The 49,494-nt window shown below is 43.6% G+C and carries 35 protein-coding genes; 16 read left to right on the forward strand and 19 right to left on the reverse strand.

Annotation, left to right across the window (positions count from 1 at the left end; all coding sequences use genetic code 11):
• From IH598_06470 to IH598_06480, 3 genes are all read right to left on the reverse strand, one after another.
• On the reverse strand, positions 1-1,475 hold a 1,475-nt coding region (locus IH598_06470; GenBank protein MBE0638142.1), incomplete at its 3' end, for a CotH kinase family protein.
• Positions 1,476-1,580: 105 nt separating this feature from the next.
• Positions 1,581-5,753: a CotH kinase family protein gene (locus IH598_06475; protein MBE0638143.1), complete on the reverse strand. Its 4,173-nt coding sequence runs from the start codon at positions 5,751-5,753 to the stop codon at positions 1,581-1,583.
• A 160-nt stretch (positions 5,754-5,913) separates the two neighbouring features.
• A complete protein-coding gene (locus tag IH598_06480; GenBank protein MBE0638144.1) occupies positions 5,914-7,851 on the reverse strand; it encodes a T9SS type A sorting domain-containing protein in 1,938 nt (645 codons plus the stop codon).
• Positions 7,852-8,094: 243 nt separating this feature from the next.
• On the opposite strand from IH598_06480, the gene IH598_06485 reads away from it, so the two are divergent.
• The gene (locus tag IH598_06485) at positions 8,095-9,948 is read left to right on the forward strand and encodes a 2-oxoacid:acceptor oxidoreductase subunit alpha (GenBank protein MBE0638145.1); all 1,854 of its coding nucleotides are present in this window, start codon (positions 8,095-8,097) and stop codon (positions 9,946-9,948) included.
• A gap of 3 nt (positions 9,949-9,951) precedes the next feature.
• Positions 9,952-10,965 carry a 2-oxoacid:ferredoxin oxidoreductase subunit beta gene (locus IH598_06490; GenBank protein ID MBE0638146.1) on the forward strand — a complete coding sequence of 338 codons (1,014 nt, stop codon included), beginning with the start codon at positions 9,952-9,954 and terminating at the stop codon, positions 10,963-10,965.
• A gap of 55 nt (positions 10,966-11,020) precedes the next feature.
• Here IH598_06490 and IH598_06495 read toward each other — a convergent pair whose 3' ends face one another.
• From IH598_06495 to IH598_06505, 3 genes are all read right to left on the reverse strand, one after another.
• The gene (locus IH598_06495; GenBank protein MBE0638147.1) at positions 11,021-11,701 is read right to left on the reverse strand and encodes an outer membrane beta-barrel protein; all 681 of its coding nucleotides are present in this window, start codon (positions 11,699-11,701) and stop codon (positions 11,021-11,023) included.
• A gap of 104 nt (positions 11,702-11,805) precedes the next feature.
• The gene (locus IH598_06500) at positions 11,806-12,957 is read right to left on the reverse strand and encodes a carboxypeptidase regulatory-like domain-containing protein (protein ID MBE0638148.1); all 1,152 of its coding nucleotides are present in this window, start codon (positions 12,955-12,957) and stop codon (positions 11,806-11,808) included.
• Positions 12,958-13,026: 69 nt separating this feature from the next.
• Positions 13,027-14,211 (reverse strand): YjbH domain-containing protein, encoded by a 1,185-nt coding sequence (locus IH598_06505; protein ID MBE0638149.1) that lies wholly within the window; start codon positions 14,209-14,211, stop codon positions 13,027-13,029.
• A gap of 390 nt (positions 14,212-14,601) precedes the next feature.
• Here IH598_06505 and tilS point away from each other — a divergent pair, with 390 nt between their 5' ends.
• The 5 genes from tilS to gcvP all read left to right on the forward strand — a co-directional run bounded on the left by tilS (position 14,602) and on the right by gcvP (position 23,382).
• Entirely contained in the window at positions 14,602-15,942 is a 1,341-nt protein-coding gene (tilS, locus tag IH598_06510) for a tRNA lysidine(34) synthetase TilS (protein ID MBE0638150.1), read from the forward strand.
• Positions 15,943-16,091: 149 nt separating this feature from the next.
• Positions 16,092-18,224, forward strand: coding sequence for a thioredoxin family protein (locus tag IH598_06515; protein MBE0638151.1), 2,133 nt, complete (start codon positions 16,092-16,094; stop codon positions 18,222-18,224).
• A gap of 194 nt (positions 18,225-18,418) precedes the next feature.
• The gene (locus IH598_06520) at positions 18,419-18,889 is read left to right on the forward strand and encodes a WbuC family cupin fold metalloprotein (GenBank protein ID MBE0638152.1); all 471 of its coding nucleotides are present in this window, start codon (positions 18,419-18,421) and stop codon (positions 18,887-18,889) included.
• Between the two features lie 41 nt (positions 18,890-18,930).
• Complete coding sequence (locus IH598_06525) at positions 18,931-20,295, forward strand: histidine--tRNA ligase (protein ID MBE0638153.1); 1,365 nt, start codon at positions 18,931-18,933, stop codon at positions 20,293-20,295.
• 222 nt (positions 20,296-20,517) lie between these two features.
• Entirely contained in the window at positions 20,518-23,382 is a 2,865-nt protein-coding gene (gcvP, locus tag IH598_06530; protein MBE0638154.1) for an aminomethyl-transferring glycine dehydrogenase, read from the forward strand.
• 58 nt (positions 23,383-23,440) lie between these two features.
• Here the strand turns inward: gcvP and IH598_06535 are convergent, their stop codons facing one another.
• On the reverse strand, positions 23,441-24,106 hold the full coding sequence (locus tag IH598_06535; protein ID MBE0638155.1) for an HD domain-containing protein: 666 nt from the start codon (positions 24,104-24,106) through the stop codon (positions 23,441-23,443).
• 97 nt (positions 24,107-24,203) lie between these two features.
• Here IH598_06535 and IH598_06540 point away from each other — a divergent pair, with 97 nt between their 5' ends.
• The 3 genes from IH598_06540 (at position 24,204) to IH598_06550 (ending at position 27,033) form a co-directional block, all read left to right on the forward strand.
• Entirely contained in the window at positions 24,204-24,470 is a 267-nt protein-coding gene (locus tag IH598_06540; protein MBE0638156.1) for a hypothetical protein, read from the forward strand.
• A 91-nt stretch (positions 24,471-24,561) separates the two neighbouring features.
• The gene (locus tag IH598_06545; GenBank protein MBE0638157.1) at positions 24,562-25,743 is read left to right on the forward strand and encodes a hypothetical protein; all 1,182 of its coding nucleotides are present in this window, start codon (positions 24,562-24,564) and stop codon (positions 25,741-25,743) included.
• Positions 25,744-26,352: 609 nt separating this feature from the next.
• Positions 26,353-27,033 (forward strand): hypothetical protein, encoded by a 681-nt coding sequence (locus IH598_06550; protein MBE0638158.1) that lies wholly within the window; start codon positions 26,353-26,355, stop codon positions 27,031-27,033.
• Here IH598_06550 and metG read toward each other — a convergent pair whose 3' ends face one another.
• On the reverse strand, positions 27,034-29,091 hold the full coding sequence (gene metG / locus IH598_06555) for a methionine--tRNA ligase (GenBank protein ID MBE0638159.1): 2,058 nt from the start codon (positions 29,089-29,091) through the stop codon (positions 27,034-27,036).
• A gap of 455 nt (positions 29,092-29,546) precedes the next feature.
• Here metG and IH598_06560 point away from each other — a divergent pair, with 455 nt between their 5' ends.
• On the forward strand, positions 29,547-31,253 hold the full coding sequence (locus IH598_06560) for a glutamine--tRNA ligase/YqeY domain fusion protein (GenBank protein ID MBE0638160.1): 1,707 nt from the start codon (positions 29,547-29,549) through the stop codon (positions 31,251-31,253).
• 24 nt (positions 31,254-31,277) lie between these two features.
• Here IH598_06560 and IH598_06565 read toward each other — a convergent pair whose 3' ends face one another.
• The 7 genes from IH598_06565 to IH598_06595 all read right to left on the reverse strand — a co-directional run bounded on the left by IH598_06565 (position 31,278) and on the right by IH598_06595 (position 40,561).
• A complete protein-coding gene (locus IH598_06565; protein MBE0638161.1) occupies positions 31,278-34,550 on the reverse strand; it encodes a T9SS type A sorting domain-containing protein in 3,273 nt (1,090 codons plus the stop codon).
• Between the two features lie 181 nt (positions 34,551-34,731).
• Entirely contained in the window at positions 34,732-36,258 is a 1,527-nt protein-coding gene (locus tag IH598_06570) for an AbgT family transporter (GenBank protein ID MBE0638162.1), read from the reverse strand.
• 56 nt (positions 36,259-36,314) lie between these two features.
• Positions 36,315-37,793, reverse strand: coding sequence for a D-alanyl-D-alanine carboxypeptidase/D-alanyl-D-alanine-endopeptidase (dacB, locus tag IH598_06575; protein MBE0638163.1), 1,479 nt, complete (start codon positions 37,791-37,793; stop codon positions 36,315-36,317).
• Positions 37,794-37,838: 45 nt separating this feature from the next.
• Positions 37,839-38,639 carry a kinase/pyrophosphorylase gene (locus IH598_06580; protein ID MBE0638164.1) on the reverse strand — a complete coding sequence of 267 codons (801 nt, stop codon included), beginning with the start codon at positions 38,637-38,639 and terminating at the stop codon, positions 37,839-37,841.
• A gap of 2 nt (positions 38,640-38,641) precedes the next feature.
• Positions 38,642-39,145 carry a hypothetical protein gene (locus tag IH598_06585; GenBank protein ID MBE0638165.1) on the reverse strand — a complete coding sequence of 168 codons (504 nt, stop codon included), beginning with the start codon at positions 39,143-39,145 and terminating at the stop codon, positions 38,642-38,644.
• A 48-nt stretch (positions 39,146-39,193) separates the two neighbouring features.
• Entirely contained in the window at positions 39,194-40,114 is a 921-nt protein-coding gene (locus tag IH598_06590; protein ID MBE0638166.1) for a molybdenum cofactor synthesis protein, read from the reverse strand.
• Between the two features lie 3 nt (positions 40,115-40,117).
• Positions 40,118-40,561 (reverse strand): MOSC domain-containing protein, encoded by a 444-nt coding sequence (locus tag IH598_06595; GenBank protein MBE0638167.1) that lies wholly within the window; start codon positions 40,559-40,561, stop codon positions 40,118-40,120.
• A 105-nt stretch (positions 40,562-40,666) separates the two neighbouring features.
• Here IH598_06595 and IH598_06600 point away from each other — a divergent pair, with 105 nt between their 5' ends.
• Positions 40,667-41,005, forward strand: coding sequence for a nucleotide pyrophosphohydrolase (locus IH598_06600; protein MBE0638168.1), 339 nt, complete (start codon positions 40,667-40,669; stop codon positions 41,003-41,005).
• 178 nt (positions 41,006-41,183) lie between these two features.
• Here the strand turns inward: IH598_06600 and IH598_06605 are convergent, their stop codons facing one another.
• Both IH598_06605 and IH598_06610 read right to left on the reverse strand, forming a co-directional pair.
• Positions 41,184-41,930 (reverse strand): hypothetical protein, encoded by a 747-nt coding sequence (locus IH598_06605; protein ID MBE0638169.1) that lies wholly within the window; start codon positions 41,928-41,930, stop codon positions 41,184-41,186.
• A gap of 124 nt (positions 41,931-42,054) precedes the next feature.
• Positions 42,055-42,885 (reverse strand): 4-(cytidine 5'-diphospho)-2-C-methyl-D-erythritol kinase, encoded by an 831-nt coding sequence (locus IH598_06610; GenBank protein MBE0638170.1) that lies wholly within the window; start codon positions 42,883-42,885, stop codon positions 42,055-42,057.
• Between the two features lie 113 nt (positions 42,886-42,998).
• Here IH598_06610 and IH598_06615 point away from each other — a divergent pair, with 113 nt between their 5' ends.
• Positions 42,999-44,516: a GH3 auxin-responsive promoter family protein gene (locus IH598_06615; GenBank protein MBE0638171.1), complete on the forward strand. Its 1,518-nt coding sequence runs from the start codon at positions 42,999-43,001 to the stop codon at positions 44,514-44,516.
• 75 nt (positions 44,517-44,591) lie between these two features.
• Here IH598_06615 and IH598_06620 read toward each other — a convergent pair whose 3' ends face one another.
• Both IH598_06620 and IH598_06625 read right to left on the reverse strand, forming a co-directional pair.
• A complete protein-coding gene (locus IH598_06620) occupies positions 44,592-45,386 on the reverse strand; it encodes a hypothetical protein (protein MBE0638172.1) in 795 nt (264 codons plus the stop codon).
• Between the two features lie 170 nt (positions 45,387-45,556).
• Entirely contained in the window at positions 45,557-46,735 is a 1,179-nt protein-coding gene (locus tag IH598_06625; GenBank protein ID MBE0638173.1) for a DUF362 domain-containing protein, read from the reverse strand.
• Between the two features lie 366 nt (positions 46,736-47,101).
• Here IH598_06625 and gdhA point away from each other — a divergent pair, with 366 nt between their 5' ends.
• The 3 genes from gdhA to IH598_06640 all read left to right on the forward strand — a co-directional run.
• A complete protein-coding gene (gene gdhA / locus IH598_06630; protein ID MBE0638174.1) occupies positions 47,102-48,439 on the forward strand; it encodes an NADP-specific glutamate dehydrogenase in 1,338 nt (445 codons plus the stop codon).
• 367 nt (positions 48,440-48,806) lie between these two features.
• The gene (locus tag IH598_06635; GenBank protein ID MBE0638175.1) at positions 48,807-49,262 is read left to right on the forward strand and encodes a ferritin family protein; all 456 of its coding nucleotides are present in this window, start codon (positions 48,807-48,809) and stop codon (positions 49,260-49,262) included.
• Positions 49,263-49,360: 98 nt separating this feature from the next.
• The coding region (locus IH598_06640) for a BatA domain-containing protein (GenBank protein ID MBE0638176.1) at positions 49,361-49,494 on the forward strand (134 nt) is incomplete at its 3' end.

A 49,494-nucleotide genomic window follows, 5' to 3' on the forward strand; every position in this document is an offset into this window, starting at 1 on the left:
TATGGTGAACTTTCAGCAGTCAGCACCATATTTTCATCAATTGAACACGGTAGCGTAGTCAGGTTCCTGACTTTCAACGGATTTTTCGAATCAAAAGCCTCCACTTCCTGCCCACCAGCGCCGACCGAAATTACTTTCCAGAAATAATCACCTTCGGGGATGTTGGTCAAAATGAAAAACGTATCCTGAATTCCTTCAAAAACCTGGGTAAGCTGTGGTTCAAACTGATCGCCGGTAGTGAGTAAAAAATTGTAGGTTATTGGATAGCCGTTTGGGTCAGACGATGTCGACCACTTGAAAGTGATATCCTGGGGTTGATAACCCGGTGTTGGCTCACAGGTAAATGATGACTGAACATTTTCGAAGTACCAGTTGAGTTTTGCCGGAAACGATACGAAATGATCTTTTTCCACCTGCACCCGCGCCAGCCAATCTTCAACACTTTGGATGTTGTCCGTTGTATCTTGTGCAACCGAAGCTTCGAGCACTGCCGCCAGGCTGTCAATTTTAGGCCAGAAAATATCCGTTCTAAAGACATCCTGCAGGATTTGATTTGCCCTGGCTTTTATATCTGAAAGCATTTCCGGATTGAGGATGGCCTTTTCCAGGTAGGGATTATCGTGTGTCCAGGGCGCCGAACTGTAGGTGTGGTTCCTCCATGCGTACACCGAAAGGGTTTTGTCAAGGTCCCAGGGCAGCATTTTCCATTTGCCCGAACCATTCACATCATGATACATGTAGTAATTGTGGTAGTATGTACTTTGGTTGCAGGTTACCATGTTGCAGGCAATGATGTTTACCACCTGGTCGTAATTCATTTGTTCCTCACAAAATGATTTGTAATCATCAACACTCGCAGTATGAATTGCATCAATCAGTTGAGCAAGGTCTTCCTTGTTGCCCGACCCCGTTTTTTGTTCCCAAAAATTGGTGAGGTCATCATAAATACTCAGGCAGGCGCCATCGAGCGAAGCTTTGTAGAGATTTCCCAATGGATCCATGTTGTGATTTTCGAGAAATTGCTCATCAATATTTTCGGTTCGGTTGTAGAGCCCCAGAAACTCTCCATTCAGGTATAACCGTGCATGTTCTGTAACAAAGCATGTCAGCCCTGCTCTATTGAAAATCTGGCTGCTGAGGTAGGCGCGGATGTAACTTTCGTCTTCATATTCTGCGTTAAAATTCAATTCCTCACGTCCATTGGAAAAAGGGTCGCTATAAAATTTCACTTTCAGCGATTTTTTTGGCAGATACCGCGATCCATCACCCCGGATGCGCATTTTGACATCGTTCCAGGTTGTGTCTCCACAGGTGAAGGTGATGGGTATGAAAATATCGTCAAGGAAGTTCTCGTAGATGTAGGCAAAGTCCTCAGGGTCGCATGTGATGTAATAATCTTTTACCTGCCCTGTGGTTTTATTACAAAGGAGGATGAGAAGGAAAACCGGAATAAGAAGTAAAGCGTTTGTTCTCACAAGATCATGTTGTGTTAAAATTTCGTACTAAAATAGCTTTTTCCTGGCAATACAAAGTTTTTGTAGAATCGTTTTCGGAGCGCTATTGATAGATGTTTTCACGACTTAGTTGATCATCAACTTTTTCACCACCACCTGATCGGTTGATATAATCCTTACGATGAATACCCCTTTTCTTGGGCTCATGTTCATCGCAAAATGACTAGAACCAGTAAGTTGCTGCATACTGACCAGACGCCCCGAAAGATCAAAAATTGAAACCTCCCCATCAGTTTTTTCGGGTAGTTTAATATAGATCAGACTACCGGCGGAGTACATATTTATTTCATCTGGTTCAACCTCGGGAATGTATGTGATGTCTTTAATCTCAATATCATCAAGCCTGAGTTGGGCTCTTGCACCGGTTTCGCCTTCAACGAAATAATATTTCCAAAGTAATTGCAGGTAGTCTTTCCCATGGAGAAACTGAGGAAGTGGGATTTCTTTGAACTCTGTCATGTTGCCATCGTTCCCGCAGATATATTCGACGGGTTGATTGTTGACCAGAAGATTAACAAATGAATCGTTGATATCTGTCCGGTATTGGAGTCTGATGGCATAAACCCTTTCGTTTTTGAGTAGGGTTGAGGCTACCCAGCTCATGTCAGCAAAAGAGACCTCACGTGTGTCAAGCGCAAGAAGCAGGCCTCCAAGATCGCGGTTACGCCCGGTGTTGATGAATGAAATACCTTCTTCTCCCATTCCGTTGATCCGTGTGCGATAAACATTTTTGAATGGGAAGCCAATATTCATCGAATCTTCTTCATGGTAGTCGTCATGAGGAATAAAGTAAGCGTAAGGTAAGGGTTCATAAATCCCCGGATCATCCACTTCGCTTTGCATGAAAAGGATGTGCTCAGGGAAGGTATTTTCTGGTTCATCCGCACTAAATGCTTCAAACGTAAACCTGTTGTTGTGTAAAGCAAAAGCTTTCGGATAAATCGTCAACTTAAAGGAATAAGTAAACGGCTCAGTAATACTGTCGGTGGCGGTTATTGAGATTGTAGCTCCTCCTCGTTTTTCAGGATAAATGGTAAGGATGTTTGCATCGATTAATGCAACGGTCATGCCTGAAGGGTCACTTAATACAGAATAATGGATTTGGTCATTATCAGGGTCCATAAAAATGTCGTCAAGATAAAACTCAAGCTCATCTCCACCTTCAATGGTTTGTTGAAGGGGGACAGGACCGACAACCTCAGGCGGCAGATTTTCGGGAGTCATCACCAGACCATCAAGGCTAAAATTATTGAAATTGACGCGGTTGCCTTCGTCAGCAGTCATATTGCTGCCTTCAAATCGAATGCGCAGTTTAAAATTGGGATTTTCATTCACCTCAATAATTGAGGTAAAATCCAGCTCGTAAAGTTGAAACTCCTGACTAAGCGATGGATTGAAATTAAGCAGCCCGGAGGAGGACCAAACGGGTTCTCCCTGCACAACACTGTATTCGATAAGCAGGTTTTCAGCAGCACCTTCATCTTTTGCAGCAAACCGGAATATAAGGTCGGTAAGTCCGGTAGAAGGTAAGTTGAAGGAAATTATATTTTCACCGCCATCACCTGTAAAAGGCTGTTTGATCTGAATGCCCCGCATGTCACTTTCTTCGTAGGTGAGGTTGTTATTTGCCGAAGGCCTGTAATTCAATGGTGTTGGATCATTTCGTCGTTCCATCGAAGCTTTCCGCCAGTTGGGGTCTTCAGGCGTGAATGGGTATCCGATCAGGGCAGAGTGAAAAGTAAGTTTGGCGCCTTCAAGGATTTTATAGGTTGGATCTAACGTGTCGAGTGGAGTATCGTTGGGAAGGGACGCATCAAAAAGCCAAAAATAAACCAGTCTCGGAACATCAACCCTGACAAAATGGGCAGTGGCTTCGAAATCTTCCTCGGGTATCAAATTTACAATCGGGTCTGTGCCTCTCAAATCGCCTGACCAGTGGCTAAATGCATAACCTTCGGCAGGGATGGCTTCCAGTTCAATTGGCACACCTTTGAAATAGATACCACTCCAGGGATAAGGATTGGTTCTTATACCTGGCGTATCTTCGGTGATTTCGATGGTGTTGATCCTCAGGTGCCCATGCCAGCGATTAGAGGTGTTGAGTGTGATTAAACATTCACCCTGAAGATCGAAATACTCAAGTAAATGCTGGCGTTGGTACTGAGGTCGCAGGTTGGCAAAGTCAATCAGAACATTGAGATTGGAATTCCAGTGCTCAGCATGGTAAAGATTTTTCCATCTCAAAATATGCTCCGGAATTTCAGGCTCAATTACCTGCTTTAGTTCATTCAAGGTATTGATTATGTGCTGGGGTTTAAAAGTTGTATTCAGCAAATCAGTAAACCGGATGATAAAGCTGGTTTTAAAATCGTCATTTTCAAGAAATTTTCTCAATAAAAATGTTGACCAGGGAGGATTTGGGTATTCGGGATGATCTGGTGCTGTCGCCATTTCAAGCGTATTGTGAACAAGTGCAGTATCCAAACCAAAAAGTCCAAATCCAAAATCCATGTCATACATCAGCCAGCGCCAGCGTCCATCGTGCCCGGCAGGGGCATTTGGAATAAATTCATCTGTTCGTAATCTCCAGTAATCGAGATTATTTCCCGGCCAGTCATGGTTATCCACATAGATGTTGGCAATCTGGTAATCCCTGAAATTGTTGACATCAATCCTGGTCTGGATGTATTGATAATGCTCTTCTTCCGCCAAACCATTTTCTTCTATAAAATCAATCGTTTCGTTGTAATGGATCAAATCACCTTCCCCTATTTCGTTGAGGTTCGTTATATAGTCAAGTTTTTCAGGATCAACGCCATACACCCTTTCAAGATAATGCCTGTCGTAGCGCTCTCTCAGGTTATGAATCCCCCAGTATTCACCATTGATAAATACAATCGAGGGTATATAATCCTGGGTATCGAATTCCAAATCGCTGACTACTGTCTGGATCAGGGCATCACGCAGCAAGGTTGAATAATAGTCCTGACCTGAATTCCTCAGAATGAGTCGTTTGAAATGATCATCCTCCAAATCAGGAAAAAACCTGTGATTGAAGCAGGACTCTCCGTATTCACTCCTTGCATACAGTCTGAGCGATTTCATTGCTCGTCTTCGCGCCTCATTGCCATGGATTCGAATCCCGATTTCATGTGAAATGTCTGGAAAGCTGCTTTTGGCATCAAAATACTCAAAATGAGCTCTTTTTTCCCATTCGTCGCTTGTGCGATGAAAGTTGGCCTGGGTCAGCCAGTTGTGTGGCGCTTCAGGGTTCTCAGTCCTCCAGTTGTCGTAATCAATCCCGGCAGTGTAGATGCCATTTTCATAATCAAACATTGCGTCTTTGTCAATACTTATCGACACTAAAGGTAAACTATACCGGTTCCTTCCATCTTCAGAAACAAAATAGGTGTTGCTAATCACCGGACTGGGTATGGCTCCCTCTTTGATTGCGACAGCTCTTACCACAGTTCCTTTATACACCGGATTGACCGGGAAGTAGTAAGGATTTTTGTGAAAAGTGGAAGAGATGCAGGTCAGGCTATCCGGCTTGTTTGTTCGATCTACAATGGCTATCGAATCGGTGTAGTGCAGGGAATGAACTGATCCGGCAATAAAATCACCAAAAGGGTCGCCGGGATTTTGAGGGTAATGATTTTTATACTGAAATGTGAAGCCTTCAAGATTTGCCGGATTTGGGGTTGAGCCATCAAGGGTATAAATAATGGTGGCATCCGGGTCTGGATGAGAAAGCTTTAGTGAAAACTCTTCGGTATAAAAACCACCTGCGTGGGAAAATGAAGGAGGTTCAATAATTTCGTTGTAACCCTGCGTGGAATTGCTAACACCGGGTGTTGACTCAGTAAAATAATACCATGCTTCACTGCCATCGGGTTGGTGTCCGTACGAAAAATCATAATGAAGTAAAACGGGTGGGCTTTCGCTGACTAATGAACCGTAAGGATTGGTTAAAAACAGCGCTTCTCCCTCTGCGCTGATACTGAAATTTGTATGCAGCGGGCTACCGGGAATTGCACGGTCTTTACCAGATGCCCATACCAGCAAAAACTGACCGGGATGCAGGGTTACATCCGGGAAAATCCATTGAAAAGGATCATCAGAATTGTCTGAAAACCCAAAACCCATAAGGTTGATGGTCTTCTCGCCGGTATAGAAAAATTCAACCCAATCAGAAAAGTCGCCATCTTCATCAGCTATTTTCGAAACATTAGATGACATCAACTCATTGATGCAAACAGGTTGAGCAGAAAGGAGAGTGCAACTCAATAAAGAAATTACAAGAAAACCTGAAAGAATTTTATGGTTAATGAAGCGATGCATTTTCAAACAAATGATTAGAAGAAACTCTAAAAACCTATTGGTGATCAGTTCAAATGATTCACCGGATCAATACTTTTTTTGACCAAATATTATCCCCGGTTAGAATTCTGATAATGAAAACGCCATGAGCCTGATTCAGATTGATAACACAACCCGAAGAATTATGAAGTTGTTTTTGCTCAATCAAACGTCCCATGACATCATGAACTGTAAGAAGACCATTGGTCAACTCAGGATAATTAACAAAAATCGAACCACCGACAGTATGAACGTGTATTAAATCCTGTTCGAAATCTTTAACGCCAGTTATATCCTTGAAAATGATATCATCCAATCTTAACTGTGCTCTTGCACCAGTTTCAACTTCCACAAAATAGTATTTCCATAAAAGCTGCACATATTGCTTATTCAGCGCATTAAGCGGCAGATGAATGTTATCAAAAATTACTTCATCTCCATCTTCAGCAGTCATATACTCTATGATCTGGCTGTTTTGGATAAGGTCGGTAAACGGGGAAAAAAGATCGGTGCGGTAGAGTAAGCGGATAGCATACACACGTTCATTTTTCAGTATTGTTCCTCCCAACCATTCAAGGGTTGCATCAGATACATTGCGTGTGTCGAGGGCGAGTAAAGCTCCTCCTAAATCACGCTCACGACCGGTATTGATGAATGAAATTCCTTCATCACCCAGCCCGTTAATCCTTGTCCTCCTTGTGTTGTTGTATGGGAATCCTATTGTGGCAATATCATCCGGATGATAATCATCGTGCGGAATAAAGTAAGGAAACAGCAAAGGGTCGTTCAATCCCGGGTCATTGATATCGCTTTGAAGAAAAATCATGTGTTGTGGGTAGGTGTATTCCGGTTCGTTTGGATTCCAGGCCGTAAATGAGAATTGTCCATTACTGAGAGGGAATGCCATCGGATACACCAATACCCTGAAGGATGCATTGACCGGCGGGTAATTACCGTCACTTGCCGTTAACGAAATAATTGCATCACCGCGTTTAATCGGATTTAGTGTGAGTGTGCTGCCGTTCAAAATTGCCTGGACCATGGTTGGCCTGCTGCTTGAGGCAGTAAATGTCAATGGATCATTATCGGGGTCATTAAATACGTTGTTTAGATTGAAAACCAGACTCTCCCCAGCCTCAATCAGCTCCTGAAGAGGAAGTTGGTTAACCACAACCGGAGGTAGATTGCCGCCACTGATTGATGTTGCATCAAGGCTGAAATTATTAAAGTTGACCCGGTTACCTTCATCGCCCGACATATTGCTTCCGCTGAACCGGATTCTGATTTTAAAGTCAGGATTATTATTTGCAGCGGTCGCCTGGCTGAAGTCAATCTCAAACAATTCATAGTCATCTTCAAGCGCTGGCGTTGGGTTTGTAAGTCCTGTATTTACCCATAAAGGATCTCCTGACACAACAGAGTAGTCAATCACCAGGTTATCTGCAGCATCTTCGTCCATTGCAGCAAAACGAAAAATAACATCTTTGAAATCGGTGGTAGGGAGATTAAAAAGGATTGTGTTTTGACCACCATCCCCTGTAAATGGCTGCTTGATCTGAATACCGCGCATTTCTGAATTTTCATAAGGGATGCCGTTATTGCCTTCAGGCCGGTAGTTGATAGGAGTAGGAGCATTTCTGCGTTCCATCGAAGCCTTGCGCCAGTTGGGGTCTTCGGGATCAAACGGATAGCCTGCCAATGCTGAATGATAACTCAGTAATCCTCCTTCAATCAAACCATAAACGGGATCAATCGTTTCGAGCGGAGTATCGTTGGGAATTGATGTGTCGAACAGCCAGAAATAAATCAGTTGGGATGTCAGAAGTTTTTCCTTCATAAATCCCTCCGAATTTACCTGAGCGGTTGACTTTTCAACCGGGTTGTTTTGCGAAGCCCATATTGGATTTGGTAATTGAATGTTCAGGATGAGTGTGAGCAGGATTCCGAGTTTTGCGCAGGGCAGAGCTAATGTTTTCATTTGTTAATTTGTTGATATTTAGCACAGTAAGTTTTGAAAAATAAAACTACAAATGTAATATTTTTAACTACAACCCGACCGGTTTTTGATACTTTGGAAATAATTTAAAATGATTTTATTTATTCATACTTAAAACATTAATAATCAATTTTATACATTGGTTTTAGTTTCTTTTGCACAAATCCTTCAATTTTATCCAAAAGAATGTATGTACTTTTGTTGCGTAATAAACATGGTCAAGGCATGGCAGACAATAACAAAAAACCTATCAAGGAATTAGAAAGAGTTGTTATCCGATTTTCAGGCGACTCAGGCGATGGAATGCAACTTACAGGAACGCTGTTTTCCGACACTTCTGCACTTTTTGGGAATTATCTTGCTACCTTCCCGGATTATCCTGCCGAAATACGTGCTCCTCAAGGGACAGTTGGAGGCGTTTCCGGTTTTCAGGTGCATTTTGGGCATGGCGAGGTGAATACACCCGGCGATTATGCAGATGTGCTTGTGGCAATGAACCCTGCTGCACTCAAAGCCAATACTAAATGGGTCAAGTCAGGTGGGACGATCATCGTGGACATTGATAGTTTTAACGAAAAAAACATCATTAAAGCTGGTTGTGCAAGTGATCCGCTTAATCAACCACTTTATCAAAACTTTAATGTTATTCAGGCGCCAATTACGACCATTACCCAAGAATCTCTTAAGGGTCTCAACCTTGACATCAAGAGCGTATTGAGAAGTAAGAACATGTTTGCACTTGGCATGGTCTATTGGCTTTTCCACAGGCCACTTGATTTTACCCAAAAGTTTTTTGAGGATAAATTCAAAAAAATACCTGTGATTATGGAGGCCAATAAAATTGTCCTCAAAGCTGGGTATTATTATGCCGAAACCATCGAAGCACTGCACTCGTCATATTCTGTTGCCCCGGCACAAATTGATGCAGGGACTTACAGAAACATCAACGGAAATATTGCTACTGCCTGGGGACTTATTGCTGCTGCTGAGAAAGCTAACCTGCCTTTGTTCCTGGGCTCTTACCCGATCACTCCTGCTACCGAAATTTTGCAGGAGTTAGCTAAGCGAAAAGACCTTGGGGTAAAAGCGTTCCAGGCTGAAGATGAAATTGCAGGCATTTGCTCTGCCATCGGCGCCAGTTTTGCCGGTCATCTTGCTGTTACAACCACCTCAGGGCCAGGGCTGTCGTTGAAAACTGAAGCAACCGGCCTTGCAGTAATTACCGAATTACCATTGGTTATCGTTAATGTTCAGCGCGGTGGCCCATCCACAGGATTACCCACAAAAACAGAGCAATCGGATCTTTTACAGGCATTACATGGTCGCCATGGTGAAAGCCCATTGGTAGTGATCGCTGCCAGTTCGCCATCGAACTGCTTCCATTTTGCTTTTGAGTCTGCTAAAATAGCACTTGAGCATATGACACCTGTAATTTTACTTACAGATGGTTTCCTTGCCAACGGATCAGAGCCCTGGAAAATCCCTGTAATGGAGGATTTACCAGAGATTAAACCCCCAATTGTAAAGGAAGGGACAACAGATTATCAGCCTTATCGCAGGATCAATGATTCAATGGTAAGAAGTTGGGCAGTTCCTGGAACCAAGGGTTTGGAACATCGACTCGGCGGTCTTGAAAAAATGTCAATAACCGGCACAGTATCTTATGTTCCTGAAAACCATCAGGTGATGACTTACGAAAGGGAAGAAAAAGTCAATCTTGTTGTCGAATCGATACCCGATCTTAAAATCATCGGTGAGCAAGAGGGAGAACTACTGCTCATTGGATGGGGAGGAACCTACGGGCATTTATATACAGCATACCGCGAGCTGAGGAAGGAAGGGGTCAAACTTAGTTTTGCTCATTTTAACTATTTACGACCTTTACCTGCAAATACCCATGATGCACTCAAAAGATTTAAGAAACTCCTGGTTTGTGAACTTAACCTGGGTCAGTTGGCCAACTACCTCAGGATGGTTTACCAGGATCTTGAATTCATGAAATATAATAAAATCCAGGGATTACCTTTTACAGTGATTGAATTGAAAGAAAAAATTAAAAAAGTTTTGGAGGAGAAATAACCAATGGCTGAAGAATTGAATTTATCACCAAAAGATTTTAAAAGCGACCAGGAAGTAAGATGGTGTGCAGGTTGTGGTGATCATGCAGCACTTGCCTCAGTCCATAGGGCGATGGCGCAACTTGGCATCCCAAAAGAAAAAATCGCGTTGATTGCCGGGATAGGTTGTTCGTCAAGGTTTCCTTATTACATGAACACATACGCCTTCCACGGTATTCACGGAAGGGCTGCAGCAATTGCATCAGGAGTAAAATTGGCTAACCCGGAACTCAGTGTTTGGGTTGTCACGGGTGATGGTGATTCGCTTGCCATCGGTGGTAACCATTTCATTCATGTCGTTCGTAGAAATATTGACCTCACCATCGTCTTGCTCAATAACCAGATTTATGGTCTCACCAAAGGACAATACTCCCCAACATCATTTGAAGGCCAGATAACCAAAACTTCACCCTATGGAACCATCGAGCCGCCATTTCATCCCGGTGAACTGACCCTGGGTGCACAAGGAAAATTCTTTGCCCGTTCTATTGACAACAATGTGAAATTAACAACGGATATCCTGGTAGAAGCAGCCACATTTAAAGGGACATCAATTGTCGAGGTGCTGCAAAATTGCGTAATCTATAATGATGATGCATATGGTTACCTTTCGGATAAAAGTTTCAAAGAGGATCGTCAACTCTTCCTTGTGCATGGCCAGCCAATGATTTTTGGAAAGGACAACGACAAAGGAATTATCCTTGAAAACATGCAATTAAAGGTTGTAAAACTTGGAGAAAAAGGAATTACTGAAAAGGATATTCTGGTGCATAATGCTCATCAGCCTAGCCCTTTAATTCATTGGTTGCTTGTAAACATGACCTTCCCTGATTTTCCGGTCGCATTTGGTGTAATCCGATCAGTTGAAGAAGACCCGTATGATGTTAAAATGATGCGCCAGATAGAATATGTCCGAAAGAACTCGAAAATAAAAAACATGAATGATCTATTGCAAAGTGGAAATACCTGGAAAGTTTAAAAGTAAAAATATCACAAAAAAAACCGCCAATTCCCGGCGGTTTTTTTGTGGGATTTTAAAACAAATACTTAAAGGTCAGTCCAAGTAATGGACCCGTTAGTGAAATCTCTTCCGTCACCACCTTCAATGTAGGGTTTTCAGGATCATCAGGGTTGTTGATGAACACATTGAAGTCCTGGTTGTATTCCCCCATTTTGTAAATGAACGCTAAATCAACAGCAAACTGACTGGATAATTTTGCTTCCAAACCAACAATCCCACTAAAGAGTGCAGATGTACCGGTAACAGGATCGGGGTTTTCTTTCTGATCGAATCTCAATTTTTGCTGCAAAAAAACAAACTCCCCACCAACTCCAATGTATGGATTAACCACTGAGAATTTTAATGGTTCAGGGAAGTAAAGCAAATCAAGCGAAACGGGATAACCAGTCAGTGACCAGGTAGTAAGGCCATAACCCTGTAAATCTTCCTCAGCTGTAGTTTGCCAAAAACCCAAACCCAGGCGTGCAGTAAAATTACTTTTCAGTGAAAACTCAGTTAGACCCCTAACCTGCAGGGCGCCAATAATATCAGCATCTTTAAACTCTGAGTCATTTTTCCAATAATCCAGCGAAGGATTGTACCAGCCAAAATCCAGACCAATGGATTTGAACCTGAAGTCGTTTTCGCTTTGAGCAAATGTCATGATGCTAAACATGACCAAAATAAGAGCGATACTGTAACTTTTATAAAACATTTTCAAATTTTTAGATTTAATAAGCATTCAGTGAAATGAATAAAAAAAGGCATGAAATCCGGCGAGCCGGTTTCCATGCCGTTGAATGATTCGAACTATTTTAATTATTTTCCACCTCCCTGGTCGTGGCAATAGTATTCATCAACCATCCATTGGAATTTTTTGGTTGGAACCTGGATTGATCCAATATAGGCGCCTGTGTAATCATAAACCAAATAGGTAACTACCAATACACGTGCAAAGAGTTGCTGGGCATACTTGTAATGTGGGCCAACACATCTTGTATCTTTGGACTTCAGGTTGATATTGTAACCTAATGATATCAACTGATTAACCAATGCATTTGGAGCAACAGCGTAGATAAATGTTCCGCAAACACCGGCGCTACAAACATCGGATTCAGCTACAAATGTCCACGGACTCCAAACTTCAACGTCTTTGATAAGTCTGAATCCGGTGAAGATATACCATGTTGAAAAATGGGGCATTTCAAAAGTAGCAGAAGTGCGATCCGCATTGAGGGTTCCTTGAATTTGCTCCCATGTTCCGGTAACTTCATCATAGGTTCCAAGCCACACATCCGAAGTGCCATCAATTACACTTGGAATATTGACCGGAATAGTTATGGATGGTCTTGCATTTTCAGGAAAGGTCAGATCAGGTGAAAAGTGATATCCGTTAACTACAACTCTTTCTCCGATTATCCTGAGTTCTTCTTGTTTTGCCGGTGGCTGAATAAAAGAAACAGTGATGTTTTGATCGGCAGCCAGCGATCCATACGGAAAGTTGATTACCGTCTGTTCCTCTGAGTCATTATCAATATAGAGCACCGTCCCTTGTGGGGTTACTAAATTTTCACTGCCTCTTTTATTGAGCAGGAAAACTTGCTGTGTAACGGTGGAATGCATTTCATTTTCAGGCTGGTCAACCTGAAGGATCGCGCTTTCAGTAAGGAAACCTTCTTTTGAAGCTGTAACAACATAAAAACCTTCAGTTGTACCATCAAAGGTAAATGCTCCGGTATTGGCATTAAACTCTTTTGTTGTGCCGTTTGGAAGAACGAGTTTAATGTCATAACCTTGCAATGAAGCTCCGGTCTCACTATTTAAAACAGTCACTTTCAACTGATTATTAACAGCTGAATCGGGTTCAGGCCATTCTGTCGGTCCAACATTTTTACATTGATTAAGTGCAAAAATCATTGTAAAGGCAAGCAGCGGGAGGACCAAAAAACGAGTGTTGATTTTGATTTTCATTTTTACTCCTTTTTATTTAAGATTATTAATTTCGATACGAATTCAGATGACAAAAGTAATTAAATTTATTTATTGCAACTCCTTGTTTAATCTTTTTAAGAAAAAATCCGGATTATATTCCAGCATGATTTCAATGAGTTCATTGCCTGTTTTGTAAATAGTGCCATTTTTCACGAATCCTTTTGCCCTGTATTCCCACGTGAATTTATCTGCCTGCCGAAGCCTCATATATTTGAATTTCATGAACTTACCCGGAGGTAGGGGAATCGCAAAATTAAAACCACCATTAAACTCTGAAGGTTGTGAAACTATGCAAAAAAAGCCAATGTTAACCTCCCCAAACTGCCGGAGGATATCGAAACGTACCCCAGGGTCGTTGTATAAAAAGTTGCCAAACTGGATCCTGCCGGTTAAATCGTAAGGTTGGTACCTGTATTCTGCAGACAATAAGCCAGTAAAATACGCATCATCCTCGAAGTATTCGATTTGTTTTGGAATAAAAGTGTAAAAAGCTGTGTAACCAATATTGGTACCTATGGCAATTTTCCCGTCAGCAAAGTATTTCTTAAACTCCAGGTTCACTCCGACACGATCCATGGTAAAAAAACCTGCTGAAGCGGTCAGAAATAAGTTGTCTTCAAGTCTGAGCATCTGGTTTATTGCCATTATTCCCGGCCTGACTTCTGACTCCCCGTTGTCGAGCAAAAAGCTATTTTGAACCGGAACAATTACCTGTGTTTTGAGTGATAATCCTTTAGCCAACAAGATATTCATTTCAGGAATAATGTTGATATTGGACTGTACCGGTTGGTCAAAATTGCCAAATTGTGCCCTGAATTGCGGTAAAATAACAAAATCTGCCTTGAATTGGGAATTGTTTTCAACAGAACCATAAAGCGCAGAAAAATCATCGTTTTCCATCGAAATGTTGATCATTTCAGTGAACTCATCAACTGACAATTGACCCGTCAGGAAATCTCTGTAATCAACCAGATTCAAGCTAATGTAGAGCATTGGAATTTTCTGGTAACTGATAATTATTACAAGTGGAAAATTATTGACAGTGGTTCTCTCGATGATTTTCAAGGCTTCAACCAATCCGCGCGGTTCGAAGCGAAAACGTCGGTTTTCGTAACCAATTACCAAAGTTGAATCTTTACTTATAACAAACACATTCTCAAAACCTTCAGCGATCAGTTCACAGGCAATTGATTCCTTCACTGGCTCTGTCTGAGCGGTGACGGTCTTTAACATACAAAACAGCAATGCAACATGACAAAGAACTGACAGCGAACACTTTAATAAATTATCCAGCAAGATGTTTCCTTTTTTCAACGAAACTGAAATTTAGTTATTTGAGCGGATATTTTAGAAGTGATACGCTTTGCAAACATATATCAATTAGGCCTACAAACCAAAACATTTCTCATAAATTAGGTTAAAAATTATTAATCGGGTTTGATGGTTACCCCTGCTTTTTGCAAAAATAGTGTTTAATCACCACATTATATGGGAGTTAAGTATTGTGTTTGATGAATTTTTACGGAAAGATAATTTGAGTGTAAATTAATTGATATGCTTGATGAATACAGAAGTTTACAATTTTACCCCCAAGTTTATTGATTCAATGTAACTTTGCCCATTATGTTGCAAAAATTTCATCAATACATCAAGTCCCAAGGACTTTTCACATCTTCATCGAAGATTATTCTCACAGTAAGTGGGGGAGTGGACTCAATGGTGATGACTAAGTTGTTTGAGTTGAGCGGGTTTTACTTTGGAATTGCCCATTGTAATTTCAAACTGCGTGGTACTGAAAGTGATGCTGATGCTGAGTTTGTTCAACGAATCGCAACTGAATTGGGGGTATCTTTTTATCTTAAGGAATTCGAAACTGGCAGTTTTGCAATTGAAAACAGGATTTCAATTCAGCAGGCTGCGCGGGATCTGCGTTATCGATGGTTTGATGAGTTAATTCAGGAGTCAGATTTCAATCATTATGCAACAGCCCATCATTTTGATGATCAGATAGAGACGTTCTTCATTAATTTGCTCAGGGGAGCCGGTATTTCGGGACTAAGAGGCATTTTGCCTAAAAACGGCCATTGCATCCGACCTTTACTTTTTGCCAACAGGATAGAAATTGAAGCGTTTGCCCGAAAACATAAATTAAGTTTCCGCACAGATAGTTCTAACCAGAGTGATCATTATCTGCGAAACCGGATCAGACATTTTGTATTGCCGGCATTCGAAAAAACCAGACCAGATTTCAGAGCCGGTTTCGAGAGCACTTTTAGGAATCTGGCTGATGCAGAAAATTTTATCAAAGCGAAAATCGAAAAGATTTCCAGTGAAACAATGAGCAAAGAAGACAAGTACTGGAAAATTCACCTGGGAAAATTGCAGATGCATCGTCCACTTTCATTCATTCTTTTTGAGTTGCTAAAACCCTTTGGATTCAATTATGAAAATGTGCTCATGATCCTGGATTCTTTGTCAGGAATACCCGGAAAATCTTTTTTTTCTCCAACCCATAAAATTCTTTTAGACAGGGAGTACTTAGTGATTTCTGAACTGCAAGATGAGGATGACAATGAACCGGATCATTTCTTTATCACAGAAGACTTGGTGCTATTGGATTTCCCATTAAAGCTATCTATTGATAAAACTTTCTTCTCAGTCAACGATACGCTGGATATCTCAAAATGTGTTGCCCAGTTAGATGTTGACAAATTGAATTTCCCGCTTGAGATCAGGAAACCGGACATCGGAGATTTTTTTTATCCACTTGGATTGGGGGGGAAGAAGAAACTTTCTGACTTTTTTACTGATGAGAAATTTTCGGCTATTCAAAAGCAAAATACATGGCTACTCCTTTCCTCCGGAGAAATTGTCTGGATTATAGGGTATAGGCTGGATGACCGATTCAAAATCACCCCCGAAACAAGAAAAATTTTAAAAATTACTCTTCTTACAGATCAATAAACCCAAGATTACTTCGTTTACGTGTTTCATTAAGTAGTGATATTAAAGCGATTTAAGATTTTTTCACTTTCTGAAGTGGCTTTCTTAAGCGCTAAAGTATTAGTTTTGCGGTCTCTAATGATTTAATTTTTCAACAACAATTTGATTTTATGAAATTTACTTCAACTTCACTCAAGTATGCTCTGAGCAATTTGCTTTTATTGCTGCTCTTTGTCATTTTTTCATTCCAAGGAAAATCACAGGTTCTTGAACCGGTAAAATGGAGTCATTCCGGAGAAATGACCGGAAAGAATACTGCTAAACTGACTTTTAAGGCCACAATTGATGAAGGTTGGTATTTGTACTCGCAACATTTGCCCGATGGTGGTCCAATTAAAACATCCTTTTATTTTAATGACCTGAAGGGCTTTGAATTTGTTGACAGTGACGTTGAAGTTACTGAGGAAGAAAGTTATGCAGGTGATGGAACCATCATTTACCGTGTTGTTTTTAAAGAACCCGTTCCGGAGGAAAAAGAGGATCCCAATTTTGGTATGGTGCTCAAGTTGTTAAAGAAAAAAGCTGAATTTTCGCGTGAAATCCGGATTCTAACTGATCAACCACTTAAAATTTCCGGCTTCCTTGAATACATGTGCTGTGATAACGAGAAGTGCCTGCCTCCGACTGACCTGGAGTTTTCGTTTTCTTTCAAAGTTGAGTCGCCTGCTTTGGCAGTTGAACCGGCTGATTCTGTTGATTCTGTTGAAACCATTGCCGAGCCTGTTAAAGAGAGTACACTTGAAGCTGTGGATAATGCTACCGCTGAGGACAGTAAACCAGACGAGTCCTCTGAAAGTATCTGGTACATGTTTATTGTCGGCCTGTTTGGCGGTTTACTTGCTTTGATTACTCCGTGTGTTTTCCCCATGATTCCGATGACAGTAAGTTATTTCATCAGAGGATCAGGAAGTAAGGCAAAAGGTCGCCGCGATGCGATCTTTTACGGATTTTCGATCGTGGTTATTTATGTGTTGCTTGGCATGGGCATTTCATTAATTTTTGGTTCTGATCAGTTGAACCTGATGGCAACCAGCCCAATATTTAATATTTTCTTCTTTTTATTGCTACTGATTTTTGCTGCAGCGTTCTTTGGTGCTTTTGAGCTGCAGTTGCCATCAAGCTGGATTAACAAAATGGATAACCAGGCTGAGAAAAGCGGAGGTTTGTTAGGTGTGTTTTTAATGGCATTTGTGCTGGTACTTGTTTCGTTTTCGTGTACCGGCCCAATCATCGGAACGCTGCTTGTTCAGGCTGCCGTGAGTGGAAGTTGGCTTTCGCCGATGTTGGGCATGGCAGGTTTTGCCGTTGCACTTGCCATTCCTTTTACGCTGCTTGCCATTTTCCCGTCAATGCTTGGCTCGATGCCAAAGTCAGGGGGATGGCTTAACTCGGTGAAAGTGGTCCTGGCATTTATCCTTGTTGCCTTTTCATTGAAGTTTTTCTCCGTCGCTGATGCTGTGGGTCAATGGGGACTACTCAACCGTGAGACCTTCCTCGCCATCTGGATCACTTTGTTTGGGTTAATGGGTTTTTACCTGCTGGGTAAAATCAAATTTCATCATGATGATGACTTACATTATGTCTCCGTTCCGCGCTTGTTTTTCGTGATTGTCACTTTTGCATTTACTATTTACCTGATACCCGGTATGTGGGGAGCGCCGCTTAATGCTATCAGTTCCTTTGCACCACCCATTACAACCCAGGAATTCAACCTCAACAGGGTCGGAACCGGGGGCATGCAGTCGGCAGCGCCCGCTTTAACCCATGATTACAGCAAGTATAAAACAAAGGAAGGTGCATACGGACTGATCAAATTCCTTGATTATGAAGAAGGTTTGGAATATGCTAAAACAGCCGGTAGGCCGGTATTTCTTGATTTCACCGGCCTGGGATGTGCCAACTGCAAAAAGATGGAGCAGTCGGTTTGGAGCGATCCCCGTGTTTTGCAGCGCCTGAGAGATGAATACATCATTGTTTCACTCTATGTGGATGAGCGGACGGCCTTACCCAAAGAAGATCAGTTTGTTTCTGATTTTGGTGGAAGAGAAAAAAATATCAGGACTGTTGGCGCTAAATGGAGTGATTTCCAGGCAAGGAATTATGGTGTGAATTCACAACCTTACTATGTTTTGCTTGATCACAATGAAAAACGTTTGGCTGAGCCATACAGTTTCAATACCGATGTTGACCAGTTTCTTGTGTTCCTCGACAAAGGCATTGAAGGCTTTAAAGCAGGTCAATAATCTATTTTAGTGAGTTTTCTGGCGGAGCCGATTTAAGGTTTAATTTGCACTGTCCTCCAAATCATCAAGAGTAGCGATAACAGGGCGGAATCATCAATCTAAGGACTTTATGGTTTTATTCTCAATCCTATTGCTGACAATCCGTTAAGTTTCTTCTTTTTAGATACTTTTGCGCCGGTAACTCATCCATCAACGTGATAAAAATTGACACCTGTTTATTGAATAAGACATCCGAACTGGCAATGAAAAGTCCACGCCTGCGGATGAATTATAATTTTCACCCGACACATGAGGAGCCGTTGCACCGAATGTTGAATGCGATGGAACCGGGAACTTACATTCAGCCGCACAAGCACGAGGATCCGGATAAATTTGAAATTTTTCTGGTGTTGCGTGGCAGGTTCGTTGCAATTATTTTTGATGATGACGGGAACATCACTGATCATAGCATATTGGATGCCAATGAGGGTAAATATGGAGTTGAGATTCCGGGAAAGACTTTTCATACCCTGCTCTCCCTGAAGACCGCTTCGGTAGCTTACGAAGTTAAAGCTGGTCCATATTTTCCCTCCACCGCCAAAAACTTTGCACCCTGGGCGCCGGCTGAAGGTGAGCCCGGAGTAGCTTTATACATCGAAAAACTGCTCAATGCCATTGGGCTTTAGCTTAATATTTTAATCACCAATTTGAAACCGGTAAAATGATCATTCAAAAACCTTCAATACCTAAAGGAACAAGGGATTTTTCGCCTGCCGAAATGGTTCGGCGGAACTATATTTTCGACTCCATCAGAAAGGTTTTCCAACTCTATGGTTACCTGCCCATCGAAACGCCAGCCATGGAAAATCTTTCTACTTTGCTTGGTAAATATGGCGAAGAGGGGGATAAACTTCTGTTCAGAATCCTTAATTCGGGAGATTTCATCAGTGAAATAGACACTGCTGATTTAGAAAAAAAGGATTCGGCAACTCTGGCTTCTAAAATCTGTGAGAAAGGACTCCGTTATGACTTGACAGTGCCGTTTGCCCGTTATGTCGTTCAATATCGAAACGATATTGCTTTTCCTTTTAAGCGGTACCAGATTCAACCTGTCTGGCGTGCCGACCGGCCGCAAAAAGGACGATACCGCGAATTTTATCAATGCGATGTGGATGTGATCGGCAGTGATGCTTTGCTGAATGAAGTGGAATTGATCCAAATGATTGTCGATATTTTTGAGATACTTGGAATAAGCATAGCCATCAAGTTAAACAACCGTAAAATCCTGGCAGGTATTGCAGAGATTATCGGAGAAGCCGATAAAATGGTCGACATTACCGTTGCCATTGATAAACTTGAAAAAATCGGGTTGGATAAAGTGAATGAGGAGTTAAGCCTGAAAGGAGTGTCGCAGGATGCCATCACAAAATTGCAACCCGTGCTTGCCCTTAGCGGAAATTCTGCTGAGAAGTTATCAAAACTCGAAAATGAACTCCAGCCCAGCGAAACAGGACTTAAAGGTATCAGTGAGATGCGGACAATTCTTCAATTTGCAGGCGAACTGCTTCCTGATGCTGATGTGGAACTTGACCTTACCCTTGCACGTGGTTTGAATTATTACACCGGCGCCATTATCGAAGTCAAAGCAAAAGATGTGAAAATAGGTAGCATTTGTGGAGGAGGGCGTTACGACGACCTTACAGGAATTTTCGGTATGCCCGGCACTTCAGGTGTGGGAATTTCTTTTGGCGCCGACCGTATTTATGACGTGATGAACGAGCTAAATCTTTTCCCTTCTTCCGACGGTATTTCTTCACAGGTGTTGTTTGTGAATTTTGGTGATGAAGAACAACATCATTGTTTGAAATTAATCAGAAAAATCAGACAGGCAGGTATCAATGCGGAACTTTTTCCGGAGTCTGCCAAAATGAAAAAACAGTTGACTTATGCCGACAAAAAGCAGATACCATTTGTCATATTAATAGGTAAAGAGGAGATCAGCAGGGATGTACTTTCGGTTAAAAACATGAAAACAGGCGAACAAACTGAAATGACCGTTCAAGATCTCATCCAACGATTGCACGTTCATTAATCAGTGAGTTGATTTTTTGAAGTTGATTTTGGTGTAAAATCAAAACAGTCGCGGATTTGTTATCCGGCCACAAACATTGTCAACTCAAGAACGAAGGATTTTTCTTAAAAAAAGAATTCTTTCGTTAATTAAATAACACAAAGACCGAAAAATCGTGCAAAGTTGATTATTTTTGCAGCGCTTTTGAATCGTATTTTTAATCAGATATAATTGATAATTAACATGTTGACTAACAATTTTGCTTTAAGACACAATGGAGTATCGGAGAAGGAAATGCCTGAAATGTTGAAAATGGTAGGTGCAGGTAGTCTGGACCAATTAATTGATGAAACAATACCTGCAAAGATCAGGATGAAAAAGCCGTTGAACCTGCCTCAAGGGATTAATGAGTACGAATATATTTCCCATTTGAAAGCATTGGGATCGAAGAATAAATTGTTCAAAACCTATATTGGTCTCGGTTATTACAACACTATACTTCCGGGCGTTATTCAGCGAAATATTCTCGAGAATCCAGGTTGGTACACTTCATACACCCCTTACCAGGCCGAAATCTCGCAAGGCAGACTCGAGGCTTTACTGAATTTTCAGACCATGATCTCTGACCTCACCGGTCTTCCTATTGCCAATGCATCACTTCTTGACGAAGGCACTGCGGCGGCCGAGGCCATGATCATGGCATTTAACTCACGCTCGAGAGATTCGGTGAAAGCTGGCGCCAACAAGTTTTTTGTTTCGAACGCACTCTTCCCTCAAACCATTGAAGTCATCAAAACACGTGCATTTCCGCTAAACATTGATTTGATTTTTAGTGATCATACATCTTTCGTGTTTGACCTCATGGTGTTTGGTGGTATTGTTCAATATCCTGACCAAAAAGGTGAAATCCATGATTTGACCGCCTTTACTCAGCAGGCACATGCTCATGGAGCTTTTGTTGCTGTCGCAGCCGATTTGCTTAGCCTTGCACTATTAACTCCTCCGGGTGAATGGGGCGCCGACATTGTTGTCGGATCGAGTCAGCGGTTTGGCGTGCCTATGGGATATGGCGGTCCACATGCTGCTTTCTTTGCCTCTAAAGAGGAGTTTAAGCGCAACCTGCCGGGAAGAATCATCGGTGTTTCGGTGGACGCCAATGGTGACAAGGCATTGAGAATGGCATTACAGACCCGAGAACAACATATCAAGCGGGAGCGTGCTACCTCCAACATTTGCACAGCCCAGGCGCTTTTGGCTATCATGGCCGGTATGTATGGCGTTTATCATGGTCCGGAAGGTATTAAAAATATTGCTGCCGAAGTGCACCATCTTGCAGTGACCCTGAGTGAAGGGCTCGAAAAATTGGGGTACACACAGCACAACAAATTTTTCTTTGATACCCTGAGTATTGAGGCTGTTAGGGGAGTTTCGGTTGAAAAAATAAGAAATCTCGCTCTTGACCAGGAGATGAATTTCAGATATGATGATCAATGGATAGGAATAAGCCTTGATGAAACCACAAGCATTCAGGATGTTAACCAGATTCTTGAAGTTTTTGCCCTTGCCGGCGGGAAACCTTTCCAACCCGTGACGAAAACATTAAAAAGCCGCATCCCCGCTGACCTGCATCGGGAATCTGCGTTTATGACCGATAGGGTATTCAACCGTTTCCACTCCGAAACAGAGATGATGCGTTACATGAAAAAACTGGAAAATCGTGACCTGGCCTTAAACCGCACGATGATTCCGCTGGGTTCATGCACGATGAAACTCAATGCTGCAGCTGAGATGTTTGCTTTGTCATGGTCCGAGTTTAACAGCCTGCATCCTTTTGTACCTGCCGAGCAGGCTGCCGGGTATGCTGAATTGATACAAAATCTTGAAAAAGACCTTTGCGAAATCACCGGATTTGCCGGGATTTCATTTCAACCCAATTCGGGTGCTTCAGGGGAATACACGGGATTGCTTGTGATCAGGGAATACCTGAAAAGCACCGGCCAGTCACACCGTACCATTTGTCTCATTCCGGCCTCCGCTCACGGAACCAATCCTGCAAGTGCGGTGATGGCAGGTATGGAGGTGGTTGTTGTTAAGTCAGACCAGGATGGAAATATTGACCTTGTTGACCTGAAGGAAAAAGCTGAAAAATATAAGGAAAACCTGGCCGCTTTGATGATCACCTATCCCTCTACACACGGTATTTTTGAGCAGGATGTGATGGACATTATCCAGGTGATCCACGATAATGGCGGACAGGTATACATGGATGGCGCCAACATGAATGCCCAGGTAGGGCTGACCAATCCAGGAATTATCGGCGCTGATGTTTGTCATCTGAATCTTCACAAGACCTTTGCCATTCCGCATGGCGGCGGAGGCCCCGGTGTTGGTCCGATCGGTGTGGCAAAGCACCTTGCTCCATATTTGCCGGCACATCATTTTGTTAAAACCGGCGGAGAAAAGGGCATCACCGCCGTTTCTTCGGCGCCTTTTGGAAGTGCCCTGATTTTACCTATTTCTTACGGATACATAAAACTGCTTGGTGGTAATGGTTTAGTACTGGCCACCAAAATTGCCATTCTTACCGCCAACTATCTGAAAGATGCGCTAAAGAATCATTACAAAATCCTTTATACAGGCAAAAACGGTCGTGTTGGGCACGAGATGATTATTGATTGCAATGAATTCAGCAAAACTGCAGGAATAGCAGTGATAGATATCGCCAAGCGTTTGATGGATTATGGCTTCCATGCACCAACGGTTGCCTTTCCTGTTCATGGCACCTTAATGGTTGAACCGACTGAAAGTGAACCGCTCGATGAATTGAACCGATTTGTTGACGCCATGATCAGTATCAGGGGTGAAATTGATGAGATCGTCCAGGGCAAGGCAGACAATAAAAACAATGTGCTGAAAAACGCGCCACACACTGCCTGCATGGTCACTTCCGAAGATTGGAATAAACCCTACTCACGCTCCAAAGCTGTATTTCCTATTGCTTGCAGTAAAGCCGACAAGTACTGGCCACCGGTGACCCGTATTGATGATGCTTATGGAGACAGGAATTTGGTGTGCACCTGTCAAAGTTTTATGCCCGGTGAAGTGTAAAATTTTCGAAACCCGGGATATTCCTTTAACCTGAGCATCTGTTGTTTGATTTTTGGAATCATTGAATTCCATTCCACTCTGCATAAAATCTTTCAAGGTATGCAAGGATAAAGTGATGCCGTTTTTCGGCAATGCGCTTACCCGTTGCAGTGTTCATCTTATCTTTTAACAAGAGCAGTTTTTCATAGAAATGATTGATTGTAGGGGCATCTGACTTTTTATATTCCTCTTTGGTTTGATTGGGCTTTGGCTTGATTTCAGGATCGTAAAGTGGCCTGTTTTTAAATCCGCCATAATTGAACGCCCTGGCAATGCCAATGGCGCCGATGGCATCCAGCCTGTCGGCATCCTGCACCACTTCAAGTTCTTTGGAGTGAAATTCAATTTGCCCCAGACTGCTTTTGAACGACATATTCCGGATGATGTTGACGACGTGATCGATCGTGTTTTTGTCCACACCTTGTCCGGCTAAAAAATCTGCTGCAAGCCGCGGCGCGATTTCTTCGTCACCGCCGTGAAATTTAGGATCAGCAATGTCGTGCAGCAGCGCGGCCAGTTCAACAACCAACGGGTTGGCCTGTTCTTCCACCGCAATCCTTCTGGCCATCTTCCACACCCGGTAAATATGCCACCAGTCATGGCCTCCTTCTCCCCCTGCAAGGTGCTGTTTGACAAAGGCGATGGTCGTTTGAATGATGGGTGAATCAGTAGGTTGGTTTTCCATTGAAAAAGTTTTTATTTCTTGAATCCAGCTTTTATTTTCTTTGCACTATCAAAAGGTTTTAATTTTTTTTGGGTAACCTTTCATCAAATTCTAAGTAATGACTAAGAAAAAATTAGGCAAACACAAAATGAACAATATCAAGGCAAATGAACCTCAATTAACTTTTGGTGGTGCAAAGATTCAGTTTTTTTCTTCACTTCAGGAAGAAAATGAAGCCACCTTTAAATATATGGCCGAACGAACCCCGGAAGAAAGCCTGCAGGCAGCTTACCAGATTATTACCGCAATGTACCGGAAAGAATTAGAAAACAACGAAAAACCTTACACCAGCATAACGTTTATAGAATTGGGGCTTCAGGATTAGAAACCATATTGCCACGAAAGGATTCCGATGGAAAAATAAATTCACACCGGAATTTGCTAAAAAATTACTTTTACCGTCTTAATGTAAAAGCATGAAGCGAGAACAGCTTATAGTCCTACTGTTTTTATTTTTGCCTGTGACCCACCTGTTTTCACAGGAAGCAGATTCTGTTCCCCAAAAGAAGAATTTTCTCCAGCGGATGGATTCGATTAACAACTGGAAAATCGAGCGTGGCCGATCCACACTGACCCCTTTTGCTGCACCGTCCTACACCCCTGAGACCTCTTTTATGCTTACAGCCGGCGGTCTTTACACATTCAAGATCAGCCCTGACGACAAACTGCTTTCACGCTCCACCATACCGTTCTCGGTAGGATACAGTACCAATGGGTCATTGCTGATTAGTATCCGCGCCAACATTTACGGTTTAAGCGACAAGCTGCGAATCACCGGCGAGTACTGGAACAAAAACATGCCGGACAACTACTGGGGCGTGGGATACGATAAAGGGCTCAACACCCCCGAGTCGGACTCTACCACCGCCTACCAGCGCAACTGGAAGCAGTTCAAGTTTAAGATTGCCTACATGGTGGCAAAGGATTTCTTTGTGGGTCTCAATTACGATAATAACAACACCGAGGCCACTGAAGTCAATCCGGTGATGGCCGCTGATTCCAACTACATGCTTCATGGCTCAGAGGTTTACAACAAAGGCTTTGGATTGGTATTGCGTTACGACAGCCGCGACTTTCCGGAAAATGCTTATAATGGGATGTTATTTGAATTTGCAGGCACCAACTACGGGAGGCTGTCAAAGGAAAGTAATGATTTTCAGGTGTATGAACTGGATTACAGGCAATACCGGCAAGTTCGGCGAAAAGGAAGCACGCTGGCCTGGCAGGTAAAAGCAAGGACCAGTCTTGAGGATGTGCCCTGGACGGAGCTTTCGATGGTCGGCACTCCTTTCGACCTGAGAGGTTACACCTGGGGGCGTTACCGCGATTATTCCTCATTGTTCATGATTACCGAATACAGGCACATGTTTACAAGAAATACACCGAACAGCCGCGGGGATCTCTATGGTCCTTTTGGTTTTGTGGTTTGGGCAGGAGCGGGCTCCATTGCCGAATCTATGGGTGAATTAACGGATTGGCTGCCCAATGCCGGAGTCGGGTTGCGGTTTGAAGTGGTGAAACGGATGAATCTCCGCATTGATTATGGTATAGGCAAAAACTCAAAAGGCTTCTATTTCAGCTTTAATGAAGCGTTTTAAGATGATGAGATAATGTAATTTTCAGATTGGTTTGCTGAAGTTTACTTAACACGATCAATCATCGGTTAATTAAACCACTCTCATGGTAAATACAAGGGAAAATGAGAATACAACCCCCCAAAGCTTTATTCAAACAAAAATTTGTGCATGTTTCAGTTTGGGATGAGCCCTCCCAAGAAGTCTTGAAGAAAACCCGATCTTGTTCAATAACCGGAGGATTGCGAATAGGTAGCTGAACGTGTCAAAAGGCTTATTTCAAGAAATCACTGCATAGAATACATCCCGCTCGGGACGCGAAGGTCAACCGACAGGAGAAATATTTACTTCTGATGCTGAATTTGTATTTCCAACTCAATTTGATTACATTTGTGCACAATTAACCTAACCCATATTTTTATGAAAACAAATCAATTGATGTTGTTCGTTTTCTTTCTGTTCATGACTTTCAACAGCTTTTGCCAGCCCCGTCAGGATTCTGTTTCGTATTTTATCGAGACGGTTGATGGGAATACGTTCACCGGAGTATTGGTTGAAGAGGATGATCAAAAAGTGGTGTTAAAAACCCAGTTACTCGGCGAGATCACGGTTTTAAGGACCAACATTAAAAAAATGGAGTTGATCATCCCAACAAAGATGAAGGAAGGGCAATACTGGTTCGACAACCCACAGGCTACCCGCTATTTTTTCTCGCCAAATGGATATGGTTTGAAAGCGGGCGAGGGGTACTACCAAAATGTCTGGGTACTGTTCAACTCCTTTGCGGTTGGAGTTACTGATAACATTTCGATTGGAGCGGGAATGGTGCCATTGTTCTTTTTCGGAGAGTCAACCCCCATGTGGATTACTCCAAAATTTTCCATACCAGTGAAGTCAGATAAGTTCAACCTGGGCGGAGGTGCGTTGATCGGTACTGTACTGGGTGAGGAAAATGCCGGATTCGGGATTGTTTATGGCCTTGTAACCAGCGGTTCAAAAGATAACAATGTTACCTTCGGAATGGGATATGGTTATGCAGGCGGCGATTGGGCACAATCACCGATGCTCAATTTCAATGGGATGTTTCGTACGGGGGCCAGGGGATATTTTATTACCGAAAACTACTTTATCAATGGTGCTGATGCCAATGTTTTATTGATCAGTTTGGGGGGAAGACAGATTATCAAGAACGCAGGATTGGATTATGGACTTCTTTTACCATTTTCCAGTGAAATGGATCAGTTCATAGCCATTCCCTGGCTTGGGATAACCCTTCCATTTGGCAATAAAACAGGTTCGGCAATAACCAAATAGTTACTTGATTTCACTCCCGTTCACATAGTTATCAGGCGGTGCAACGAATCCGAGTGATCCATCAGGGTTTTCAGCCATCAGGATCATCCCGTGCGAAGTAATGCCTTTGAGTTGCTTTGACTCAAGATTAACCAGAATACTTACTTTGCGGCCAATGATCTGTTCGGGTTCAAAATATTCAGCAATTCCCGAAACTACAGTGCGCTGGTCAATACCGGTGTCAATCTTAAGTTTCATCAGCTTTTTGGTTTTGGGTACCCTTTCGGCCTGGAGGATGGTTCCGGTGCGGATGTCCATTTTGGCAAATTCCTCATAATTGATTGTCTCTTTGGACGGGTTGGGCTGATAAGCGTTGTTCTGGTTTTCTATGCGGGTATCGAAAAGTTTTTGCATTTGCGCTTCCACGATCTCATCCTCGATCTTGTCAAACAATAATTCCGGCTGATTGATTAAATGACCGGTTTTGAGCAATTCGGCGCTTCCTGCGAAATTCCATTTCAATTCTTCAAAATTGAGCAGTGAAGCCAGCTTTTTGGCTGAAAATGGCAGGAATGGCTCTGCAACAATGGTAAGATTAGCACAAATCTGTAGGGAGATGTTCAGCACGGTTTTCACCCGATCCACATCAGTTTTGATTACTTTCCAGGGCTCGTTGTCAGCGAGGTATTTATTGCCAAGGCGGGCGAGGTTCATCATCTCAGCCAGTGCTTCGCGGAATCGGAAACTGTCGATGCTGTGACTGATTCTCCCCGGGATCTGTTTAATTTCTTCGATGGCTTTCAGGTCATCCTCATTCAAACTGGTTGCTTCCGGCACTTTTCCGTCAAAATATTTATGCGTCAAAACCAATGTCCGGTTTACAAAGTTGCCAAAAATGGCCAGCAACTCACTGTTATTACGGGTCTGGAAATCTTTCCAGGTGAAGTCGTTGTCTTTGGTTTCGGGGGCGTTGGCTGTGAGCACATAACGGAGTACATCCTGCTTTCCGGGAAAATCAACCAGGTATTCGTGTAACCATACAGCCCAATTGTTGGAAGTGGAGATTTTCTCCCCTTCGAGATTAAGAAACTCGAATGCAGGCACGTTTTCGGGCAAAATATACGATCCTTCAGCCTTAAGCATCGCCGGGAAAATGATGCAATGGAACACAATATTGTCCTTGCCGATAAAATGGATCAACCGTGTTTCAGGGTCTTTCCACCATTTTTCCCAGTCCTCACCTTTTTGTTCAGCCCATTCGCGGGTGGCCGAAATGTAGCCGATAGGGGCATCAAACCACACATAGAGCACCTTGCCTTCGGTATCGGGGAGCGGCACTTTCACACCCCAGTCGAGATCGCGGGTAACGGCGCGGGGCTGCAGACCATGGTCAATCCACGATTTCACCTGGCCGTAAACATTCACTTTCCAGTCGTCCTTGTGACCTTCGAGAATCCACTCTTTCAACCAGTCAGTATATTCATCCAGTGGTAGATACCAGTGTTTGGTTTCTTTGAGCAACGGCACGTTTCCACTCAATGCTGATTTAGGATTGATCAGGTCAGTCGGACTGAGCGAGGCGCCGCAGTTTTCACACTGGTCGCCGTAAGCCCGCTCAAAACTGCAACGGGGGCAGGTTCCGGTTATGTAGCGATCGGACAGGAAGGTCTGGTTGGCTTCATCAAAATATTGATGCGTATGCTTTTCGATAAACTTACCGTCGTCGTACAATTTTTTGAACATTCCGGCCGAAGTTTCGTGGTGTATCAGATTGGAAGTTCTTGAATAAATATCAAAAGAGATTCCAAACCCAGCAAACGAATCTTTCATGATCTTGTGATATTTGTTCACAATATCCTGTGGCGAAACGCCCTGCTGACGCGCTTTAATGGTGATCGGCACTCCATGCTCGTCTGAACCGCCGATAAAAACTACCTCTTCACCAATTGATCTCAGGTAGCGCACGTAAATGTCAGCCGGGACATAAACCCCCGCCAGGTGGCCAATGTGCAATGGTCCGTTGGCATAAGGCAGCGCCGATGTGATGGTATGCCGTTTGAAATGTTTCTTGTTTTCCATAAGTCTGATTCCGTTAAAAAATTGGCCGCAAAGATATGGAAATGGGAAAATGGGAGGAAAGTAGTTTTCATCATGAAGCGGTCTGGCTGGTTTCGGAAATGAGATTTTTGTTTTAAACGATCAATGACATTCCAATCATTTTAAGGAATTTATTTTCAACAATTTATTTTCCCCACCCTTCCCAAAGTAATCCCTTCGGGAAAAGGGAGTAAGTCCTTGAAAATCATTGCTCCCGGAATTTATTCCGACGCAGTCGGGAGGGTTGGGGTCAACAAATGGAGTTTTCTTGCTGGAACTGATTAGGATACAAATAAAGTGAATACCTTCCTTTTTTATGCAGATGGATGCTGCCGATGACTTTTCCGGGCAGGAAAATAAAATTCCCGTATTCTGTTCCACACCGGGAGTTCCTTTAAAATACTATTTTTGACGCTTGTTTTTTAATGCCCATTTATATGTCAACCGAAGAAAAAAATCTGACTACTCCTGAAGCAAAGGCATCGGTAAATTTTATCGAAGCCATTATTAATGAAGACCTTAAACAAGGGAAAAACGACACCAGGGTACACACCCGCTTTCCGCCTGAGCCCAATGGTTATCTCCATATCGGCCATGCCAAATCGATTTTGTTGAATTACGGTATTGCCCAGAAATACAACGGGAAATTTAACCTGCGCTTCGACGATACCAACCCTACCAAAGAGGAACAGGAGTATGTTGATTCCATCATGGATGATGTGCACTGGCTGGGCGCCGACTGGGAAGACCGGCTGTTTTTTGCTTCCGATTATTTCGATCAGTTGTACGAATGGTCTGAGAAAATGATTGTGGAAGGCAAAGCTTATGTTGATGATCAATCTGCTGAAGTAATCTCTGAGCAGCGGGGTCATCCCACAAAACCAGGAATTGAAAGTCCTTACAGAAACCGCACCCCTCAGGAAAATCTTGATTTATTCCGCAGGATGAAGGCAGGGGAATATAAAAACGGTGAAAAAGTGCTCAGGGCAAAGATTGATATGGCTTCACCCAACATGCACATGCGCGACCCGGTGATGTACCGGATTTTGCATGCTCACCATCATCGCACCGGCAACAAATGGTGTATCTATCCGATGTATGACTGGGCGCATGGCGAGTCCGACTACCTTGAAGGCATCACCCATTCCATCTGCACACTTGAGTTTGAAGTACACCGCCCGCTTTACGACTGGTTTGTGGATCAGATACAGGAGGCCGAATACCGTCCGCGGCAAATTGAATTTGCCCGACTCAACCTGACCTACACCGTGATGAGCAAGCGCAAACTGCTCGAACTGGTTAAGGACGGTTATGTAAACGGTTGGGATGACCCGCGTATGCCTACCATCTCAGGACTCCGCCGCAGAGGTTATACTCCGGAGTCGCTCAGGGTTTTTGCTGAAAAAGTTGGCGTGGCCAAACGCGATAATGTGATCGATGTGGCTCTGCTTGAATACAGCATCCGCGAAGACCTCAACAGATCTTCATGGCGCGTTATGGCTGTCCTTAACCCGGTTAAACTGATCATCACGAATTATCCCGATAACCAGGTGGAGGAAATGACCACTGAAAACAATCCTGAAAATCCTGATTCCGGCAGTCGTATCATTCCATTCTCCAAAGAAATATTTATCGAACGCGAAGACTTTCTTATCGACCCGCCAAAGAAATTTTTCCGGCTTGCCCCGGGTAATGAAGTCCGCCTGAAGAGTGCATACATTATCAAATGTGAAAGTTATAAGCTGGATGAACAAACCGGAGAAGTAACTGAAATTTACTGCACTTATGATCCCGAAAGCCGAAGTGGTGACGCAGGCAGTGGCCGCAAGGTAAAAGGTACCCTCCATTGGGTTTCTGCTGCTCATGCCGTGGAAGGAGAGGTAAGGCTGTTCGACCGACTTTTCAAGACGGAGAACCCTGAAGACGTGGCCGAAGGAGAGGATTATAAAGTGAATCTCAACCCGGATTCGCTGAAAGTGCTGACCAATTGCAAACTGGAACCCAGCCTGGCCAATGTAAAAGCCGGAGAAAAATTCCAATTTCAACGGATCGGTTATTTCAGCGTTGACCCCGATATAAAACCGGGTAAACCGGTATTTAACCGGACGGTACCCTTAAAAGACGGCTGGACGAAAAAGGATTAAGCAGCAAAAATTGTGAATGATTTTTTATTTAATGATCAACTTTTGTGTTCTTGTATCATTCCCGATCTGCAACAGGTAAACCCCAGAAGGTACATGTTTTAAATCAAGCCGGAAAGCTTCATTTGAAACAAGGTTTACTTCAGTCATACAAAATACCGTTTCACCCGAATTGTTGAAAATTTTGATGACAGAATTTTGAATCGTAAAATCCGGAATCACGAAGAAATCTCCTTTTCCCGGATTTGGGAAAATGGAAAAATTCCTTCCGTACTCTTCTATTCCTGTGCACTCATCAACAAGAACATTTTGTTCAGCGCTGTTTTCGCAACCATTCTGGTCGGTATAAGTATAGGTCAGCATGTGTAGCCCTAAGCCTGCAATTTCAGGGGAAAACCAGCCTTCGACGACCCCGGGGCCAGAATAGCTGCCGCCGGCAGGACTCCCTCCGGTTAGCTCAAAGGGTGGATAATTGAGGCACTGATCCGGTATTTCTGCGAATACAACTACTGGAAGACTATGAACTGATATAAAACCAGGTTTGACCACAGTGTGATTGGTCTGTTCTCCTGTTACTGTCAGGGTTACATCGTATGAGCCAGGGGTATCATAGAAAATAACAGGGTTGGCCTCAGATGATGTTGATGGTTCACCTCCGGGAAATTCCCAGTTCCAGGCAGTCACAGTACCGGTGGAATTGTCTGAAAAATGGACTTCACCCTCCAGGCAAAATTCGGTGATATCTGCAGTGAAGTTGGCAATTAATATTTCCCCCTCAATAATCACCGTGTAATCCTCGGTTTCACCATAGGTAAAATTTGAGCAGGGGTTTGCAGCGGAGTTTTGCCAGTTTGCCCGGATACGGAGACGCTTTTCACCGGGCATAACACTTTCTGGAACAGTAAAATTAGTCGTGTAAATCGTACCTGAAGAGGCCATGTTAAAATCATTGATTAACAGCTCATCAGCATCAAATTCTTTGTCGCTGTTCAGGTCGATCCACAGGCAGGCCTCCTGGTCATTGTAGCCTGTTTGCCAACTGACAGTGTATGACTGTCCGGGTTCGAGTGTAGTGGAAAGGTTTGTGAAATCGCCATAACCATTTGGGCTGCAACCGTTGTTCATATTGCTGATGGTTAGCAGTGAAAAGCCGGTGAACCCGTCGCCGAATGAGCAATTAGCGTTTGGATAGCAATAATCCGGGAAAGTGAGTTCGATATATTTAATACCAGAAACACCATTATCGCCTGAGTAATTTAAAGCCAGTGTGGTGACGTGCCCGGCAGGAATATCTTCATCGGCCGTCATGGAAAATGTGGCTGAACCGGATTGGTTGATCATCAGATTCCCAAAGGACTGAGGATTCGTTGTTAAAATGGTAATATTTGGATCTGCTGTTGAAAGAGAGCCCATTACGTTGAGTGCATCTTCGGTACCGATATTTTTAAGCACGATGTCGATATCAGCCGTTTCGCCCGGGTCAAGCTGGCCGTTATTGTTACCGGTTGGGTCGTTGATCATGTATTCGGTAAGCAAAATATAGGGACCATTGATCGAACTCAGCGCCTGAATGGCATCGAGGTCGAAACCGGCGCCATTCACGGTTGCTGATCCGTCGCCATCGTCCACAATTTTAAAATAACGCGCTTCAGTTAGTGCTGTTCCGGAAAAGTCGAAAGAGGATGTACCATTTCCTTCGCCAACAAAAACCCAGGGGCCATCCATTGTCGCTCCGGCATACAAAACAAAAACCTCCGGTGAACCGTCGCCTTCAAATACAATGATGTCGTCACCCTCGCCATCTACTACCAGTTCCTGCATATCGAAGACCATCCATCCATTTTTGCCTAATGAATAATAGAGCCCGTCAGGTGGTCCTATTACCTCCCATGATTTGCCAGGATCAGCCATGTTTCCGCCTGGGATCCTTGTAGCACAAACCCTGAAAATGCTGTGGTGCTGCTCCGGCTCCAGTTCAATATTTACATTTGTATAGGATAAATTTGTTACTGAAATATTGTTGATTAGTTTGGTTTGGTATCCGTTGGCTTTTACTTTGATGTTGTAAGTGCCGGCCACCATAAATTTATGGAAGTCACCGCCAGTTTTGTTGGAATAGCAGGGGAGTGTATTCCCGATATAAACAGTTGCCCGGACAGGTTCACCGGTGATTGCATCAGTAATGGTTCCGCCAACACCATATCCGGAGTATTCGATCATTTTGACCATCGAAGGGAGGTTGATGTTGAAATAATACATGAGTTGAGATGGCGGCGGTTGCTTGTTTGACGATAGTTCCATGACAATGCCATGCGAACCCATTACCCCATAAAAAGACTCTGCAGTAGACCCCGTTGTTGGATAAAGGGAAGTTCCCGGCCCGCTTTCCAGATTCGTGTATCCGGAGTTGGTTACGTAAACGTTGGCCAATGTGGTCACCTGGTTGTAATCCGGGCATTGATCGGTGCGGAAGTACCATGGATAAAGAAAAAGTTCGATACCACTATGGTAAGTGACGTGGATATTGAACTCGTTTTCATAAAACATTTGCCTTAACGCTTTGGATTCAGGTTGCGAATAGACACCCGGGCTGCTTCCTTCGCCATCCCACAGATAACCGGCATCACGATTCAGATCAATACCATTGGCGTTATAACGGTTCATATTGACTCTGCCATCGGGGTTGACCAGCGGGAAAATCCATACTTCCCTCGTGTTCAATAAATTGATGATTTCGGGATTAATACTGTATTGCTGGCATAGCCAACGGGCAAATCGGATCATGTTTTCACCACCGCCAATCTCATCGCCATGGATATTTCCGTCAAATGCGACTTTTGGGCGACTGTTGTACTGGTTAACATTTTGCGTAATGGTAAGCGCCGATAGTTCCCTTCCCTGAACCGACTGACCATAAACTGTCTTTTTTACCAAATCGGGAAGCGCCGCAACCAGGCTGTCCATCAGTGCAATGATTTCCTGGTAGTTGTGATAAGCTTCGCGGGTTTCCCAGAAATCTTTGTAATAATCGTTTAGGTTATCTTTGGTAACCTCAAATCTTAACCCTGTCTGTTCAATCTTTTTTAATTCGGCAGGAGTGACATACATTAAGGCATATTCCCGGTAAATATCGCCGTTCAGTCGCAGATCACCGAGCAATTTTGCATCTTCCCTCGAATTCAGGCTTACTTTTATTTCCATCTCCAAAGGCCGCCAGCCCTGCGCCGTTAAAGTCATTGCGAAAAGCGTGAATACAGTAATGAAAAGTGTGATTTTTTGAGTAAAAGTAGAGCATTTCATTGTTGTGATTTAAGTTAAATGAGTTCCTGATTTCAATTTTGACGCTAAAGTAGTGCCTTTTTTAAGAATGCCATTTAAATATCAAAGCAGGTAAAAATTACGAGCCTGTCTTAACAGTCCATTTTAAACCCAGAACGTTGAAAATATAACAGGAAGATTGTTGAGACTGCCTTTTCGTTTATTATGGTAACTGGTAATACAACCCTGCACCTGGTCCCAGCGGCAGCCCGAGAAAAATCCACGCAATGAGGAGCAGACACCATACAATCAGGAATGCAATTGAATAGGGTATCATTGTTGCAATGAGGGTGCCGATTCCGGCATTTTTATCATATTTATGGAAGAAAGCGATGATCAGGGCAAAAAAGCTCATCATGGGGGAGATCACATTGGTGACGCTGTCGCCGATACGAAACACCACCTGAGATAGTTCCGGGGAGTAGCCCATAAACATAAACATCGGGATGAAGACGGGCGCCATGATTGCCCATTTGGCTGATGCGCTGCCCATCAGCATATTAATTCCTGCTGAGAGAAGAATAAACAGCAGCATTAAAGGGATAATGCCCAGGTCTGCCGCAATCAGGCTGTCTGCCCCTTTGATCGCAAAGATCACCCCCAGGTTGCTCCATTTGAAGTAAGCCACAAACTGAGCTGCAAAGAATACCAACACAAAATAACTGGCAATAGTTTTCATGCTTTGTCCCATTCCGTTCATCACATCAGTGTCGTTGCGGAAGGTTTTGGCAGCAAAACCATAGGCAAGTCCAGCCAATCCGGCGCCCAGGAACAATACTGCAACAACGCCCTTGATGAGCGGGCTTTTCAGAAAAGAGCCATCATAACCCCTTAAAAATCCGTCATCAGGAATAACACCCCAAAGTGCAATGCCGGTCAATGCTAACATGGCAATCCCAGCCCACTGCAATCCTGCTCTTTCTGATTTTGTCAGTTTCTCCATTGTATTTTCCCCCTCGCTTTCCATCTTGTATTCGCCTAATCTTGGGAAAACGATCCGCTCTGAAACCCATGTTCCTGTAAGGGCAATGACAAAGGTGGAGACGAACATGAAATAATAATTTGCCGTGGGGTTTACGTAATAGGAAGGATCGATAATTCTGGCTGCTTCGGTTGACAATCCGGCCAACAGGGGATCGGTAGTTCCCAACACGATGTTAGCGCTGAATCCGCCCGAAACGCCTGCAAAAGCTGCAGCCATCCCACCGATGGGGTTTCGCCCGATTGCTTTGAAAATGACACCTGCCAAAGGAATGAGTAAAACATAACCTACATCGCTTGCCACATTGGAAACGATACCGGTAAAAACGATGACAAAAGTAAGCATCCTTTTAGGCGCTGATAGGATGAGTAAACGAACCAGCGCGGAGATCAGCCCGCTGCTCTCTGCAATACCAATTCCAAGCAATGCAACCATCACAATGCCGAGTGGCGCAAACCCGGTGTAGTTGTCAACCATCTCAAGCAATATCCGGTGAAGTCCTTCTTTGGACAAAAGATTAACAGGATGAATCAATTCTTTTGTGCTTGGGTGAATGGCCGACCAGTCGGTGATGTAGGCCAGCCAGCTGAAAACCAGTGCCAACAGGGCAAAAATGAGAAATAAAGTGGCAGGGTGGGGGAGGGCATTACCGACCTTTTCGGTAACATTCAGCATCCGGTTTAAAAAAGATTGGCGTGGTTTGCTCATCGTCGTCTTTTTGGTGAATGGAAATGAAACTGGCCTGCAATAATACGATTTTTCCTTTAAAAAGTCGAGGTCAGATCAAGTAAGAAATTGATGACCAAATTTTTTACCTGTGAAGAACTTCCTTCATAATTGTTGACCATAACCACAAAAGCCACTTCACGGCCTGAGGCGGTGGTCAGGTATCCGGCATAATTGAGCACCCTTGACATTGAACCGGACTTTGCCGCAAGATTGTTTTCGAGAAACGTGCCGGTTCCGAAATTGGTCATGTTGCCTGAAACACCCGAAACAGGCAATGAAGTTTTAAACTCGGCGGAGCACTCACTTTGGATGTTCATATAATTCAAAAGGAAAATCATCTGATCAGCTGTCATCCCGTTGGCTCTTGAAAGTCCGCTGCCATCAGTAAGAAACATTCCTGAGACAGGCATCCCTTTTTCTTCCCAGAATGATTTAACAAACTGAAGTGCATGTTCATCGGATGGTGCGTTTTCGCCGGGAGTTAAGTGCAGAAGCAGTGTTTCGGCGTAAAGGTTGATGCTTTTGTGGTTGGTCGCATCAATGATTTCATTAAGGGACGGGGATTTGATTTCAAGGAGGACAGTCCGTTTTCCGGGTTGGGAATCGATATACATTGATTCAGGATTTCCTTTTACGATCAATCCAATGCCTTTTAACTTTTCGGTGAGTTGGTGAGCCGCCAGAAAAGCGGGATCGGGGATTGCTCCCCTGATCGTGAAGGCTTTCCTGTTGGCGGGAATTGTACCGCTGATGATCCTTTTCCCGGAGAGATAAGTTCCATAAATGTAGGCATTGTCGCCGTTGTCATCCGATGCTACAACCCGGTTTTCAATTTCAAGGCCGGGAATTTGGGGATGGATTCCGGTAATCGTTGCTGGTGTTCCAGCCTTGTTTTGTGTCGAAAAGGTGATTTCAAAACTGTTGTCATAAATGTTCAGCCCGGTGGCTGGGGCGCCGTAGTAATTTCCGATATCTTCCCAAATCCAGTTACCGGGAATATTTATTTCCCCAAAAATAGATGCATCCCCAATGATTTTTCCCTCAACTTTATTAATTCCTGCAGCAACGACAGCATTGGCCAAGCGCTCAAAAATATCACCATAGTGACCTTTGAAATTTGAACTGCCCAAAGCAGGGTCGCCACCTCCGGTAATATAAAGGTTGCCGGCGAGGGTTCCGTTTTTGTTGAGATGACCGGAGTATTCGAGAGTGGTCGAAAAAGTATTTCCGGAAGAAAGGGTTTCAAGTGCAGTAGCCGTGGTCAGCAATTTTTGGATCGAAGCCGGAATCATTGTTAGTGAAGAGTTATGCGCAGCAAGCACTTCGCCGCTGCTCACATCAACAGCCTTGATTGACAGGGTTGCATGGGTCAGCATCTCTGCATGGATTAAATCTTCGATCAGCTGTTCAGCTTTTTCCTGAACCTGCGCGGATACCTCCTGATCTTTCGGCAAACAACCGATCAGGATGATGAAAATAAGGAACAGGAGGGTAACTTTTGATAGATTTCTCATGATATTTTCCGGATATTGAATCAGCTATTATTAAGTCAGCAAGGCTTATTGGCTGGCATTCCTGATGGCAATGATCTCGTTGGCGATCTCTTCGATGGGTTTGTTGGTTACGGTGATAACAGGCCATTGAGGTTGTTTACTGAAGATAAATCTTGCCCAGTTCAGTTCGCGCTCCACATGGTTCAGACTGGAATAGTCAGCTGCATTCATCCCAAGATACTCAAGCCTTACATGACGCAATGTAGAGAGGTTGTGCGCGAAGGCAGTCAGGCAAAAAACACGCTCCGGGGGCAGTTGAAAAATTTCATCAGGGGGATTGTGGTTCAAAATGATAGGGATGTTGGCCACCATCCATCCCTTGAATGCAAAGTAGATACTGAGCGGGGTTTTGAAGGTTCTTGACACGCCAAGTAAAACGATTTCGGCTTTGTGTAACTCCTCAGGTCGCAACCCATCGTCGTGCTGAAAAGCAAATTGCATGGCATCAATCCGTTTAAAATACTCCCGGTTGATTTCGCTGAACAGTCCTGGCTTTTCGGAAGGGGAGTGCATCAGTTTTTCAGAAAGCCTGGCCAGTAAAGGCCCCATCAGGTCTATAGTTTCAACGTTGAGGCTGCGACCGGTGGTAATCATAAAATCCCGTAGTTCATTCGAAACCAATGTGTGAACAATAAATGCCCCCACCTCTGCGGCATCTTTCACCGCATCCTCAATTTGCTGTTTTGTTAATACTTCGTTGTGTATTACTGTTTCAAGCTTGTGATCGGGAAATTGCGTGATGGCTGCGTTCAGGGCCTGGGTAGCTGTGCGACCCGTTCCGTCGGATACGATGAAAATTTTTGCCATGATCATTCTATTTTAAACGCATCAAAATTAAGGATTTTTACCTGCCAGTTTTTTGAAAGATCAAATTTACGGGTAATGAATGGTCGTATGGCAAAACCGGTTACAATCATTGTCCCGCTGATCATCAGCGTAGATTCATCTATGATTGGATATTCCTTGTGAATGGCACGATTCGTCCCGTCAATAAGGAAATAAGCAATGCCACCCTGGATGAAAAACAGGGACGAAAGCCGGTTGAGAAATCCGCTACTCCTGTAAATAGCCGCAATATTGCTTAGACCAACCTCAAAGTTATCAATCAGTATACTGGTGTCGCTGATTTGAAGTATTTCCCCCTTTAATTCAAAATTTCCACGGGAGGTCTCGAGGTGTATTTTGTTCCCCTCCTGATATTTGAAATTCTTGACTTCTCCCTTTTTTTGTAAAACAAAATAACGCTGTGCACCTGCATGTGATGATTCCAAAAACAATACAACGAACAACAAAAAAACGATTGTGGTTCTCATAATTTCTGGTGAATAATTGTTTTCAAAATACTGATGTCTTGAGTGTTGTTAGTGCAACTCCACAGCATGGATCATATAGTAAAGGTGCTCGATGTGTTTGGAAATTTCGGTCATGTACTCGGTAACGGCTTTCACTGATCCCGGAAGGGCAAATAAAAGGGTTTGCCCTGAAACTCCGGCAATGGCGCGACTGACAAGGGCCGTTGGTTTTTCTACCCCATATTTCCATCGTATCATCTCCATGATGCCGGGGATCTCTTTTTGGATAAATTTTCGCATGATGTCCGGGGTGATGTCGCGCGGCCCGATGCCGGTTCCGCCTGTAGTGATAATCAGGTCGGTGTGCTGTGTCAGTTCTGATGTGAGTTGCTCCTCCAACAACATTTCATCATCAGGCATGATCTGGGTGGAGATGTCAAAGCGCCAGTTCAGTTTGCTGAAAAGGGTTTCCACCATCTTTGTGATTACCGGTCCGCTGCGGTCGTCATATACACCACGGAAAGCGCGGTCGCTCAGAGTGATGATTTTTATGTTGAACACTTTGGGTAAAAATTTCATTTCATCACCTGCCTTCAGCATGCCGCCCTTGAAAACCCTGCAAAACAAACCTTCGCGGGGCATCAGGTAGTGTCCTGGGTCCCGGAATTGATCATGAAAGGGCTTTCCTTTAAAGACAACTTCAAGCAACACATCCTCTCCAAGAAAACGATCGAAAATCCGGGCATCCAGTTCCTGGTCTGTCTCGAAAGTGATGTTTTCGGCAAAGCTGCCATATTCGAGCGGCTGGGCTCCGGTAATCAGGTAAAATCGCTCTGCTGCTGCAATATCCATCATGCTCACCGGTCTTAGCGAGCCGGCATGGACATCACCCTGAACTCCCTGTACATCAATCAGGATCTGATCAACCGGATATTTTCGCCCACGGGTTGCATTCGCATTTACCGAAATGATTTTTATTGTTGAAGTCATAACTCAGGATTTTTTCTGATAAATGATTTTATCTCCCGACTTCACCTTCCCTGTGCTGATCACTTTGGCAAAAATGCCTTCCTTGGGCATCACGCAGTTGCCCACTTCGCGAAAAATGGCGCAACCGGTTCCATGACACTTCTTCCCGATCTGTGTTACTTCAAGCTCTGTGTCGCCAATAATCAGACGGTCGCCAGGGTTGGTTTCATAAAGGACGATGCCTTCCGTAGTAATGTTTTCGGCAAATTCGCCAAAGGTCACTTCACGTCCGGCTTTTGCCCCCCATTTGTTTACACTTTCCAAAGCCAGCAAACTGACCTGCCGGTGCCAGTCGCCGGCATGAGCATCACCCTCCACGCCTTTGTCGGTGAGTAAAATTTCCGGAACCGGTGTTTTTATTGTCCCTTTCTCCTTTGAAATGTTGACGCTTACAACTTTTATTTCCATAGATCATCATTCATTTACAGTGGGCAAAGATAAGGATTATGGCGTATGTTCCGTTTTGGTCGTTATTTATCAAATAGCTTTACTTTTACCAAAAAATTACGACCAATGAGCGATATCAGGGAAATCACCGACCGTATTGTTGCCTTTCGCAACGAACGCAACTGGGAGCAGTTTCACAATCCCAAAGATCTGGCCATAGCCCTCTCCATCGAAGCGGCCGAACTGAACGAGCTGTTTTTGTGGAAGAACGTGGATCAGATCGTGCAGACCGACCGTGAAGCCGTTGCCGACGAACTCGCCGATGTGTTGGTTTACGCGCTCTTTCTGGCTCAGAAATTTGATTTTGATGTGAAAGAGATCATCTTCAACAAAATGAAAAAGAACGCAATAAAATACCCCGTTGAGAAAGCCCGTAACCTCTCTTTGAAATATACCCAACTTTAATTGAGGAATTAGTCTAGCAAGAAAACACCCTGAATTTGATTTTCAACGATTTCTTTTCCCCGCCCTTCCCAATGGGATCCCTTCGGGAAAAGGGAGTAAATCGTTGAAAATCAATGCTCCCTTAAGGGCTGGGGTAATCATTGATTTTCAACATTAGGAGTTTTCTTGCAGAGACTAATTAATCTTCGTTTTTCGAAACCTGGTTGTAATAAGCCACCACAGCCCGCAGGTCTTGCGGATTTCTCATTTTCAGTTTTTCATTTCTGATCAGCCGTTTGATATCCTGGCTGTAATCGCCAAATGAATCTGCAAAGTTTTTTGACTGTGGATGCACCTCTTTTGGCGTCTCCCCGCCAAACTGGATCAGGCAGGTCTGTGTTCTGTAAATGACCTCCTCATCTGTAGCGGGATCAATTTTGCGGTAAGAGGCTGCCCACCTTCTCAGCAGCCGGCAATTGCCATCTTCGATCAGTTCAAGGTACCCCTGGTTCAGGATTCCTTTACAGATGAAATGCTCAAAAACAAATACCTGGTCGGCAATACGGATCACTTTAATCTCTTCCGAATTGGCAATAGCAAGTATTTCACCGTTTTTGACAAAGTGCATTTGCTGTGTAAGCAGGTTGTACTTCAGGTTTTCAATTTCGATTACATTTCCATCTCTCATGATCACTACCCCTTGCTGCCAGCCAGGGTTTAAAAACGCATCTCCCGGAATTCCTTCCGGTTCAGTGGTGGTTGACTGTCCCCCTGAGTTTTCAGTTTGAATCAGCGGTACCGCAGGTTTTACTCCTACAACCTTATCATTGGACGATGGCGAGGATTGCTTTGCCGGGTGCTGCCCGCAGAGAGGGGAAATGATAACACCCAGGCACAGAAAAATGAGGACCATCCCCATTTTTTCTTTGTTGATTTGTGTTTTCATGGCGCATTGTATTTTGAAAATTAATACTCGAAAAAGCGCCTAAATATACAACAATTTTCCGGACGATGCAAACTCATAGGTGCAGAAAGCCCTCACAGCGATACCTGGAACTAATGAATATCCTTTATTCATCAGTATTTCCGCTTAACCGGCCTTGCCAATAAAAAAATGACTGAAAGTGTTTTTTCAGGTTAGTTTCCTTTTCAAAGATCCCATAAACTGCAGATCCGCTGCCACTCATCTGGGCATAAATTGCACCGTAATTATAAAATTGAGATTTGATGTGTTGGATTGAGGGAAATTTCTCAAATACAGGTTGTTCAAAATCATTGCTGAGATGATGACGCCATTGATGGATTGAGTTGCTAATCACTACCGGCAGTTGTACTTCAGCCGTCGACGGTTTGATGGCTGCATAGGCATCCATGGTACTGATATACACATCCGGTTTGACGATTATCATGAGATACCCGGAAAGGTCAAGGCTGAGTTTTTCAAACTGATCACCCTTTCCATAAGCAAATACAGGCTGATTTTGAATAAAAAATGGACAGTCACTGCCCAATTGCCGGGCATACTCTTCCATCGTACCGGTTGACAATTCCAGCGAAAAAACCCGGCTGATCAGCTTAATCATGAATGCGCCGTCTGACGAACCTCCGCCAAGCCCGGCTCCAATTGGGACCGTCTTATGCAGGTGTATTTTTACCGGGGGCAAACTGAAATCTTTTTCCAACATTCGCCAGGCTTTTATGCAAAGGTTGTCCTCCTTATTTCCCGGAATTTCGATTCCCGAACTGCTAAATTCAAACTTTTTATCGCCGGCCACCACCAGTTCGAGGGCATCGCAAAGTGGCACAGGGTAAAAAATAGTTTCGATGTTATGAAAACCATCTGAGCGCTTTTGCGTTACCTGCAACCCCAGGTTGATTTTTGCATTGGGAAACAATACCATATCAATTCATGTTGTTTATGCTGCAAAAGTAATTACTTCAATTAACGCTTAAAGTATTTGCCCTTACAAATTGTCTTAATTTTGCAACGGAATTACATCAAAACACCCATTAGATGCCAATCATTCATTCACTATTTACATGGCTGATAAAGAAAAGGATCCATCAGATCGATCTTTTTATCAAATATCCGGTTGATGTACAGATGGATTGGTTTAAAAAACTGATTGCCACCTCAAAAGATACTGAATGGGGGATGAAGTATGACTACAAATCTATTTCAACCGTTGATGAATTCAGGCAGCGTGTTCCTGTGGGTGATTACAATAGCCTGAAACCGTTCATTGACAGGCTGCGCGAGGGCGAACAAAACCTCTTGTGGCCTACCGACATCAAATGGTTTGCAAAGTCATCAGGCACGACCAATGATAAAAGCAAATATATCCCGGTGAGCACCGAAGCACTTGAAGAATGTCACTTTAAGGGCGGCCGAGATATGCTCGCCATTTATGTGAACAACCATCCCGACTCGCATATCTTCTCAGGTAAAGGCCTGGTGATGGGCGGGAGCCGGAACATCACCGAAGTGAACAACGAAAGTTATTACACCGGCGACCTCTCTGCCATCATCATACAGAACCTGCCTTTCTGGGCACAGTTGAAAAGCACCCCGGGTTCATCCATCGCACTGATGGAAGATTGGGAAGGAAAAATCGAGAAAATGGCTGATATTACCATTGGACATGATGTTACGAGCATTTCAGGGGTCCCTTCATGGACTTTGGTGCTTATTAAAAGGATACTTGAAAAAACTGGGAAGAAAAACCTGCTTGATATATGGCCAAACCTCGATGTCTTTTTCCACGGAGGTGTAAATTTCGATCCCTACCGGAAACAATTCAGGCAATTGATCGATTCCGATGAAATGAACTATATGGAGACCTACAACGCTTCTGAAGGCTTTTTCGGAATTCAGTACCGCTCTGATCTCAACGACATGCTCCTGATGCTTGATTATGGCATTTTCTACGAATTTGTCCCCATAGATGAAATTGATAAAGAGCAGCCAAAAACCCTCTGGCTTGACGAGGTAAAGACAGGCGAAAACTACGCGATGGTCATTTCCACCAATGCCGGTCTGTGGCGCTATATCATTGGGGATACCATCATGTTTACCTCTATCAATCCTTACAGGGTTAAGATCACCGGGCGAATCAGAAATTTCATCAATGCTTTCGGTGAAGAGCTGATTATCGACAATGCTGAAAAAGCACTGATCATTGCCTGCGAAAAGTGCCATGCCATTGTTGCTGAATATACTGCTGCACCAGTTTACTTTTCTGACGAAAAAAGTAAGGCTGCACATGAGTGGGTGATCGAGTTTGAAGTCCCCCCCAGGGATATTGAGTTTTTTACTGATACACTGGATACAGCCCTCAAATCGCTCAATTCAGACTATGAAGCCAAACGCCATAAAAATATGCTGCTACAGGAGCCCCTTATCCGGGTTGTTCCCAAGGGTACTTTTTACAAATGGCTCAAAAAAAGAGATAAACTTGGCGGCCAAAACAAAGTTCCGCGCCTGTCAAACGATAGGAAAAATATTGATGAGATTCTTGGAATGATAGGGTAATTTCCATGTGTGGAGTGTTGGAGTAATGGGAAAAATAAATGAACCAGGTCTTTTTGGTAAAGCGCGTTGTTGACCTTAAAATCCAAATTCAGCCAGCATTTCAGCGAAATTCTCCCTTTCTCCACCTAACTCGACCAACCTGATGGAAGTTTCACTCAATCGGATTATCCCAAAAGTTTTATTTTCTATGGGCTGAAACGCAGGAAAAACATCAACATCACTGAAGTTCTTCCTGATAAATGCTGATCTGGTCTCCGGGTCTGGGAAAAAAACATCTGCAAAGTATATCCGACCCGGTTCTGCAATAAGCGGCAGGTAATAGATTTCAAATTCAGAAAAACCTTCAAATAGCCCAATCCATTTCGAAATTCCATTTTGCAGGCCAAGCGTTCCTCTAACGAATTTTAATGCTCCATGGTCGACAAACATTTCGTTAATATCAGTAAATGCCGGGATGATGAGATCGGAGCCGGCAATCAGTTGAAGGAGTTTTTTGGCTGTTGTCTTTGTTTTTTCAATGTCCTCTTCGCTTCCTGTAAAATTAATGACGTTCAGGTAAAATGACCCTTTTGCCGCCTGGTATTGGTAGGCTGTCAGGCAGTCTTCAGCCACAAAAAGAGAAGATTCGTTGCACCTGAACCGTTTGATGCTCATCATTCCAAACGCTGCCAGCGGACTTTCCATCCGGTAGATCTCTAATTTCAGCACAGTGCTTTCAATTTCGATTTCCTGAACGCGCAACCCCTCGAAACCATATTCAAGGTAAAGGTCGGCGCCACCGTTCATGTATCCCCAGAGCGCGTTGCCGTCATAAATATTATTTGCCGAAGTGGTCACACCTGGAAGATCAGTAAGGGTCAGTTCCGGCAATTCTTGTGCGTTTATAGATAGAGAGCCGACGGCCAAAAAAAGGCAAATCAGCAAACGGTGCTTAAATTCAAAGCGTATGATAAAAATATTGTTGATCAAATTTGTTGAAGTATGGATTTTTAGAATTTTGAATTTGTTTTAGTTGTCATTTGAATTTTGTGATTTCAGCATCAGGTAAGGTTAACAACCTCAAGGTCAATTTTTTCCGGATCTGCTTCACCAAGTCCTAATGCTGCAGCGAGTTCCATGAATTTGCGACCTTTTGGCAACTCTTCCTCCTGAACCCCTTCTTCAATCCTTTTGGCAATCACAATGTCGTAACCCACCCGGTCAACTGCCACGGCATCGCTGCCAACAAGTATAGTGTTGTAGTTGCAGATAAACTGCGGGTTGGCGCCTGGTCCACCATCAAAGCATCCTTTGATCCCATCCACAATATTCAGCACCACTTTATCGCGCACCGGCGGAAAAGCGCAGACCTGAGCGCAGGTCTCCGACCACAGATACTTATGCAACCTTCCGGTGTTGGTGATTACCCCATAAGCCAGGTTTTTCAGACATAAAGTAACCGAAGTGCCCGCATTTTTCAATATTGGCAGGTTGATGATCTTGTCCACCTCCTGCGTACAAATTTTCGAAAAATATGAATACTTCCCACCATTGACCATGTAAGGGAGTGTATACGCATCGTATTCTTCCTCATAATCAGCCCAGTAAAACCACTCTTTGTCCACCATTTTCTCACCATACATAATGCCGTCTTTATCGTAAAAGCTGTCTTCGGCATCTTTGATCTCTGTTCCCCTGATGGCAACCCCAGGATAATTCTCATTGTCGAAACCGGTTTCTGCAAGTTGAAACTGACGTCTGTCCCAGATCACAATATTTTTTCGCGGTATACCGGCCTCCTCAAGTTGTCTGACAACTGATTTTGTGACTGCATGGCTGGTTGAAAGCATTTTTCCGGCCACGGGGTTCACTTTCAATCCGATCACTTCATTTGGAGCAACAAACTGCAGCCAGGCGTCTTTCAACGTTGCCGCTCCTGTGAGCGAAAGCATGGCTTGTGAAATCATTTCATAAGCGGCATCCTCAACCGGCTCCTTGTCCACCGAACTGCCCGGGTGGTTGACCCTGACAACCTTGCCCGGGTACTTCCCCGGCATCGAGGTCTCAGTCCGCGGGTATTTCATTGCATCGGCAATGTTGGTTGACGGTTTTTCGGGAGTGGCTTTTTCCTGTGCCTGAAGATTTTGGATCAACGACGGTGGCATGATGGCAGCGCCCAGACTACCTGCAGCAGCAAGCCTGAAAAAGTTGCGCCTGCCGAGTTTATTTTTATCATTCATATTTTTTGTTTTTGAAATTGAAGTCAAATGTAGGAATATTTTTTAATTGAAGGATTTATTCTTGTAACTCATTTATTATCTGCCAGAAAACTTTTCATGTTGAAAATCATTGTTTGCCCCAACCCTCCCGAAGTCTCGGGATAAATTCCGGGAGCAATGATTTTCAACGATTTACTCCCTTTAGGGGCGGGGAAAATAAATCGTTGAAAAATCAGGGTGTTTTCTGGCAGGCATTACTTAACCTTACACGCTAAAATATTCCCGAAAAGTCTTTGCCAATCCATTTAAAAGCATGTACTTTGCAAAAAATAATTTTTACTGTTATTTAATTCACATTTTAGTTTTAAACCTTAAAAAATTAGTGCAATGGATCTCGAAAAATTCATGAATGACCTGGAGAAAAAGCATCCGGGCGAAATGGAGTACTTACAGGCCGTAAGAGAAGTCCTTGAGTCACTCGAGGATGTGCTGCTCGAAAACCCTCAGTTCGAAACTGCCGGAATCATCAAGCGGATTGTTGAACCTGATCGCGTGTTCATGTTCAAAGTGCCATGGGTTGACGACAATGGTAATGTGCAGGTAAACCTGGCTTACCGCGTGCAGTTCAACAACGCCATCGGGCCTTACAAGGGAGGAATGCGTTTCCACCCTAGCGTGAACCTGAGTATTCTGAAATTCCTCGGTTTTGAGCAGATTTTCAAGAATAGCCTCACAACTCTTCCCATGGGTGGAGGAAAAGGTGGTTCTGACTTCGATCCAAAAGGCAAATCCGACCATGAAATCATGCGTTTCTGCCAGGCTTTCATGCTCGAGTTATGGAAATACATCGGGCCCGAAACCGATGTACCTGCAGGTGATATAGGTGTTGGCGGTCGCGAAATCGGTTACATGTATGGCATGTATAAGAAACTGGCATCAGAGCACACCGGTGTGTTCACCGGCAAAGGCCTCAATTGGGGTGGCAGTTTGATCCGTCCCGAAGCTACAGGATTCGGTGCAGTGTATTTTGCCCAGGAAATGCTTGCTACCAAAGGTGAGACTTTCGAAGGCAAAGTGGTAGCAGTTTCTGGTTTTGGAAACGTTGCATGGGGCGCTATACAAAAGGTAACCGAGCTTGGCGGCAAAGTAGTTACGATTTCAGGTCCTGACGGCTATGTTTATGATCCGGATGGTATCTCAGGTGAAAAGATCAACTACCTGCTCGAGCTCAGAGCTTCTAACCAGGACATCGTGAAGCCTTATTCGTTCGAGTTCCCGGGCGCAAAATTTGTACAGGGTAAACATCCATGGGAAGTGAAATGCGATATTGCTTTACCATGCGCCACCCAAAACGAGTTGAATAAAGAAGATGCTGAAAGCCTTGTAAACAATGGTTGCATTTGTGTTGCTGAAGGCGCCAACATGCCTTCCACACCTGAAGCTGTTGAGGTGTTCCAGAAAAACAAAGTTCTTTTTGGACCCGGAAAAGCTGTGAACGCAGGCGGCGTTGCAACATCAGGACTCGAAATGTCGCAAAACTCGATGAAATTTGGTTGGTCGCGCGAAGAGGTGGATGCCAAACTACATACTATTATGAAGAACATTCACCAGGCATGTGTAACGCATGGAACTGAAGAAGACGGATACGTCAACTACGTAAAAGGCGCCAACGTTGCCGGATTCCTCAAAGTGGCCAATGCCATGATGGATCAGGGCGTACTCTAAAAGTATTGTTCAAAAAGAAAAAAGCTCCCTACCGCTGGTTGGGGGCTTTTTTTTAAACAGTTGAAACACTGACAAGTCTTGAAGACACTGTCAGGTTTTGATTAAGTCAGTTTTTTTTGTTCAGCTTAGGCTTCATCCTGTCTTTTAGCCTTGACCGAACGCAATTTATTGCAAGTCACCTTTTGAATCTTATCAAACACCCACCAAGTTTGAAAATTTTGTGGTTATAACAATTGATTCACAGGGTGACTTCAATTGCTTCTGAATGTTGAATAGTTGAAAATTCATCAAATTGAAGTTTGGCTGTAATAGCTAAAAGTCTAACTTTGTCGCTCGGATTTTTTATAACATTTAATTTTAAGAAAAGATGAAAGATTTCAATTCTATTGAAGATATCCTCGATTTCGCTATTGGAAACGAGCAGGATGCAGTTGATTTTTACAGTGAACTGGCAGGCAATTCGCGCAACGATGAGATGCGGGAGGTTTTTACCCAATTTGCCAAAGAAGAGATGGGGCACAAGTCCAAATTGCTGAAAGTGAAAACTGAAGGCACTTTCCACATCCAGAAACAAGAAATCCTCGACCTGAAGATCAGCGACTATGTGGTGGATGTGGAACCCAGGCCCAACATGTCGTACGAAGAGGCACTGGTGCTGGCTATGAAACGCGAAAAATCTGCCTTTAAGCTTTACACGCGGCTGAGCGAGAAGACAAAGGATGAGCATATCCGGCAGATTTTCCAGTCGCTGGCCATCGAAGAATCAAAACACAAGCTGCGCTTCGAAGTGGAATACGACGAGTTTGTGATGAGGGAGAATTAATCCTACGGCAGGACCAATTGCCAAAATCGCCCACATTCAGCATAATAATTTGATTTACCTGCGTTTTATCTGGAATTAATCACTGCAGGAAATTGCGTATGGAATTTGTTAACCCTTTGTTTTTGTATGGCCTCGCGGCCATTGCCATCCCCATTATTATTCATCTGTTCAACTTCAGGAAGTTCCGGAAGGTCTATTTCACCAATGTGAAGTTTCTGGAGGAGTTGCAGCA

This window comes from Bacteroidales bacterium, assembly GCA_014860585.1.
GTDB lineage: Bacteria > Bacteroidota > Bacteroidia > Bacteroidales > 4484-276 > RZYY01.

What these genes read in the sequence shown, in the direction of transcription:
- IH598_06615 (MBE0638171.1), top strand. Translation starts at nt 42,999, where the DNA reads ATGCCAATCATTCATTCACTATTTACATGGCTGATAAAGAAAAGGATC.
- IH598_06515 (MBE0638151.1), top strand. Translation starts at nt 16,092, where the DNA reads ATGAAATTTACTTCAACTTCACTCAAGTATGCTCTGAGCAATTTGCTT.
- IH598_06605 (MBE0638169.1), bottom strand. Translation starts at nt 41,930, where the DNA reads ATGAAAACACAAATCAACAAAGAAAAAATGGGGATGGTCCTCATTTTT.
- dacB (MBE0638163.1), bottom strand. Translation starts at nt 37,793, where the DNA reads ATGAGAAATCTATCAAAAGTTACCCTCCTGTTCCTTATTTTCATCATC.
- IH598_06590 (MBE0638166.1), bottom strand. Translation starts at nt 40,114, where the DNA reads ATGACTTCAACAATAAAAATCATTTCGGTAAATGCGAATGCAACCCGT.
- IH598_06585 (MBE0638165.1), bottom strand. Translation starts at nt 39,145, where the DNA reads ATGAGAACCACAATCGTTTTTTTGTTGTTCGTTGTATTGTTTTTGGAA.
- IH598_06625 (MBE0638173.1), bottom strand. Translation starts at nt 46,735, where the DNA reads ATGAATGATAAAAATAAACTCGGCAGGCGCAACTTTTTCAGGCTTGCT.
- IH598_06495 (MBE0638147.1), bottom strand. Translation starts at nt 11,701, where the DNA reads ATGTTTTATAAAAGTTACAGTATCGCTCTTATTTTGGTCATGTTTAGC.
- IH598_06550 (MBE0638158.1), top strand. Translation starts at nt 26,353, where the DNA reads ATGGAGTTGATCATCCCAACAAAGATGAAGGAAGGGCAATACTGGTTC.
- IH598_06500 (MBE0638148.1), bottom strand. Translation starts at nt 12,957, where the DNA reads ATGAAAATCAAAATCAACACTCGTTTTTTGGTCCTCCCGCTGCTTGCC.
- IH598_06560 (MBE0638160.1), top strand. Translation starts at nt 29,547, where the DNA reads ATGTCAACCGAAGAAAAAAATCTGACTACTCCTGAAGCAAAGGCATCG.
- tilS (MBE0638150.1), top strand. Translation starts at nt 14,602, where the DNA reads ATGTTGCAAAAATTTCATCAATACATCAAGTCCCAAGGACTTTTCACA.
- metG (MBE0638159.1), bottom strand. Translation starts at nt 29,091, where the DNA reads ATGGAAAACAAGAAACATTTCAAACGGCATACCATCACATCGGCGCTG.
- IH598_06490 (MBE0638146.1), top strand. Translation starts at nt 9,952, where the DNA reads ATGGCTGAAGAATTGAATTTATCACCAAAAGATTTTAAAAGCGACCAG.
- gcvP (MBE0638154.1), top strand. Translation starts at nt 20,518, where the DNA reads ATGTTGACTAACAATTTTGCTTTAAGACACAATGGAGTATCGGAGAAG.
- IH598_06635 (MBE0638175.1), top strand. Translation starts at nt 48,807, where the DNA reads ATGAAAGATTTCAATTCTATTGAAGATATCCTCGATTTCGCTATTGGA.
- IH598_06480 (MBE0638144.1), bottom strand. Translation starts at nt 7,851, where the DNA reads ATGAAAACATTAGCTCTGCCCTGCGCAAAACTCGGAATCCTGCTCACA.
- IH598_06580 (MBE0638164.1), bottom strand. Translation starts at nt 38,639, where the DNA reads ATGGCAAAAATTTTCATCGTATCCGACGGAACGGGTCGCACAGCTACC.
- gdhA (MBE0638174.1), top strand. Translation starts at nt 47,102, where the DNA reads ATGGATCTCGAAAAATTCATGAATGACCTGGAGAAAAAGCATCCGGGC.
- IH598_06570 (MBE0638162.1), bottom strand. Translation starts at nt 36,258, where the DNA reads ATGAGCAAACCACGCCAATCTTTTTTAAACCGGATGCTGAATGTTACC.
- IH598_06610 (MBE0638170.1), bottom strand. Translation starts at nt 42,885, where the DNA reads ATGGTATTGTTTCCCAATGCAAAAATCAACCTGGGGTTGCAGGTAACG.
- IH598_06475 (MBE0638143.1), bottom strand. Translation starts at nt 5,753, where the DNA reads ATGTCATCTAATGTTTCGAAAATAGCTGATGAAGATGGCGACTTTTCT.
- IH598_06485 (MBE0638145.1), top strand. Translation starts at nt 8,095, where the DNA reads ATGGCAGACAATAACAAAAAACCTATCAAGGAATTAGAAAGAGTTGTT.
- IH598_06505 (MBE0638149.1), bottom strand. Translation starts at nt 14,211, where the DNA reads ATGTTAAAGACCGTCACCGCTCAGACAGAGCCAGTGAAGGAATCAATT.
- IH598_06595 (MBE0638167.1), bottom strand. Translation starts at nt 40,561, where the DNA reads ATGGAAATAAAAGTTGTAAGCGTCAACATTTCAAAGGAGAAAGGGACA.
- IH598_06540 (MBE0638156.1), top strand. Translation starts at nt 24,204, where the DNA reads ATGACTAAGAAAAAATTAGGCAAACACAAAATGAACAATATCAAGGCA.
- IH598_06545 (MBE0638157.1), top strand. Translation starts at nt 24,562, where the DNA reads ATGAAGCGAGAACAGCTTATAGTCCTACTGTTTTTATTTTTGCCTGTG.
- IH598_06600 (MBE0638168.1), top strand. Translation starts at nt 40,667, where the DNA reads ATGAGCGATATCAGGGAAATCACCGACCGTATTGTTGCCTTTCGCAAC.
- IH598_06535 (MBE0638155.1), bottom strand. Translation starts at nt 24,106, where the DNA reads ATGGAAAACCAACCTACTGATTCACCCATCATTCAAACGACCATCGCC.
- IH598_06565 (MBE0638161.1), bottom strand. Translation starts at nt 34,550, where the DNA reads ATGAAATGCTCTACTTTTACTCAAAAAATCACACTTTTCATTACTGTA.